Origin of the sequence: Erythrobacter sp. CCH5-A1 (genome assembly GCF_001557115.1) — a bacterium.
Taxonomy (GTDB): Bacteria; Pseudomonadota; Alphaproteobacteria; order Sphingomonadales; family Sphingomonadaceae; genus Erythrobacter.
The window spans coordinates 1-55832 of record NZ_LSKQ01000125.1 but is presented as its reverse complement, the minus strand read 5'-3'; the positions used below and the strand labels follow the sequence as shown (position 1 = coordinate 55832).

57 protein-coding genes, 1 tRNA gene and 1 pseudogene (1 of these 59 running past the window's edge) are annotated in these 55832 nt (G+C 67.2%); 30 read left to right on the top strand and 29 right to left on the bottom strand.

Features of this window, described 5'->3' with window-relative positions:
- From AX708_RS06755 to AX708_RS06725, 8 genes are all read left to right on the top strand, one after another.
- On the top strand, positions 1–685 hold the 3' end of the coding sequence (locus AX708_RS06755; RefSeq protein ID WP_066527827.1) for an amino acid permease. It extends 875 nt beyond the left edge of the window; 685 of the gene's 1560 nt are visible here — the last part of the coding sequence; its start codon lies beyond the left edge, outside the window; its stop codon occupies positions 683–685.
- A gap of 101 nt (positions 686–786) precedes the next feature.
- Positions 787–1539: a hypothetical protein gene (locus AX708_RS19795; RefSeq protein WP_197425989.1), complete on the top strand. Its 753-nt coding sequence runs from the start codon at positions 787–789 to the stop codon at positions 1537–1539.
- Positions 1424–3043 (top strand): DUF6504 family protein, encoded by a 1620-nt coding sequence (locus AX708_RS06750; protein WP_066527825.1) that lies wholly within the window; start codon positions 1424–1426, stop codon positions 3041–3043. The genes AX708_RS19795 and AX708_RS06750 overlap by 116 nt, the downstream gene beginning before the upstream one ends.
- Before the next feature lie 56 nt (positions 3044–3099).
- Positions 3100–3429 carry a PilZ domain-containing protein gene (locus tag AX708_RS06745; RefSeq protein WP_082745503.1) on the top strand — a complete coding sequence of 110 codons (330 nt, stop codon included), beginning with the start codon at positions 3100–3102 and terminating at the stop codon, positions 3427–3429.
- Positions 3430–3522: 93 nt separating this feature from the next.
- Entirely contained in the window at positions 3523–4761 is a 1239-nt protein-coding gene (locus tag AX708_RS06740) for a putative DNA modification/repair radical SAM protein (protein WP_066527809.1), read from the top strand.
- A 148-nt stretch (positions 4762–4909) separates the two neighbouring features.
- Positions 4910–6358 (top strand): UdgX family uracil-DNA binding protein, encoded by a 1449-nt coding sequence (locus tag AX708_RS06735; RefSeq protein WP_066527805.1) that lies wholly within the window; start codon positions 4910–4912, stop codon positions 6356–6358.
- A 1-nt stretch (position 6359) separates the two neighbouring features.
- Positions 6360–10013, top strand: a complete 3654-nt coding sequence (locus AX708_RS06730) for an error-prone DNA polymerase (protein ID WP_066527804.1) — start codon at positions 6360–6362, stop codon at positions 10011–10013.
- A gap of 10 nt (positions 10014–10023) precedes the next feature.
- Positions 10024–10743 (top strand): extensin family protein, encoded by a 720-nt coding sequence (locus AX708_RS06725; RefSeq protein WP_066527802.1) that lies wholly within the window; start codon positions 10024–10026, stop codon positions 10741–10743.
- Here the strand turns inward: AX708_RS06725 and phoB are convergent.
- The 8 genes from phoB to recJ all read right to left on the bottom strand — a co-directional run bounded on the left by phoB (position 10740) and on the right by recJ (position 19166).
- Positions 10740–11429, bottom strand: a complete 690-nt coding sequence (gene phoB, locus AX708_RS06720; RefSeq protein ID WP_066527801.1) for a phosphate regulon transcriptional regulator PhoB — start codon at positions 11427–11429, stop codon at positions 10740–10742. The two genes, AX708_RS06725 and phoB, sit on opposite strands and share 4 nt — an antisense overlap.
- Before the next feature lie 127 nt (positions 11430–11556).
- Positions 11557–12225 (bottom strand): phosphate signaling complex protein PhoU, encoded by a 669-nt coding sequence (phoU, locus tag AX708_RS06715; RefSeq protein ID WP_197425988.1) that lies wholly within the window; start codon positions 12223–12225, stop codon positions 11557–11559.
- Positions 12225–12992 (bottom strand): phosphate ABC transporter ATP-binding protein PstB, encoded by a 768-nt coding sequence (pstB, locus tag AX708_RS06710; RefSeq protein ID WP_066527996.1) that lies wholly within the window; start codon positions 12990–12992, stop codon positions 12225–12227. The genes phoU and pstB overlap by 1 nt, the downstream gene beginning before the upstream one ends.
- A gap of 17 nt (positions 12993–13009) precedes the next feature.
- Complete coding sequence (gene pstA, locus AX708_RS06705) at positions 13010–14302, bottom strand: phosphate ABC transporter permease PstA (RefSeq protein ID WP_066527800.1); 1293 nt, start codon at positions 14300–14302, stop codon at positions 13010–13012.
- Positions 14299–15684: a phosphate ABC transporter permease subunit PstC gene (gene pstC, locus AX708_RS06700; RefSeq protein ID WP_066527798.1), complete on the bottom strand. Its 1386-nt coding sequence runs from the start codon at positions 15682–15684 to the stop codon at positions 14299–14301. Before pstC ends, pstA begins: the two co-directional genes overlap by 4 nt.
- Positions 15685–15811: 127 nt before the next feature.
- Positions 15812–17065 carry a cell wall metabolism sensor histidine kinase WalK gene (locus AX708_RS06695; protein ID WP_066527795.1) on the bottom strand — a complete coding sequence of 418 codons (1254 nt, stop codon included), beginning with the start codon at positions 17063–17065 and terminating at the stop codon, positions 15812–15814.
- Positions 17066–17194: 129 nt separating this feature from the next.
- A tRNA-Glu gene (locus tag AX708_RS06690) sits at positions 17195–17269 on the bottom strand.
- Between the two features lie 82 nt (positions 17270–17351).
- Positions 17352–19166 carry a single-stranded-DNA-specific exonuclease RecJ gene (recJ, locus tag AX708_RS06685; RefSeq protein WP_066527793.1) on the bottom strand — a complete coding sequence of 605 codons (1815 nt, stop codon included), beginning with the start codon at positions 19164–19166 and terminating at the stop codon, positions 17352–17354.
- Between the two features lie 84 nt (positions 19167–19250).
- Between recJ and AX708_RS06680 the strand changes: the two genes are divergently transcribed.
- From AX708_RS06680 to AX708_RS06670, 3 genes are all read left to right on the top strand, one after another.
- Positions 19251–19739: a flavodoxin family protein gene (locus AX708_RS06680; RefSeq protein ID WP_066527783.1), complete on the top strand. Its 489-nt coding sequence runs from the start codon at positions 19251–19253 to the stop codon at positions 19737–19739.
- Positions 19740–19986: 247 nt separating this feature from the next.
- A complete protein-coding gene (locus AX708_RS06675) occupies positions 19987–20667 on the top strand; it encodes a hypothetical protein (RefSeq protein WP_156443332.1) in 681 nt (226 codons plus the stop codon).
- A gap of 2 nt (positions 20668–20669) precedes the next feature.
- Positions 20670–21188: an AHH domain-containing protein gene (locus AX708_RS06670; RefSeq protein ID WP_066527780.1), complete on the top strand. Its 519-nt coding sequence runs from the start codon at positions 20670–20672 to the stop codon at positions 21186–21188.
- 101 nt (positions 21189–21289) lie between these two features.
- Here the strand turns inward: AX708_RS06670 and AX708_RS06665 are convergent, their stop codons facing one another.
- The 6 genes from AX708_RS06665 to AX708_RS06640 all read right to left on the bottom strand — a co-directional run bounded on the left by AX708_RS06665 (position 21290) and on the right by AX708_RS06640 (position 29244).
- Complete coding sequence (locus tag AX708_RS06665; protein ID WP_066527778.1) at positions 21290–22294, bottom strand: nitronate monooxygenase family protein; 1005 nt, start codon at positions 22292–22294, stop codon at positions 21290–21292.
- A gap of 275 nt (positions 22295–22569) precedes the next feature.
- Positions 22570–23610: an amidohydrolase gene (locus AX708_RS06660; RefSeq protein ID WP_066527994.1), complete on the bottom strand. Its 1041-nt coding sequence runs from the start codon at positions 23608–23610 to the stop codon at positions 22570–22572.
- A gap of 11 nt (positions 23611–23621) precedes the next feature.
- The gene (locus AX708_RS06655) at positions 23622–25556 is read right to left on the bottom strand and encodes a S9 family peptidase (protein ID WP_066527775.1); all 1935 of its coding nucleotides are present in this window, start codon (positions 25554–25556) and stop codon (positions 23622–23624) included.
- 103 nt (positions 25557–25659) lie between these two features.
- Positions 25660–27345 carry a 2-isopropylmalate synthase gene (gene leuA, locus AX708_RS06650; RefSeq protein WP_066527773.1) on the bottom strand — a complete coding sequence of 562 codons (1686 nt, stop codon included), beginning with the start codon at positions 27343–27345 and terminating at the stop codon, positions 25660–25662.
- A 206-nt stretch (positions 27346–27551) separates the two neighbouring features.
- The gene (locus AX708_RS06645) at positions 27552–28016 is read right to left on the bottom strand and encodes a hypothetical protein (protein WP_066527772.1); all 465 of its coding nucleotides are present in this window, start codon (positions 28014–28016) and stop codon (positions 27552–27554) included.
- A 73-nt stretch (positions 28017–28089) separates the two neighbouring features.
- Positions 28090–29244, bottom strand: a complete 1155-nt coding sequence (locus AX708_RS06640; RefSeq protein WP_066527770.1) for an alpha-hydroxy acid oxidase — start codon at positions 29242–29244, stop codon at positions 28090–28092.
- A 141-nt stretch (positions 29245–29385) separates the two neighbouring features.
- Here AX708_RS06640 and AX708_RS06635 point away from each other — a divergent pair, with 141 nt between their 5' ends.
- Positions 29386–29883 (top strand): YHS domain-containing (seleno)protein, encoded by a 498-nt coding sequence (locus tag AX708_RS06635; protein ID WP_066527991.1) that lies wholly within the window; start codon positions 29386–29388, stop codon positions 29881–29883.
- A gap of 63 nt (positions 29884–29946) precedes the next feature.
- Here AX708_RS06635 and AX708_RS06630 read toward each other — a convergent pair whose 3' ends face one another.
- The 7 genes from AX708_RS06630 to miaA all read right to left on the bottom strand — a co-directional run bounded on the left by AX708_RS06630 (position 29947) and on the right by miaA (position 36170).
- On the bottom strand, positions 29947–30603 hold the full coding sequence (locus tag AX708_RS06630) for a YceI family protein (protein WP_066527768.1): 657 nt from the start codon (positions 30601–30603) through the stop codon (positions 29947–29949).
- Positions 30604–30674: 71 nt separating this feature from the next.
- The gene (locus AX708_RS06625; RefSeq protein ID WP_066527766.1) at positions 30675–31274 is read right to left on the bottom strand and encodes a DUF4329 domain-containing protein; all 600 of its coding nucleotides are present in this window, start codon (positions 31272–31274) and stop codon (positions 30675–30677) included.
- Between the two features lie 16 nt (positions 31275–31290).
- Positions 31291–32310, bottom strand: a complete 1020-nt coding sequence (gene ilvC, locus AX708_RS06620) for a ketol-acid reductoisomerase (protein ID WP_066527763.1) — start codon at positions 32308–32310, stop codon at positions 31291–31293.
- 25 nt (positions 32311–32335) lie between these two features.
- Positions 32336–32776, bottom strand: a complete 441-nt coding sequence (locus AX708_RS06615) for a lysozyme inhibitor LprI family protein (RefSeq protein WP_066527760.1) — start codon at positions 32774–32776, stop codon at positions 32336–32338.
- 2 nt (positions 32777–32778) lie between these two features.
- Positions 32779–33294, bottom strand: a complete 516-nt coding sequence (ilvN, locus tag AX708_RS06610) for an acetolactate synthase small subunit (RefSeq protein ID WP_066527758.1) — start codon at positions 33292–33294, stop codon at positions 32779–32781.
- A gap of 16 nt (positions 33295–33310) precedes the next feature.
- A complete protein-coding gene (gene ilvB, locus AX708_RS06605; protein ID WP_066527989.1) occupies positions 33311–35056 on the bottom strand; it encodes a biosynthetic-type acetolactate synthase large subunit in 1746 nt (581 codons plus the stop codon).
- A 157-nt stretch (positions 35057–35213) separates the two neighbouring features.
- On the bottom strand, positions 35214–36170 hold the full coding sequence (gene miaA / locus AX708_RS06600) for a tRNA (adenosine(37)-N6)-dimethylallyltransferase MiaA (protein WP_066527987.1): 957 nt from the start codon (positions 36168–36170) through the stop codon (positions 35214–35216).
- Here miaA and serB point away from each other — a divergent pair.
- Together serB and AX708_RS06590 are read left to right on the top strand one after the other, a co-directional pair.
- Complete coding sequence (serB, locus tag AX708_RS06595; protein WP_066527755.1) at positions 36163–37047, top strand: phosphoserine phosphatase SerB; 885 nt, start codon at positions 36163–36165, stop codon at positions 37045–37047. The two genes, miaA and serB, sit on opposite strands and share 8 nt — an antisense overlap.
- 115 nt (positions 37048–37162) lie before the next feature.
- Positions 37163–38005, top strand: a complete 843-nt coding sequence (locus tag AX708_RS06590; RefSeq protein ID WP_197425986.1) for a Coq4 family protein — start codon at positions 37163–37165, stop codon at positions 38003–38005.
- A 7-nt stretch (positions 38006–38012) separates the two neighbouring features.
- Here the strand turns inward: AX708_RS06590 and AX708_RS06585 are convergent, their stop codons facing one another.
- Positions 38013–38699 carry a nitroreductase family protein gene (locus AX708_RS06585; protein WP_066527752.1) on the bottom strand — a complete coding sequence of 229 codons (687 nt, stop codon included), beginning with the start codon at positions 38697–38699 and terminating at the stop codon, positions 38013–38015.
- Positions 38700–38806: 107 nt separating this feature from the next.
- Between AX708_RS06585 and AX708_RS06580 the strand changes: the two genes are divergently transcribed.
- Positions 38807–39598 (top strand): Coq4 family protein, encoded by a 792-nt coding sequence (locus AX708_RS06580; RefSeq protein ID WP_066527749.1) that lies wholly within the window; start codon positions 38807–38809, stop codon positions 39596–39598.
- 17 nt (positions 39599–39615) lie between these two features.
- Here the strand turns inward: AX708_RS06580 and AX708_RS06575 are convergent, their stop codons facing one another.
- From AX708_RS06575 to AX708_RS06560, 4 genes are read right to left on the bottom strand one after another with little or no spacing between them, the layout of a single operon-like run.
- Entirely contained in the window at positions 39616–40026 is a 411-nt protein-coding gene (locus AX708_RS06575; RefSeq protein ID WP_066527981.1) for a DUF3052 family protein, read from the bottom strand.
- Positions 40026–42263, bottom strand: coding sequence for a phosphoribosylformylglycinamidine synthase subunit PurL (gene purL, locus AX708_RS06570; RefSeq protein ID WP_066527746.1), 2238 nt, complete (start codon positions 42261–42263; stop codon positions 40026–40028). The genes AX708_RS06575 and purL overlap by 1 nt, the downstream gene beginning before the upstream one ends.
- Positions 42264–42294: 31 nt before the next feature.
- The gene (locus AX708_RS06565) at positions 42295–42969 is read right to left on the bottom strand and encodes a hypothetical protein (protein ID WP_066527744.1); all 675 of its coding nucleotides are present in this window, start codon (positions 42967–42969) and stop codon (positions 42295–42297) included.
- A 16-nt stretch (positions 42970–42985) separates the two neighbouring features.
- A complete protein-coding gene (locus tag AX708_RS06560) occupies positions 42986–43420 on the bottom strand; it encodes a DUF2177 family protein (RefSeq protein ID WP_066527738.1) in 435 nt (144 codons plus the stop codon).
- 85 nt (positions 43421–43505) lie between these two features.
- Between AX708_RS06560 and AX708_RS06555 the strand changes: the two genes are divergently transcribed.
- The 15 genes from AX708_RS06555 to AX708_RS06490 all read left to right on the top strand — a co-directional run bounded on the left by AX708_RS06555 (position 43506) and on the right by AX708_RS06490 (position 53722).
- Positions 43506–43778, top strand: coding sequence for an exodeoxyribonuclease VII small subunit (locus tag AX708_RS06555; protein WP_066527978.1), 273 nt, complete (start codon positions 43506–43508; stop codon positions 43776–43778).
- A gap of 4 nt (positions 43779–43782) precedes the next feature.
- Positions 43783–44694: a polyprenyl synthetase family protein gene (locus tag AX708_RS06550; RefSeq protein WP_066527736.1), complete on the top strand. Its 912-nt coding sequence runs from the start codon at positions 43783–43785 to the stop codon at positions 44692–44694.
- 23 nt (positions 44695–44717) lie between these two features.
- Positions 44718–45482, top strand: coding sequence for an AIM24 family protein (locus AX708_RS06545; protein WP_066527734.1), 765 nt, complete (start codon positions 44718–44720; stop codon positions 45480–45482).
- 34 nt (positions 45483–45516) lie between these two features.
- Entirely contained in the window at positions 45517–46029 is a 513-nt protein-coding gene (coaD, locus tag AX708_RS06540; RefSeq protein WP_066527731.1) for a pantetheine-phosphate adenylyltransferase, read from the top strand.
- 103 nt (positions 46030–46132) lie between these two features.
- Positions 46133–46873 (top strand): peptidylprolyl isomerase, encoded by a 741-nt coding sequence (locus AX708_RS06535; RefSeq protein WP_066527729.1) that lies wholly within the window; start codon positions 46133–46135, stop codon positions 46871–46873.
- A gap of 42 nt (positions 46874–46915) precedes the next feature.
- Positions 46916–47953, top strand: coding sequence for a tRNA preQ1(34) S-adenosylmethionine ribosyltransferase-isomerase QueA (queA, locus tag AX708_RS06530; RefSeq protein WP_066527727.1), 1038 nt, complete (start codon positions 46916–46918; stop codon positions 47951–47953).
- A 9-nt stretch (positions 47954–47962) separates the two neighbouring features.
- Entirely contained in the window at positions 47963–48907 is a 945-nt protein-coding gene (locus tag AX708_RS06525; protein ID WP_066527725.1) for an ABC transporter ATP-binding protein, read from the top strand.
- A complete protein-coding gene (locus AX708_RS06520) occupies positions 48907–49674 on the top strand; it encodes an ABC transporter permease (RefSeq protein ID WP_066527721.1) in 768 nt (255 codons plus the stop codon). The genes AX708_RS06525 and AX708_RS06520 overlap by 1 nt, the downstream gene beginning before the upstream one ends.
- A 161-nt stretch (positions 49675–49835) precedes the next feature.
- Positions 49836–50414: a hypothetical protein gene (locus AX708_RS06515; RefSeq protein WP_066527718.1), complete on the top strand. Its 579-nt coding sequence runs from the start codon at positions 49836–49838 to the stop codon at positions 50412–50414.
- A 212-nt stretch (positions 50415–50626) separates the two neighbouring features.
- Positions 50627–51184 (top strand): hypothetical protein, encoded by a 558-nt coding sequence (locus AX708_RS06510; RefSeq protein ID WP_066527716.1) that lies wholly within the window; start codon positions 50627–50629, stop codon positions 51182–51184.
- 109 nt (positions 51185–51293) lie between these two features.
- Positions 51294–52421: a tRNA guanosine(34) transglycosylase Tgt gene (gene tgt, locus AX708_RS06505; protein WP_066527713.1), complete on the top strand. Its 1128-nt coding sequence runs from the start codon at positions 51294–51296 to the stop codon at positions 52419–52421.
- A gap of 66 nt (positions 52422–52487) precedes the next feature.
- Positions 52488–52805: a hypothetical protein gene (locus tag AX708_RS06500; RefSeq protein ID WP_156443330.1), complete on the top strand. Its 318-nt coding sequence runs from the start codon at positions 52488–52490 to the stop codon at positions 52803–52805.
- 34 nt (positions 52806–52839) lie between these two features.
- Positions 52840–52971: a hypothetical protein gene (locus tag AX708_RS21260; RefSeq protein ID WP_255357980.1), complete on the top strand. Its 132-nt coding sequence runs from the start codon at positions 52840–52842 to the stop codon at positions 52969–52971.
- Positions 52972–53106: 135 nt separating this feature from the next.
- Positions 53107–53418 carry a chorismate mutase gene (locus AX708_RS06495; protein ID WP_066527975.1) on the top strand — a complete coding sequence of 104 codons (312 nt, stop codon included), beginning with the start codon at positions 53107–53109 and terminating at the stop codon, positions 53416–53418.
- A 4-nt stretch (positions 53419–53422) separates the two neighbouring features.
- Positions 53423–53722 carry a hypothetical protein gene (locus AX708_RS06490; RefSeq protein WP_156443329.1) on the top strand — a complete coding sequence of 100 codons (300 nt, stop codon included), beginning with the start codon at positions 53423–53425 and terminating at the stop codon, positions 53720–53722.
- An 84-nt stretch (positions 53723–53806) separates the two neighbouring features.
- On the opposite strand, the gene rpsD is transcribed toward AX708_RS06490, so the two are convergent.
- The 3 genes and pseudogenes from rpsD to AX708_RS06475 form a co-directional block, all read right to left on the bottom strand.
- Entirely contained in the window at positions 53807–54421 is a 615-nt protein-coding gene (gene rpsD, locus AX708_RS06485; protein WP_066527705.1) for a 30S ribosomal protein S4, read from the bottom strand.
- Between the two features lie 189 nt (positions 54422–54610).
- On the bottom strand, positions 54611–55522 hold the full coding sequence (locus AX708_RS06480; protein WP_197425984.1) for an FkbM family methyltransferase: 912 nt from the start codon (positions 55520–55522) through the stop codon (positions 54611–54613).
- A gap of 79 nt (positions 55523–55601) precedes the next feature.
- Positions 55602–55832: pseudogene (locus AX708_RS06475) on the bottom strand (RNA methyltransferase); the annotation flags it as partial.

Genomic DNA, 55832 nt, shown 5'->3' with positions numbered 1-55832 from the left:
CATCATCGGCAGCCTCGTGGTCTGCACCGTGATCTACATGCTGGTCGCCGCGATCATGACGCTGCTGGTGCCCTACAACACCTTGAACGTCCCCGATCCGGTCGCGGTGGTGGTCGACGCCTTTGGCCCGCAATGGGGCTGGCTCGCCAAGACCATCAAGATCGGTGCGATCATCGGCCTCACTTCGGTGGTGCTGGTGCTGATGTACGGTCAGACCCGCATTTTCTACACCATGGCGCGTGACGGTCTGCTGCCGCGCATCTTCTCGAAGGTGCACCCCAAGTACCAGACGCCGTGGATCAACACGCTGCTGGTCGGCCTGATCACCGCCTGCGCGGCCGGGTTCATCGACATCAACACGCTGGGCGATGCGACCTCGGTGGGCACGCTGGCGGCGTTCGCGATCGTGTGTCTTTCGGTCATCTACCTGCGCCGCGCCGCGCCCGATCTGCCGCGCGGGTTCAAGGTGCCGTTCTACCCGGTGCTGCCGATCCTCGGGATCCTGTCCTGCGGCTACCTCATCACCACCGTGCCGATGCACGTGCTGCTCCTGTTCCTGATCTATCTGGGCGTGGGGCTGGTGATCTACTTCCTCTACGGCATCCATTTCTCGAACCTTCAGACGGGCAAGGACATGGATGAAGGTCCGGAGATGGGCGAGTTCCCGGGGCCGGTGGTCGACTGACTTGCCACGCGCAGTGCGCTTCGAGGGGCGCGGGAGGCTTTCGGGCTTCCCGCGCCCTTTGCATTTGCCAGCACGGCGATGTTGGAACATAATAGGAACATATGAGTCGTTCCAGCATGTTCCCCAAGCCCCCTCCCGCCCGCATTCTGTCGCGTGCCCAGCCCGAGCCGCGCTGGCGGCCCGGCCTTGCCGCGCAGCCGTTCCACTCGGAAGTCTTTGCGCCAGGGGGGGAGGCGAGCGGCGCGGGGCTGGCGCTGGCGCTGGCGCGCGATGCGTTCGCTGTGGCGGGGGAGGACACGCGCCAGGTGCTGTGGGTGCAGGATCGCGCCGCGATCAGGAAGGGCGGGCGGCCGTGCCTTGCAGGGCTGCCGCAAGACCTCGCCCATCGCCTGATCCACGTCGCCGCCGCCACGCCCGAAGACGCGCTCTTCGCGCTGGAAGAGGGATTGAAGTGCCGTGATCTTGCCTGCGTGATCGGCGAGATCGCGGGCAACCCGCGCGCCCTGTCCTTCACCGCTTCGCGCCGCTTGAGCCTGACGGCGGAAAAGCATGGCGTGCGGCTGTGGCTGGTGCGCCTCGACGCTGCGCCTGACCTGTCCTCGGCGCGTATGCGCTGGCGGGTAGCGGCCGCCCCGTCCGCGCCGGGCCGCTGGGACCCGGCTGCCCCCGGCCCAGCCACCTGGCACGCCGAACTGTTCCGCGCGCGCACCCACGCGCCCGGCCAATGGAGCCTCAGCGATGACGCCGGAACCCTGCGCCTCGCCCGCGAGCCCGACCCTCTTGCCGCGCCGGATCCTCGCCATCTGGCTCGCCCGACTGTCGGTCGATCGCTGGCGGCGCGCATCCACGCCTGAGGCGGATGCGGCGCCGACTGCGCTGATCCTCGAGACCGCGCACGGGCCGCGCATCACCGCTGCCAATGACGCAGGCCTCGCTGCGGGTGCCCGCCCCGGCATGCTGCTCGCCGACGCGCGCGCGCTGTGCCCCGATCTCGTCGCGGTCCCGGCCGATCCGGCGGGCGATCTCGCCGCGCTCGAGAAGCTCGCCCTGTGGGCGCAGCGCTGGGGGCCGTGGAGCGCGCTCGACCCGCCCGACGGCCTGCTGGTCGACGTCACCGGCGCGGCGCACCTGTTCGGCGGCGAGGAGCGGCTGCTCGCGGACGTCGCCGCCGCCTTTGCCGCGCGCGGGCTGACGGCGCGCGCAGCCCTTGCGCCCACGGCCGGGGCAGCCTGGGCGCTGTCGCATTACGGACGGGGCGCGGCGATCCTCGCTCCCGGGGATGATCCGCTGCGCCTGCTCGCCGACCTGCCCGTCGCGGCGCTCCGGCTCGACGGCGACGTGCTCACCGCGCTGCGCCGCCTCGGGATCAAGCGCCTCGGCGAACTCGCCGGCGTGAGCGGGGCGGGGGAGGAGGACCTCGCGCGTGAGGCCGCCGCGCGCGACGCGCTGCGCCGCCGCTTCCGCAATCGCCACTCGCCCGCCGCCAATCCGCTGCTGCGCCTCGACCAGCTGCTGGGCAAGGTGCCCGAGCCGCTGCTCCCGGTCATCGCCCGCCCCATGCCGCTGGTCCAGCGCCGGTTGATCGAGCCGCTGCGCCACCGCACCCCGCTCGACACCGTGCTCGCCGATCTCGCCGCCGACATGGTCCGCGCGCTCGAAGCCCGGGGCGAGGGCGCGCGGCGGCTCGAACTGGCGCTGTGGCGGGTCGATGGCGAGGTCCTGCAACGCCGCATCGAGCTCGCCGCCGCCACGCGCGAGACCGGCCACATCACCCGGCTGTTCGCAGCGCGGCTCGACGATGTCGACGCCGGGTTCGGGATCGAGATGGTGCAGCTGCGCGCCAGCTGGAGCGAGCCGCTCGGCCTTGCCCAGGCCGATCTCGATGCCGCAGCCGAAAATCACGGCACTGCGCTGGCCGCCTGCATCGACCGGCTGAGCGTGCGGCTCGGGCCGCGCGCGGTCACCCGCCCGGTCGCCCGCGCCAGCCACATCCCCGAACGTGCGCAAGGCTGGCAGCCGCCGCTCGCGCCCGTGCCCGCCAGCCAGCACCCGCTCGCCTTCCACACCCGCCCCCTGAAACTGCTCGACCGCGCAGAGCCGATCGCGGTGCTCCATGCCGCGCCCGATGGCGTGCCCCAGCGCTTCCGCTGGCGCGGCGCGGTGCGCGAGGTGGTGCGGGTCGAGGGGCCGGAACGGATCGCGCCCGAATGGTGGCGCGAACGCTCGACCACGCGCCTGCGCGATTATTACCGGATCGAGGACGAGGCGGGGCGGCGCTACTGGATCTACCGCGCAGGCCTTGTCGGCGACGGGCGCGGCGGCCTGCCCGACTGGTTCCTGCAGGGCCTGTTTTCCTAAGGTCCATTTACCGGCCCGCTTAGCATTCCTTTACCGAGTTGTGCGAATCTGCGCCCATGAACCTCGATTCGATCCCCCGCTCGTCCGAGCGTCGGCCGATGAGCCTCACGGTGAAGAGCCGCGTGCGCTCGCGGGTGGTGTTCGTCGATCTTGTCGATCTGTCCGAAGGCGGCTGCAAGATCCGCGCGAAGCCGGGCTTCGCCGAAATCGGTGACCGGGTGACGATGAAGGTGAACGGCATCAACGCCCCGCTCGGGACGATCGCGTGGGTCGAAGGCGGCATGGCCGGCGTCGCTTTCGAAGGCGCAATGCATCCCGCCGTGATCGACTATCTGTGCGAAGGCGGCCTGATGCGCGGCGACATGCCGATGCTGCGGCGCATCTAGTCACCGCACCTGCGCCACCCTTGCAAGCTTTGCATTTGGCAGGCGAAGTCTGGGAACATATAAGGAACACACGAAAGGTGTTCCCGCGTTCCCATGGCCCAACAATCCTTACGCCAGCGTCTCGAAATCCTCGCTGATGCGGCGAAATATGATGCCTCCTGCGCGTCCTCCGGCACGGCGAAGAAGAATTCGCTGGGGGGCAAGGGAATCGGCTCGACCGAGGGGATGGGCATCTGCCACGCCTATGCCCCCGATGGCCGCTGCATTTCGCTGCTCAAGATCCTGCTGACCAATCACTGCATCTTCGATTGCCACTACTGCATCAACCGCAAGAGCGCGAACACCCCGCGCGCGCGCTTCACTCCGCAGGAGGTGGTCGACCTCACGCTCAACTTCTACCGCCGCAACTATATCGAGGGGCTGTTCCTGTCCTCGGGGATCGTGAAGAGCGCCAACCACACGATGGAGCAGTTGGTCGAGGTCGCCCGGATCCTGCGCGAGGAGCATGATTTTCGCGGCTACATCCACTTGAAGACCATTCCCGAGGCGGACGCGGAAATCATCCATGCCGCGGGCCTCTATGCCGACCGCGTTTCGATCAATGTCGAGCTGCCCACCACCGCCGGCCTCACCCGCCTCGCGCCCGACAAGAATGCGGGGCAGATCGAGGGTGCGATGGGGCGCACCAAGGCGCGGATCATCGAGGCCAAGGACGAGCGCAAGCGCTTCCGCCACGCACCGCGCTTTGCGCCTGCGGGCCAGTCGACCCAGATGATCGTCGGCGCCGATGATGCCTCGGACAGCGCGATCATCGGCAAGGCCAGCCGGCTCTATGGCGATTTCGGTTTGAGGCGCGTCTATTACAGCGCCTTCTCGCCGATCCCCGATGCCTCCGCGGTCCTGCCCCTGAAGCGCCCGCCCTTGCTGCGCGAGCACCGACTCTACCAGTCCGACTGGCTGATGCGCTTCTACGGCTTCGCGCCGCAGGAGGTGGCCGATGCGGCGGAGGCGGACGGCAACCTGCCACTCGATATCGACCCCAAGCTCGCCTGGGCCTTGAAGTTCCGCGAGAGTTTCCCGGTCGACGTCAACCGCGCTCCGAAAGAGCTGCTGCTGCGGGTCCCGGGGCTGGGCACCAAGGCGGTGGCGCGCATCCTCGCCTCGCGGCGGCACCGGACGCTGCGCCTCGACGATGTCGCGCGGCTGACGGTGTCGGTGGCCAAGGTGCGGCCCTTCATCTGCACGGTGGACTGGCGGCCGACCTTGCTGACCGACCGGGCGGACTTGCGCGGGCTCTTGGTGCGCAAGTCCGAGCAGTTGGAGCTGTTCTGATGGGGTGCAGGCTTTCATCTCCCCTCCCGCCTGCGGGAGGGGCTGGGGGTGGGCGCGCGAAGCGCTGGGCCGGCAGGCCCACCCCGCTGCGAGTAGGCAGCAAGCTGCCAACTCTCGCTGCCCCTCCCGCGGGCGGGAGGGGAAAAGCATGACCGCGATGCAGCACGTCTCCCTCGGCGCGCACTACGCTGTCCACCTGCCTGCGCCCGACGATTTCGCCTTCTGGCGCGAGCGGGCGCGGGGGCTCATCCAGTGCGACGTGCCGCCTGACCGGGTGAGCTGGATCGAGCCGGGCGGGACGGGCGATCTGTTCGCCAGCGAGGGCCCCTCCCGCGGCGAGAAACGCCTTCCCCCGCCGCCCGCCGATCCGCGCCCCGTGCGCGCCAGCCAGCGCTTTCTCACCATCGTCCGCAGCGCTGCGCTGCATTCCGATCCCGCACGTTTCGGGCTGCTCTACCGCGTATTGTGGCGATTGCAGAGCAATCCGCGCCTGATGGAGGACAAGGCCGATCCCGAAGTGCGCCGCTGCGAGGAGCTCGCCAAATCGGTGCGGCGCGACGCCCATAAGATGCACGCCTTCGTCCGCTTCCGCGAAGTGGCCGAGGAGGACGGCACCCCGCACTTCGTCGCCTGGTTCGAACCCGATCACCACATCGTCCGCGCCGAGGCGGCCTTCTTCATGCGCCGCTTCGCCAACATGCGCTGGTCGATCCTCACTCCGCGCGGGAGCATCCACTGGGACGGCGAGACCATGCGCGAAGGCCCGCCCGCGCGACGTTCCGACGCGCCGGGGGCTGATCCGGTCGAAGACCTGTGGCGCTCCTACTACGCTTCGATATTCAACCCCGCACGGATCAAGGTCGGGGCGATGCTCTCGGAGATGCCCAAAAAATACTGGAAGAACCTGCCCGAGGCCGAGCTCATCCCGCAGCTCATCGCCGGTGCGCAGGCGCGCGAGGCGGCGATGGTGACGGCGGGGGCACGGGAAGAACGGGTGCGGCCCGCCAGCCTTGCCGAGATCGCGCAAGGGGCCGCCGCCTGCCGCGATTGTCCGATTGCCGATTGCGGTACCCGCGCCGTGGCGGGGGAGGGGCCTTCGCAAGCCGCTCTGATGATCGTTGGCGAGCAGCCCGGCGATCAGGAGGATCTGGCGGGACGACCCTTCGTCGGCCCGGCCGGGCAATTGCTGGGCGATCATCTGCAAGCCGCCGGGATCGACCGCGCGCAGGCTTACGTGACCAACGCGGTCAAGCACTTCAAGTTCATCTGGAAGGGGAAGCACCGTCTGCACCAGTCGCCGGGCGCGAAGGAGATCGACACCTGCCGCTGGTGGCTCGAGGCCGAGCGTGCGCTGGTCCGGCCCCGCCTCGTGCTGGCGCTGGGTGCGAGCGCGGCAAGGGGCCTGCTGGGCCGCACGGTCAGCGTCAATCAGGCACGCGGGGCGCCCATCATGCTGGACGATGGCGCCGAGTTGTGGGTCACCGTCCACCCCTCCTACCTGCTGCGCCTCGACGGGGCGGCACGCGAGGAACAGGCGGCGCTGTTCACGGCCGACTTGGCGCGCGTGCGCGAGCGGCTCGGCGAACTGGCGGGCTGACATGCCCGAGGGCCCGCTCACCCCCGACAAGCGCACGCTTCAGGTCGATCCCGAGGGCATCGCGCCCCCGCCGCGCGCGGACTTCGTCGAGCTGGGGATCGCGAGCTGCTTCAGCTTTCTGCGCGGCGCGTCCGACGCGGTCGATCTGGTGCTTGCCGCCCACGCGCTGGGCTACGACGCGCTGGGGATCGCGGACGTCAATTCGATGGCCGGGGTGGTGCGCATCCACACCGAGGCCAAGACCCTCAAGCTCAAGCCCGTGATCGGCTGCCGGATCGAGACGGTCGAGGGACTCGCCTTCCTCGCCTACCCCGAGGACCGCGCTGCCTATGGCCGCCTGTGCCGCTTGATCAGCGCAGGCCGGATGCAGACGCTCGCTGGAGAGTGGCAGGACAAGGGCGTGTGCGAGATCGATCTTGCGCTGCTCGCAGGCCATGCCGAGGGTGTGCAGCTGATCCTGCTGCCGCCCGATGATCTCGAGGCGGCGTTCACCATCGCGGTGCCGAGCAATGTCATCCCTTTCCGTCGTCCCGGACTTGATCCGGGACCGCTTGCCGACAGCGATCCCGGCCTGCGCCGGGATGACGTGAGGGAATTGCCGTTCGCCGACCTCCTCCCTCACCTCGTCCGCCAGTTGCCGACCCTGCGCCACATCGCCGCAAGCTACCTCTACTGCGGCGATGACATTGCCCGGATCGAGCGTTTGGACAGCCTCGCCCGCGCGCATGGCCTCACCCTGCTCGCCACCAACGACGTTCATTACCACGCGCCCGAGCGCCGCGCGCTGCAGGACGTGATGACCGCGATCCGGCACAAGACCACCGTGGCGAAGGCTGGCCACCTGCTCCACCCCAATGCCGAGCGGCACCTCAGGTCGCCGGAGCAGATGCAGCGCCTCTTCGCCCGCTGGCCTCACGCCATCGCCGCCGCCCGCGAGGTGGCCGACCGCTGCCGGTTCAGCCTCGAGGAACTGCGCTACGAATACCCCGAGGAGATCTACCCCGACGGCCAGACCCCGCAGGCCTTTCTCGAAAGCGAGGTCCGGGCGGGGGCAGGGCGGCGCTACCCCTCGGGCGTGCCCGATTCTGTCCGCGCCACGCTGGAGCGCGAGCTCGCGCTGATCGCCAAGCTCGATCTCGCCCGCTACTTCCTCACCATCAAGGACATCGTCGATTTCGCGCGGGGGTGCGATCCGCCGATTTTGTGCCAGGGACGGGGGAGCGCGGCCAATTCGGCTGTGTGCTACGTCCTCGGCATCACCAGCGTCGATCCGGCCAAGCACCAGCTCCTGTTCGACCGCTTCATCTCCGAGGAGCGCAAGGAACCGCCCGATATCGACGTCGATTTCGAGCACGAGCGGCGCGAGGAGGTGATCCAGTACATCTACCGCAAATATGGCCGCCACCGCGCCGGGCTGTGCGCGACCGTCATCCACTACCGCCCGCGCATGGCGATCCGCGAGGTGGGCAAGGCGATGGGCCTCTCCGAGGACGTCACCTCTGCGCTGGCGCGCACCGTGTGGGGCGGGTGGGGGCGCGAGATCAACGAGAAGCACGCCGCCGAAACCGGCCTCGACGTGACCGACCCGCACTTGAGGCGCGTGCTCAAGCTCACCGAGCAGATGATCGGCATGCCGCGCCACTTGGGCCAGCATGTCGGCGGCTTCATCCTCACCGAAGGCGCGCTGACCGAAACCGTCCCCATCGGCAACGGCGCCATGCCCGAACGCTCCTTCATCGAGTGGGACAAGGACGATATCGACGCATTGGGCATCCTCAAGGTCGATGTGCTGGCGCTGGGGATGCTGACCTGCATCCGCAAATGCCTCGATCTGCTGGGGGCGCACCATGGCCGCCCCCTGACGCTCGCCACGGTCCCGCGCGAGGACCCGGAGACCTATGCCATGCTGCGCCAGGGCGATTCGCTCGGCGTGTTCCAGGTCGAGAGCCGCGCGCAGATGAACATGCTGCCGCGCCTGCGCCCGCGCGAGTTCTACGACCTCGTCATCCAGGTCGCGATCGTCCGCCCCGGGCCGATCCAGGGCGACATGGTGCACCCCTATCTCAAGCGCCGCCGGGGGGCCGAACCCGTCCGCATCCCCGCCCCCGCGCCCGAACACGGGCCGCCCGACGAACTGACCAGCATCCTCGGGCGGACGCTGGGCGTGCCGATCTTCCAGGAACAGGCGATGAAGATCGCGCTCGATGCCGCCAAGTTCTCCAGCCTCGAGGCCAACCGCTTGCGCAAGGCGATGGCGACCTTCCGCAGCCGCGGGATGGTCGACGAGCTTCAGGACATGATGGTCGAACGCATGGTCGCGCGCGGCTATGACCGCGACTTCGCGCAGCGCTGCTTCAACCAGATCCGGGGCTTCGGCGAATACGGCTTCCCCGAGAGCCACGCGGCGAGCTTTGCGCAGCTGGTCTATGTGTCGAGCTGGCTCAAGTGCCACTACCCCGCCGCCTTCGCCGCCGCGCTGCTCAATTCGCAGCCGATGGGCTTCTACGCGCCCGCGCAGATCGTGCGCGATGCGCGCGAGCACGGGGTGGCGGTGCTGCCGGTCGATGTGAACGCGAGCGGGTGGGACTGCACTTTGGAGAGAAAGGAAGAAGGGGTTTCTCGCAGAGACGCAGAGAAGAAAGGGAGGCGCGGAGAGGTTGCGCTTGCGGCGCAGCCGCACTCCTTGTCGAACGGCCGTGTGGCGGAAGAGGAAGGTGCCTTCGGCACACACGACACCTCTGCGCCTCCCTTCTTCTCTGCGCCTCTGCGTGAAACCAATCATTTTTCCCTGCGCCTTGGCCTGCGCCAGATCGACGGCCTGCCCGAGCACGTCGCCGCCGCTCTGGTTTCGGCGCGCGAGAGCGGGGGGCCTTTCCGCGATATCGCCGATCTGCGCGCCCGGGGCGGGCTTTCGCCGGCGCATATCGAGCGGCTCGCCAGCGCCGATGCCTTCACCTCATTGGGCCTCTCGCGCCGTCAGGCCTTGTGGGATGCCCGCAGCCTCATCCCAGCACCCGATCTCCCGCTGTTCCGCGCCGCCGGGGTGCGTGACGAGGGGGCGGAGCGCGCTGCCATCCGCCTGCCAGCCATGCCGCTCTCCGAGGAGGTGGTCGCCGATTACCAGACCACCCGCCTCAGCCTCAAGGCGCACCCGATGGCCTTTCTGCGCGCCGATCTCGCCGCGCGCGGCTTCGTGCGCGCGGCCGATCTGCGTTCGCGAAAATTCCGCAGCATGGTGCAGGTCGCCGGCGTGGTGCTGATCCGCCAGCGGCCCGGTAGCGCCAAGGGGGTGACCTTCATCACGCTCGAGGACGAGACCGGGGTGATCAACCTCGTGGTCTGGCCCGATCTCAAGGAGAAGCAGCGCAAGGTGGTGATGGGCGCGCGGCTGATGGAGGTGCGCGGCCGCGTCGAGTATGATGACGAGGTGATCCATGTGATCGCCGCGCACATGACCGATGCGACCATGCGGCTCCATGCCCTGTCCGACGACCTGCTCGACGCGCCGCTCGCCCGTGCGGACGAGGTCAACAAGCCGATGCCGGAGCGCGGGCCGCGTCCGCGCGACATGATCGACGAGCTCGCCCCGCTCCCGAATGTGACCGGGCACCCGCGCGATCACAGAATCCTGCCCAAGTCGCGGGATTTCCACTAGAGTTCCCGTAATGCCCCGCAAGAAGCCCAACCGCCACTACCGCGCCGCCCGCCTCGCGCTCGCCGCGCTGGTGCCGCTGATGCTGGCCATCGCCGGGTGGCAGTGGCTCCAGTCGCACCCGCAGCACAACCCCTGGGCGCCGCTGAACCTCAACGACCCGCCGGGCTGGGCGACGCGCGCCAAACTTGCCCGGCTGAAGGGCGATGTGGGCGAATGCCGGGCGGTGCTCGAGCGTAGCGACATTGCCTTCACCGCACTCGAGCCGACCGGCGAAGGCCCCTGCGCGCGGTCCGACCGCACGCGGCTCGGCGCCTTTCCGCTCGCCCCCGACACGCCGCCCGTCACTTGCCCCGTCGCCGCAGCACTGGAAATCTGGCGCCGCGACAGCGTCGCCCCGGCGGCGCGGCAGATCCTCGGCAGCGAAATCAGGCGAATCGAGCACCTTGGCGCCTTCTCCTGCCGCCGGATGTATGGCGACAGCGAGGGCCCGTGGAGCGAGCACGCCACCGCCAACGCGATCGACATCGCCGCCTTCGTGCTCAAAGACGGCCGCCGGATCAGCGTGCTCAAGGACTGGGAGGGCGATGGTTCGAAGGCCCGCTTCCTGCGCGCCGTGCGCGAAGGGGCCTGCGGGAGCTTCGCCACCGTGCTATCGCCCGATTACAACGCGGCCCATGCGGACCACTTCCACTTGGATCAGGATGATCGCTGGGCGGGAGTGTGCCGTTAGACCGCTTCGAGCGCGTAACCGGCCGAGCGCACGGTGCGGATCGGGTCCTTGGCGGCTTCGACGGTGATCGCCTTGCGCAAGCGGCGGATGTGAACGTCGACCGTGCGCAGCTCGATGTCCGATCCCGTGCCCCACACGCCGTCCAGAAGCTGGCCGCGGCTGAACACCCGGCCCGGGCTCTCCATGAAGAATTTCAGAAGGCGGTATTCGGTCGGGCCCAACTGGAGCGCGCGGCCGCGGCGCTGGACCTTGTGCGCGACGGGGTCGAGCCTGAGATCGCCGACCTCGATCGTTTCACCCGCCAGCGCCGGCCGGATGCGACGCATCACCGCCGCGACCCGGGCAAGCAGCTCGCGCGGGGAAAATGGCTTGGTCAGGTAATCATCGGCGCCGGTTTCCAGGCCCCGCACGCGGTCATCCTCGGCCTCGCGCGCGGTCAGCATGATGATGGGGACGTGCGCGGTGTCCTTGTCGCGGCGCAGGCGGCGGCAGACTTCGATGCCGCTGGTGCCCTCGATCATCCAGTCGAGGATGATGAGATCGGGCACTTCCTCCGAGGCGAGCACCAGCGCCTCGTCGCCATCGCCGGTGCAGCGCACGGCGTAGCCTTCGTTCTGGAAGCGGTATTCGAGCAGTTCGGACAGCGCCGGATCGTCTTCGACCAGCAGAAGTTTGGCAGCGGACATGCGGCTGTTGCCTCCTTGCGCCTCCCCCACGAGGACGCTTCGCCGCCCCTATGTTTCACTTCCACTACAGTTTGATGAAAACCCGCATGGCAAGTTTTCAACAGGAGCGTTACAGCAAAAAGCCGCCTCAGCGGTCGCCTTCGGGCGGGTAGACGCCGGTCGCGGCGAAGTGGACCATTTCGGCCACGTTGGTCGCATGATCGCCGATCCGCTCGATGTTGCGGGCCACGAACAGCAGCTGTGCCGCGCTCGAAATGGTCGAAGGGTTTTCGACCATGTAGCTGACGAGATTGCGGAAAATCGAATTGTAGAAGCCGTCGACCTTGACGTCGGTGGCGATCACCTCGCGCGCGAGGTCGGGATCGCGCGCGGCATAGGCGGTGAGCACATCGTGGACCATCTCGCCCGCCAGCTCGCCCATGGTGGGTAGCAGGGTGAGGGGTTCGAACCGGGCGCGGCCTTCGATCATGCCGGTGCGCTTGGCGATGTTCTTGGAGTAGTCGCCGATACGCTCCAGCACCCCGCCGATCTTGAGCGCGGCGATCACTTCGCGCAGGTCATCGGCCATCGGCGCGCGCAGGGCGATGATGCGGACCGCGAGCTTGTCGACCTCGGTCTCGAGCGCGTCGATGCGCTTGTCGCGGGCCACCACCTGTTCGGCCAGCACCTCGTCTCCGCGCACCAGCGCATCAAGGCTCTCCGCGATGGCGACTTCGGCGAGGCCACCCATTTCGGCGATCAGCCCGCGCAGGCGGGTGATGTCTTCGTCGAAAGCCTTGACGGTGTGTTCAGCCATCAGCCGTAACGTCCTGTAATGTAATCTTTCGTCCGTTCCTCGATGGGATTGGTAAAGATCTCCGAGGTGGGACCATACTCGACCATCTTGCCGAGGTGGAAAAATGCGGTGCGCTGGCTGACGCGTGCGGCCTGCTGCATCGAGTGGGTGACGATCACGATCGCGTAGCGGCCCGAAAGCTCGTCGATCAGCTCCTCGATCTTGGCGGTCGCGATGGGATCCAAGGCCGAGGCCGGTTCGTCCATCAGGATCACCTCGGGATCGACAGCAATCGCGCGCGCGATGCACAGGCGCTGCTGCTGGCCGCCCGAGAGCGCGGTGCCCGAATCGTCGAGCCGGTCCTTGACTTCGTCCCACAGGCCCGCCCGGGTCAGCGAGCGTTCGACGATCACGTCGAGATCGGCCTTCTTTTCGGCGAGGCCATGGATCTTGGGCCCGTAGGCGATGTTCTCGTAGATCGACTTGGGGAAGGGATTGGGCTTCTGGAACACCATGCCCACCCGTGCGCGCAGCTGGACGACGTCCATCGACTGCCCGTGAATGTCCTCGCCGTCGAGCTCGATCAGGCCGGTCACCTTGGCCGCACCGATCGTGTCGTTCATGCGGTTGAAGCACCGCAGGAACGTCGATTTGCCGCAGCCCGAGGGCCCGATGAAGGCGGTCACGTAATCGGGCGAGATGTCGAGCGACACATGGTCGATCGCGCGTTTCTCGCCGTAGAAGACACAGACGTCGCGCGCGCGGATTTTCGCGCCTTCGTCAGCCATGTTGGGATGGATCACAGTCACCAGCGTTTCTCGAACTTGTTGCGGAGGTAGATGGCAAGGCCGTTCATGGCGAGCAGAAACACCAGCAGCACGATGATGGCGGCAGAGGTGCGCTCGACAAAGCCGCGGTCGACCTCGTCCGACCACAGGAAGATCTGCATCGGCAGGACCGTGGCGGGCGAGGAGAAGCCTTCGGGCGGGGTGGCGACGAAGATGCGCATGCCGATCAGCAGCAGCGGCGCGGTCTCGCCCAGCGCGCGGGCCATGCCGATGATCGTGCCGGTCAGCATTCCCGGCAGCGCCAGCGGCAGCACGTGGTGGAACACCACCTGCACCGGCGAGGCGCCGATGGCGAGCGCCCCGTCGCGGATGGAGGGCGGCACCGCCTTGATCGCATTGCGCCCCGAAATGACGATCACGGGCATGGTCATCAGCGCCAAGGTCATCCCGCCGATGATCGGCGCCGAACGCAGGTCGGGGAATGCGGCGAGGAACAGCGACAGGCCGAGCAGGCCGAAGATGATCGAGGGCACGGCGGCGAGGTTGCTGATCGAGACCTCGATGATGTCGGTCCAGCGTCCGCGCGGGGCGAATTCCTCGAGATAGAGCGCCGAGAGCACGCCGATCGGGAAGGCCAGTACCAGCGTCACCAGCATGGTCAGCATCGAGCCCTTGAGCGCGCCCCATATGCCGACCGACTGCGGTGTCGTCGCGTCCGAGCGGACGAGGAAACCCCAGTCCCAGTTGCGCGCCAGCTTACCCTCGGCCGCAAGCTTCTTGGCGAGCGCGCGCAGCTCGGGCGTGCCCTCGCCTTGCAGCGCAGCGCCGAGCGCCGAGGTGGTCGGCAGGTGGAAGGTCTCGCTCTTGCCGATCAGCGCCGGGTCATCGGCCAGCGCGGCGACCACATCGCGCCAGGCATCGGGCGCGATCTGCCTAGCGGCGTCCGCCCCGAGCTGCTGCTCGGCGAACAGGGTCACGATCTTGGGCAGCCCTTGCATCTCGAGCGTCTGGCCGGCGGTCGACGCGGTCAGTGAGGTGGCATCGCCGGTGATGCCGCTGGCGGGAAAGTCGATCGTCACCGCAAGTTCGGGGCGCTGGAAGCCGGCGATGCCGTTGACCAGCATGTTGCCGAGCAGGAACACCAGCACCGCGACCGAGAAGGCCACCGCGCCAAAGCCGAGCCAGCGGAAATTGCGCTCGGCCCGGTAGCGCCTCGCAAGGCGCGCCTCGAAGGCGGCCGTGCGGGTCGGGCCAAGGGGTTGCGCCTGCGGGGCGGCCGCTTCGGCGGTCCCCATGGGGATGCTGCTCATTCGTAGGCCTCCCGGAAACGTTTGACGACGCGCAGGGCGATGAAGTTGAGGGCGAGCGTCACCATGAACAGCACGAAGCCCAGTGCATAGGCGCTGAGCGTGGCCGGGTGGTCGGTGCTCTGCTCGCCGGTCAGGAGGTTGACGATCTGGACCGTGACGGTCGAGATCGGCTCCAATGGGTTGGCGGTGAGGTTGGCGGCCTGCGAGGCGGCCATCACCACGATCATCGTCTCGCCGATCGCGCGGCTGACCGCTAGCATCACGCCGGCGACAATGCCGGGGAGAGCGGCCGGAAACAGCACGCGCTGGATCGTCTCGGATTTGGTCGCCCCCATCGCCAGGCTCCCGTCACGCATCGCGCCGGGCACGGCGGCCATCGAATCGTCCGCCATCGACGAGACGAAGGGGATGATCATCACCCCCATCACTATCCCGGCGGCCAGTGCGCTCTCGGTCGAGGCGTTGGCGGCGCCCAGCGCCACGGCGGCGTTGCGGATCATCGGCGCCAGTGTCAGCGCGGCGAAATAGCCGTAGACCACCGTCGGCACGCCCGCGAGCAATTCCAGCAGCGGCTTGATCCAGGTGCGCACGCGCGGGTCGGCATATTGGGTGAGGTAGATCGCGCTCATCAGGCCCAGCGGGATCGCAACCACCATGGCGATGATCGCGCCGATGAAGATCGTGCCCCAAAACAGCGGCACGGCGCCGTAGCGCGACGGGTCGACCGCATCGGGCGCGGCCAGGGTGTCGGGCCCCCACTTGAGGCCGAACAGGAAATCGACGGGCGAGACGAAACTGAAGAACCGCATGGTTTCGAACACGAGGCTCACGAAGATGCCGAGCGTAGTGAGGATCGCGACCAGCGAGGCCAGCAGCAGGATCATCATCACCGTCCGCTCGACCCGGGTGCGCGCGCCGAATTGCGGCGCAAGGCGCAGGAAGGCGATAATGCCTCCAGCGATAGCGATCAGCACGGTGACGATGATGCCGATGGTGTTGTAGTATCCGAAAGCCTCGCGAAACGGCGCGATCAGCGGCTCGGCCTCGTCGTTGAAGACTCCCGGCGCCTGCCCCAGCGCGACCGCGCGGGCCTCGCCCAGAAAGGCGTCACGCTCGAAGCCGAGACCGGTCAGACCCTGTGCCTCGGGCGTGGCGAGCACGGATTGCAGCACAAGGTTCGGCGCGATCACCGACCAGGCCGCCACAAAGGCGAGCACCGGCAGCACCACCCACAGCGCGACAAACCAGGCGTGATAGATCGGGCGCGAGGCCGGGCGCAGCGCAGGATCGCTCGACTGGAAGCTCCATGCTTTCGCCCGGCCCGCCAGCCAGCCGAGCAGGCCGAGGCCCAATGCAATCAGGATCAGCGTGATCGGCGACATGAACGGCCCTGTGTTTCCTGCTAGGGGTGCGCGATGGTCGATATTGCCGAGACGTGCGTACCCGGCCCCCGCCGCGCCAACCGGCCCTTACGCCATGGCCGCGCCATGTTGAAGAAATAAGACACGTCTATGACGCTTGTTGGGTTTGCTCGGCCCGGGGGCCCTCGGCTTCGCCTTCGGGCGGGGGAGTCTCCTCGGGCGGATCGGGTTCGGCCAGCGGCAGGCGCACCACCACGCGGGTGCCCTTGCCGAGCTCGCTGGTGATGTCGAGCCGCCCGCGATGCCGCTCGACGATGTGCTTGACGATCGCGAGGCCGAGCCCGGTTCCCCCCGAGGCGCGGCTGCGGCCCGGATCGGTGCGGTAGAAGCGCCGGGTGAGGTGCGGAATCTGTTCGGGCGCGATGCCTTCGCCCTCGTCGACGACCGCGATCCGCGCCAAATCGCCCTGCGCAAGGTCGAGCACGACATGCACCGGCCGGTCGGCCGCGCCGTATTTGAGCGCATTGTCGACGAGGTTGCGCACCACCTGTTCGAGCTGCTGGAGATCGCCCAGCACCACCGGTTCGGCGGCCAGAGCGATATCGAGCCGGTCGCCGCGCTGGGGCCCGGCCGCATCGCGCGCGGCACGCTCGACCAGCGACGCAAGGTCGATCCGCTCGGTCGGCAATTCGTGCTTTTCGGCCTCGACCCGGCTGAGGCTCATCAGATCGCCCACCAGCGCCTGCATCCGCTTGGCCTCGCGCTCGATGATGCCGAGGAATTTTTTCGCGACCGGCGTCTCGATCGACCCGTCGTCCTCCTGCAGGGTCTCGACATAGCCGAGGATCGCGGCGAGCGGCGTGCGCAACTCGTGGCTCGCATTGGCGACGAAATCGGTGTGCGCGCGGCTGATGTCGGCCTCGGCGGTCTGGTTGATGAATTCGAGCATCGCCAACCGGTCGTCGATCGTCTGGCGGCTGATCTGCCAGATGTCCCCGCGCCGCACGAGCCCGCGCACGATCGCCTCGCCCTGGCGGGTCTCGCCAAGCAATGAGATCGCCTCGGGCTGGCGCAGCGCCACCCGCGCGTCCTGGCCGACCACATGCGGCCCGAGCATCTTTCTGGCCGCGCGGTTGGCGAGCGCGATGGTGTTGCGATCGGTGATGAGGAGCGGGATCGAGGAATGTTCGATCAGGTCGTTGATCGATTCGAGCGTCAGGCGCGGCTTGGCCTTGGGCTTAGCCGGCTCGGGCGGGCGGCCGGCCGCGACCAGCAGCGAGCCGACCCACACGGTCAGCACGGCGACGGCGATGACGATGTCGGTCCCCAGCAGGAGCAGCGCCACGAAGGTCACCGCCGCAAGCAGGATACCGGCGATGGGAATGTTCTGGCCGCTGCCCATGGCGCACGCCTTACAGCGTGGCAGCGGGCGAGGGAAGGGCGCAAGGCGCGCCGCAAGTCAAGGGCGCGGCGCAACGAAAAGGGCGGCGAGGCACGAAGCCTGCCGCCCTGTCTCCAGCCTCTTGCGAGGTGGTGACCCCTACGGGAATCGAACCCGTGTTTCAGCCGTGAAAGGGCCGCGTCCTAACCGCTAGACGAAGGGGCCGTCGCGATTGCGAGAGCGCGCCTTTAGGGGGGTGTTTCGGGACGGTCAAGCCTCGTTTGCGAGAAAAAATCGCGCGGGGGCCTCAATCGGCGAAGGCGGCGTCTTCGAGCTGCAGTTCGGCGGCCGGGCGGTTGCCCCAGTCGTCGATCTTAGCGCGCCCGGCGAGGTGGAAGCGGCGGCCCTGGTGGCGGTGGAGGAGTGTTTGGCCCATCTCGCTCTCCGCCGCGCGGAAGGCGATCGCCTTGAAGCTCCGCCCGTCGTTGCCGGCCGCGATGATCCGCACGTGGTCCTTGCCGACGATGTCCGCCTTGACGATCCGCACCGGGCCGACCGCGATGCGCGGGGCAGGCCAGCCGACGCCGTAGGGGCCGCCAGCCTCGAGCGTTTCGACCAGTCCGGGGGTGAGCCCTCCGGGTGCCAGCGCGAGATCGAGCAGCATCGCCGCCCCGGCACGCGCGCGCTCGACATCGCGGGCGAGGCGCTCGTCGAGGAAGCCCGCGAAGTCGGCGAGGCGCGCAGGCTCGATCGTGAGGCCCGCCGCCATCGCGTGCCCACCGCCCGCGACCAGCAGCCCGGCCTCGCGCGCGGCGATGATTGCGGCACCGAGATCGACCCCGCTGATCGAGCGCCCGGAGCCCTTGCCCTGTGCCTCGTCCAAAGCGATCACGACCGCAGGCTTACCGGTCTTCTCCTTGATCCGCCCGGCGACGATGCCGATCACACCCGGATGCCAGCCGTGGCCGGAGAGCACCTGCACCGCCATGTTGTGCTGGCCCGCCAGCTGTGCCTCGGCGGCTTCCTGCACCTGTGTCTCGATCGCGCGGCGCTCCTCGTTCAGCTGCGAGAGCTGGGCGGCGATGGCGCGGGCTTCCTCGGGGTCGGTGGTGGTGAGCAAGCGCACGCCGAGGGTCGATTCGCCGATGCGTCCGCCGGCATTGATCCGCGGCCCGAGCGCGAAGCCGAGGTCGCTGCATTGCGGTGCACGGGTGAGGCGGCTTGCGTCCATCAGCGCCGCCATCCCGATCCGCTCGCGCCTGGCGAGGACCTTCAGGCCCTGCGCCACGAAGGCCCGGTTGAGGCCGTGGAGAGCGGCGACATCGGCGACCGTGCCGAGCGCGACCAGATCGAGCAGGCCGATGAGGTCGGGCTCGCGCCGGTCCTTGAACCAGCCGCGCGCGCGCAGCGTCCGGACCAGTGCGATGCCAAGCAGGAAGGCCACGCCCACCGCCGCGAGATGCCCGTGGGCCGCGCCAAGATCGCTCTCGTCGAGGCGGTTGGGGTTGACCAGCGCATGGGCGGGGGGAAGCTCAGGCGAGCACTTGTGGTGATCGACTACGATCACATCGACACCCGCGGCCTTGGCCATTCCCAGCGCCTCGTGCGCCATCGCGCCGCAATCGACCGTGACGATCAGCTGCGATCCGCTCTGGGCAAGCTTGACCAGCGCCTCTCCGGAGGGGCCGTAGCCTTCGAGCAGGCGGTCGGGGATGTAGTAGTCCGCCGCCAGCCCCAGCTGGCGCAGCAGCTCGACAAGCAATGCGGCACTGGTCGCGCCGTCGACATCGTAGTCGCCGTAGATCGTCACCCGCTCCTGCGTGGCGACCGCATCGGCGAGGCGCGCGGCGGCGGTGTCCATGTCGCGGAATGTGGAAGGGTCGGGGAGGAAAGCGCGCAAGGTCGGCGCGGCATGGCGGGCGAGATCGTCCTCGGCCACGCCGCGGGTCAGCAGCAACTGGTCGAGGATCGAATGGTCGAGGCCGCCCATGCCGGTGACATTGTTCTCGCCCAGCTCCATGTTCCCCCCGCGCCAGCGCCACGCCTTGCCCGAAAGCGAGGCGGCAACGCCCAGCACCGGAGCGCCGAGACCGGGAGATGAGGGGAGCGGGCGAGTGGCCATGGCCTGCCGATAGCGCAAAGGCCGCGCCGCCGACAGGTGCGCGCGGTTGACAATCGACAGATGTGCGGGCCAGCCTTGGCGGCAATGGACCGGGAACCGCGCCTCATGATCCTCTGGCACAGCCGCACGGGCGCAAGCGAGGCGCTGGCCCGCGCGGCGGCGAAGGGGGCGGGGGCTGCGGCATGGCTGGTCGGTGCAGGCGAGGCCGAGCCCGCGATGTTGCTTGGCGCAGACGGCTATCTCTTCGTGTGTCCCGAGAACCTCGGCAGTATGAGCGGGCTGATGAAGGAGGCCTTCGACCGCGCCTATTACCCGTGCCTCGGGCGGATCGAGGGGCGGCCCTACGCCACCCTGATCGCGGCGGGATCGGACGGGGAGGGAGCGCAGCGCCAGATCGACCGGATCGTCACCGGGTGGCGGCTGAAGCGCGTGGCGCCGCCGGTGATCGTGAACCTCGGTGCGCAGACCCCCGAGGCCATTGCCGCCCCCAAGACGCTGCCTCCCGCCGCGCTCGTTCAGGCGCGCGAAACCGGCGCCGCCCTAGCGGAAGGGCTGCGCCTCGGACTGTTCTAGAGATTGCTCCAAAACGGGACAGGTGTGCCGTTTGGGGACTCGACGAGTTTCCGCAAACGCGCCAAATGGATGGCAGGGGAAATGGCATCTTTCGGGCCACTTAGGAGGGAGCCAGCAAATTTCACAGCCGCAGCGCGCTTATCCCGCCGAGCTGCACCTGCTGTTTGCGAAGGGCAAGCGGCCGGACCGGCATGCCGTCAGGGCGTTCGCTGGCCGCCTTCCCGCGCTCAGCGTCAGCCATGATCCGGTGGCCGGTGATGTACGCGCCGCCGGGGCGCTCGATGACGATCCGGCCCATGACGAACCGGTGTGGCCTGGACAGCTTCACTGGATCGAACTGCTACGCGACGGACTGACCTTCGACCTCAGCGGCCTCGCGCCAGGGGCAGCCAGCGCCTTCCCCGCCCTCGCGCACCGTTTCGATCTTCCCGTCCTGCCATCGCCCGAGGAATACGAGGCGATGGTGCTGCGCCCCGGTCCGCATCTCGCCGAAGGTTCGGGCAGCCCACCGGTGATGCGTGAGCTGATCGCTTTGGGCTGCGATATGGTGCGTCAGTTCGCCGACGTGCAGGCGGTGGGCTGGAGCCCTGCGGGCACGGCGATCGGACGCCGGTTCTTCGAATCCGTCACCAGCGCCTGGCTCGATGGCGGCCCGTTCCCGGCGCTCGGCCTGACCGCCTTTGCCGAGACCCCCGATGGCGCCATCGAGAGCGCCGGCCTTGCCTTCTGGATCGGGCAGGAGCTCCGGATCGAGCCCCCGCTCAGCGCCGACCGTGTGGCCGCCACGCGGCTCGGCATCCGGCTCGTCAACCACCTCGTGCTCGCCGGCGGGCTGGCCGAGGATGACCGCATCATCGCCCCCGACGGTTCACGTCTCGTGCTGCGCCCCTCACGCAGCCGGGCCCTGATCAGCGTGTGGCGTGAGTAGGGATGCGGAACTGGGGTCAAACGCATAGCCTGACGATCATCGCCTTCCGCTCGGTCAACGCGCGGGGCTCGCCGGAATACAACCCCGGCCTCCAGCGCCACCATCTGCTCCCCCGCCAGCTTCTCTCGCAGCGCTGCTTCGGCCGGATGTTCGCCGAGGTGGGCCGCGTCAACGTCGGCTTCGACGACTTCCGCCGCAACGGGCTCCTGCTCCCCGCCACCGAAGCCGCCTCGGTCCGCAGCGGCATGCCGCTCCACCGCGGGCCCCACCCGCGTTACAACGAGGTGGTGATCGCCCGTGTCGGCCGGATCGAGGCGCGCTGGGCCCACCTGCGCCTGCATGACGACGAGGCCGCGCTGATGGAGGCGCTGATGCGGCTCCACCTGCTCCAGTCCGCACTGCGCCGCCAGCTCCTCGCCGAGCGCCGCCGCGTGGTGCTCAATCGCAACGACCCGCTCGGCACCGGCTTCGACTTCGCCGAGCTCGACGCGATGGCCGAGATGCTGTGGGCCGCCGATTGAACGCGCTGTGCTGCCCCCGGCAGGAAGGCGCGCGCTCAAGCCTGCGCGGCGCTTGAGCGTCGCTTCCCGTTCGTGCAAGCCTGAACGGGAACGAAGGACACTTACTCGGCCGCCTCGGCCATCGCACCCCACGACGCGTAGCCCGAATTGCCCGCCAGCCGCGCCTTGGCCGCGTGATATTCGCGCTCGAACCGGGCGACGAGATCCTCGACCGTGCCGACTTCCTTGATCGTCCCGATCCCCTGGCCCGAGCCCCAGATGTCCTTCCAGGCCTTCGCCTTTGTGTTGCCGCCGCTGCCGAAGTTCATCTTGCTGGGGTCGCTTTCGGGGAGGTTGTCGGGGTCCATCCCCGCGGCCTCGATCGAAGACCTGAGGTAGTTGCCGTGCACCCCGGTGAAGAGGTTGGTGTAGACGATCCCCTCGGACGAGCCTGCGACGATGCCGTTCTTGTAGGCCTCGGTCGCGTTCGCTTCGCGGGTGGCGATGAAGGCGCTGCCGCAATAGGCGAAGTCGGCGCGCAGGGCCTGGGCTGCAAGGATCGTCGCCCCGTGCCCGACCGCGCCCGAGAGCGCGACGAGGCCGTCGAACCACTCGCGGATTTCCTGCATGAGGGCAAAGGGCGAGAGCGACCCCGCATGGCCGCCCGCGCCTGCGGCGACGGGGATAAGCCCGGTCGCGCCCTTCTCGATCGCCTTCATCGCGAAGCGGTTGTTGATCACGTCGTGCATCGTGATCCCGCCCCAGTTCCTGACCGCCTGATAGACCTCCTCGCGCGCGCCCAGCGAGGTGATGACCATCGGCACCTGCCACTTCTCGCAGGTCGCCATGTCGGCCTCGATGCGGTCGTTGGTCTTGTGGACGATCTGGTTGACCGCATAGGGCGCGGCCGGGCGATCGGGGTTCGCGCGGTTGTGCTGGCTGAGTTCCTCGGTGATCTGGTGGAGCCATTCGTCGAGCTGCGACTGCGGCCGCGCGTTCAGCGCCGGGAAGCTGCCGATGATCCCCGCCTTGCACTGCGCGATAACCAGTTCGGGGCCGGAGACGATGAACAGCGGCGATCCGATCAGCGGCAGGCGCAGGCGATCGAAGGGGACGGGAAGGGGCATCGGTTTCTCCTTAAAACTCTTGTCCAAACCCGTGTCTCTAGCGCCGGTTCCGGGTGTGCCAAGTGTCTTTTGTGTAGAGCCGGGGGGCGGCGAAGTTTACAAAGTTGACACTGTAAACTTCGCATTCCTACAGGAATTATCTCATATAATCAGAAGGATGTGACGAAAAACCGAAGTTGACACTGTGCGCGGCGTTTTCTTCCCTTGCCGCCGATCAGGCACGCGAAAGGTGCAAGCTCATCCATACCTCGTGCCGGGCGCTGTAGGAAAGTGCGCTATGCGAGCACGTCCTCGATCCCGTAGAACCGCGCCGCGTTGCCTGCGAAGAGCGCGACCTTCTCCTCGGCGCTGGCCGAGCGGGCGAGGCGCTTGAAGGCGTTCCACAGCACCGCATAGTCCGCGCCCCAGTAGTCGACCGGGTAATTGCTCTCGAACATCGCGCGGCCCGGGCCGAAAGCCTCGATGCAGGTCTCGATATAGGGGCGCCACAGGGCGGCGAGGTGCTCCGACGAATGGCCCGCACTGGGGCCGTCCTCGGGCAGGGCGCAGAAGGCCATGGCGAGGCCGCCGAGCTTGACGACGACGTTCTCGCACTTGGCGAGTTCGCGGATATTGCGGCGCCATTCGTCGAAGCGTTCGTGCAAGGTGCCCTTGTAGCTCCCGAGCCCCACCGGCGTGCCGACATGGTCGAGGCAGATCGGCTGATCGGGGAAGGCGCGCGCAAGGTCGATCACGTCGGGCAGCTGCGGCTCGAGCAGCCAGGCATCGAAGGTGAGGCCTCGCTTGCCGAGCTCAGCAAAACCCTCGCGGAAGGTGGCGTCGCGGTAGAGGCCTTCAGGATGGTGGAACGGCGCTCCCAGCACCTGCGGGTCGGCGTCCCAAGCGGCGGCGTGCCGGATGCCCCGGAAGCGCGGCGAGGCGGCTTGCAGCGCATCGAGCACCGCTCCCGCAGCTGCCCCGCGCGAAAGGTCGGCATGGCCCACGATCGCTGCGCAGTAGCGCGCCGGGCCGTAAAGCCCGCTCGCCGATTGCGCCGCGACGCCGTTCACATATTCGACCTCGCCGACCACCTTCAGCGCATCGCCATAGGCGCCGTTGTAGAAGGCGCCGCACTCCATGAAGACCGTGGCGACGATCTTGTGGCCGCTCGTCATGTGCGCGTGGAGCTGGTCGAAGGTGTAATGCGCGTGCGGCGCGATGGCGGCGATGAAGGGGTGGTGGGGCTCAGGGAACATCCCCACCAGCGCGCGCAGGTCCCACAGGTGATGGTGCGGATCGATGATCGGCAGATCGGGTTCGAGGATGTCTTCGGTCATGCGCGCCGCCTTCACTTAGCAGGCTTGAGGTAGCGGTCGAACCATTCGACCGTGCGCTTCAATGAATCCAGCTGGTTCTCGCGCTTTCTGAAGCCGTGGCCCTCGAGTGGGTAGAATACCGTTTCGACCGTGCGGCCCTTGGCCTTGAGGATGTCCTCGACCTCCTGCGCTTGGCCCCTCGGCACGCGGATGTCGTTCTCGCCCTGAAGACTGAGCAGTGGTGCCTTGGCCTCAGCGATATAAGTGAGCGGCGAGGCGCGGTCGTAGCCTTCGGGATTCTCCTCGGGGGTGCCCATCAGGCTCCGCAGATAGGCCTTCAGCACCTCGTCCATGTCGCGATACATGGTGCGCCAGTTGATGATGCCGAACCACTGCACCCCGGCGGCGAATTCGTCGGGCGTCTTGCCCAGCGCCATCAGCGTCATGAACCCGCCGTAGGACCCGCCGAAGATGCCGACGCGCTTGGGGTCGACATAGCCGCTGGCGACGAGGAACTGCTTGGCGGCGATCACGTCCTTGAGATCGCCGCCGCCCAGATCGTTGTAATTGGCGGCCTGGAAGTCCTTGCCGTAGCCGGTCGAGCCGCGGAAGTTGGGGGCGATGATGATATAGCCCCGGCTCGCGAGGGCTGCGGCGACATCGTCGAAATAGTCGTCGGTCTTGCCGGTCGGTCCGCCGTGGGGGAGCACGATCGCGGGGTTGCTGCCGTCGCGCTTGAGGTTGGCGGGCATGGTGACGAGCGCGCTGATCCGGGTGCCGTCGAAGCTGGTGTAGGTCACCTGCTGCGAGCTGGCGAGCGCTTCGGGCCGGACGCTCGCGAGCGCGAGCTGGGTGATCGGGGTCACGGTGTCGGTGGCAAGGTCGTAGCGGTTCAATTCGCCCGTGACGTTGGCGGCCATGTTGACCACCAGCAGCGATGTGCCGTCGGGCGAGCGCGGTTCGCTGGCCGATGTGAAGTTGATCCCTTGCGGCAATTTCAGCGGCCGCGCGGTGCCGGTCGCCAGATCGTGCAGCACCAGTGTGCTGCGCAGATCGTCGCTGTCCTCGGTGATCAGCGCCTTGCCGTCGCGGGTGAAGCGCAGTGCGTTCTGGTCCCACACGATCGGCTTCAGCCATTTCCACTGGCCCGTGGCAAGATCGTAGAGCCCGGCGCGCGGACGTCCGATATCCATGTCGGTGGTGACCGCGAGCCACTTGCCGTCGGGGCTGACATCGGCGAGCCGGAAGATCGTGTTCGGCTGCCCCAGAACCCTCGTCGCCTTGCCGGAGGCGACATCGACCCGCCAGATTTCGGTGGTGGTGGAATCGACCTTGTCGCGCAACGCGTAAATGGTCTTGCCGCCATCGGCCCAGACGCGCGGGCTCCATTCGTAGTCGGGATCGGCCTCGGCGGTGAGCACCCGGACGCTGCCATCGGGCGCGAGCACGGCGAGGTTGCCTTGCGCTTCGCTCTTCTTCTTGATCGAGAAGGCGATCAGCCCGTCCGCGCCGCCGGGGACCATGCCGCGCTCGCTGAGATCGGGCGTGTTGGTCACCCGCTCGACGGCGCCGCCGCTGGCGGGCACGCGGTAGAGATCGTAATACTCGTCCCCGCCATTATCCTGGGTGAAATAGAGCCACTTGCCATCGGGCGAGGCGGCGAGGCCGTTCTGCGATTCGTCCGACTGGGTCATCTGCAGCGGCCAGCTGCCGTCCGCATCGGTGCGCCAGATGTTGTAGCGCCCGGTGAGGTTGGTCGAGAGGAAGACGTGCTTCCCGTCGGCGCTCCACGTGACGCCGCCGACCCCGCGCGAATTGCCGATATCCTCCAGAGGCACGGCGCGCGCATCGGGGTTGGCGGGGGAGGTCAGCGTCTTGGGATCGGTCACCGGCCGTTCCGGCGTGGCGATCTGTGCCGCAAGCGGCGAGGTGCCGAGCAGCAAGGCAACGAAGATCATCGAACGCATATCAGTTCCCCCCCCACAGGTATCGCGCATCGTCATGCGGCGCGCGGCGCAGTGATACCACTGGCGCGCCCGCGTTCCAGCAAGGAATCGGACAGGCCCACGATCAGCCGGAGCGGGCCACCGCCGAATTGGCCGCACTGAGCACGGCACGCACGCTCGCCGTGGCGATGTCCTCGTCGATCCCGCAGCCCCAGATGGTGCGCCCGTCCGGGCTGCGGCATTCGAGATAGGCGGCCGCGCGCGCGTCGGTCCCGGCGCCCAGAGCGTGTTCGGTGTAGTCGACGACTTCGAGTTCCACTCCGAAGGCCTCGCGCAGGGTGCCCATCACTGATGAAATGAGGCCGTTGCCGCGGCCTGAGACAGACTGTTCGGCCCCCTCGACCGCGATGGTGCCCGCAAAGATGCGCGTGCCGTCGGCGGCGCGGCTTTCCTCGTAGCGCACAAGCTGGAAGTGCTTGGGGTGGATCTTGACGTGATAGGCGCGGCGGAAGGCGTCCCAGATGTCGGCGGCGTTCAGTTCGCGGCCCAGTTCGTCGGCCATGTGCTGGACGTGCTTCGAGAAGTCCGCCTGCATCTTCTTGGGTAGCTTCAGGCCCTGATCCTTCTCGAGCACCCAGGCAAAGCCGCCCTTGCCGGACTGCGAGTTGACGCGGATCACCGCCTCGTAGCTGCGCCCGAGATCTGCCGGGTCGATGGGCAGGTAGGGCACGCGCCACAGCTCGTCATTCTGTGTCTCGCGCGCCTCAAAACCCTTCTTGATCGCGTCCTGATGGCTGCCGGAGAAAGCCGTGTAGACCAGCTCCCCGCCATAGGGATGGCGCTGGTGGACGGGCAGGTCGTTGCAATAGGTGACGGTCTCGATCACCCGGTCGATGTCCGAGAAGTCGAGCTCTGGGTCGATCCCCTGCGTGTAGAGATTGAGCGCCATCGTCACGAGGCAGCAATTGCCGGTGCGCTCGCCATTGCCGAACAGGCAGCCCTCGACCCGGTCGGCACCCGCCATCAGCCCCAGCTCTGCTGCCGCAACACCGGTGCCGCGGTCGTTGTGGGTGTGGAGGCTGATGACGGCGCTTTCACGGTTTGGCAGATGGCGGCAGAAATACTCGATCTGGTCGGCGTAGATATTGGGCGTCGCCGCCTCGACCGTGGCGGGCAGGTTGAGGATGATCGGGTGCTCGGGGGTGGGCTGAAGCACCTCCATCACCGCGGCGCACACCTCGATGGAGAAATCGAGTTCGGCGGTGGAGAAGGTCTCCGGCGAATACTGGAAGTGCCAGCCCGTGCCGGGATAGCGTGCCGCCTCGTCGCGCATCACCTTGGCGCCTGCGACGGCGATGGCCTTCACCTCCTCGCGGCTCATGCGGAACACGATGTCGCGCCATGCGGGGCTGACCGCATTGTAGAGGTGCACGATCGCCGCCCGCGCGCCTTCGAGGCTGGCGAAGGAGGTGCGGATCAGGTCCTCGCGGCTCTGCGTCAGTACCTGCACGATCACGTCCTCGGGGACCGCATTGGACTTCACGAGGCCCGAGATGAAATCGAACTCGGTCGCGCCTGCGCTGGGGAAGCCGATCTCGATTTCCTTGAGGCCCACCTCGACCAGCAGATCGAAGAAGCGCCGTTTCTTCACCGCGTCCATCGGGTCGATGATCGACTGGTTGCCGTCACGCAGATCGGTCGAGAGCCAGCGCGGCGCGCGTTCGATCAGGCGCGAGGGCCACTGGCGGTTGGGCAGGTCGATCTGACCGAAGGGGCGATACTTGGCGGCAGGATGCTTGAGCATGGGCATGACTGAAAAGCTCGTCGCGAAAGGGGAAGGAGGCTTGCGGCGGTTACCCTTGGGCGCGGGCCGCTGGCGCCTCAGGCGCGCGGCTTCCTACGCCCAAGGGCGCATAAGTCGAAGCCGCAGCGCAAGTCCGTGTCCCGTCATGGCCCAAGCCTTTGCCGATTATTGCGCGCAAGCGCAAGCCGGGATTGGCCCCATTGCCGACGCGCCTATCCGCAGCGCGCGTCGCGGATGATGCCCTGCGCATCGAGCATGATCGAGAGACGCGGATTGGTGGGGTCGGGGTTGACGTTGGCGGTCGCCCCGAAGGCGACGAAGCGCAGGTTGTCGGTGCGCCCCAGTGCCTTGGCGATCTCGGCGCGCGTGGCCTGATCGGCGAGCTTGCCGATGAAGGGGCCCATCAGCGGCGCGCCGCAGGTCTTGGAGGCCGGATCGGTCAGCGTACCCGGAGCATAGGCGCCGGGTGCCGCCCCCGGCAGGGGCTCGGCCACGGTCGGCGCGACGGTGCCGTTGGCGACGGGAACGGCGCCCGGCGCCGGCGTCGCCTCGCCCTTGCCGATGCGCGCGGCAAAGCTGTCGGCATCGTTGCCGGTCGGCTCGGGCTCGCTCCCGCAGGCGGTGAGCAGGAGCGCCAGAGCGGGAAGAGCGAAAGCGAAGGCGCGCGCGGTGGTCATGGCTGCCGGATCCCTGTTGTCGAAGCGTGCCCGCCCAAACGCCCCTTGCGTTACCGGTTTATGACACGCGTGCCTAATAGTGCCGATGGCGGATGCGATCGGGCGTGAGCTGGTCGATGCCGGTGACCCCCATCAACCGCATCCCGCGCTCGATCTCGTCCTTGAGGATGCCGAGCGCGCGCTCGACCCCCGCCTGTCCGGCCGCCGCCAGCGCATAAAGATAGAGACGCCCGCCCGAGGCGGCGCTCGCCCCGCTGCACAGGGCCTTCAGCACATGGGTGCCGCGCCGCACGCCGCCGTCGCAGATGATCTCGATCCGGCCGCCGACCGCATCGACAATCTCGGGCAGCTGGTCGAAAGGCGCCCGGCTGCCGTCCAACTGCCGCCCGCCGTGGTTCGAGATCATGATCGCATCGGCGCCGATCTCCACCGCGCGCCGCGCGTCGCCTGCGCTCATGATGCCCTTGAGGACGAAAGTGCCGCCCCAGTCCTGCCGGATCCGCGCTGCCGTGTCCCAGTCCATCGCGGTGTCGAGCATCGTGTTGAAATATTCGGCGATGCTCACCGCCTTGCCGCTGCCTTCGGTGACATGGGTGTCGAGATTGGGGAGGCGGAATTTCTCGCGCAGCACGTAATCGAGCGTCCACTTGGGCCGCGTGGCGTAGCTCCAGACGCTCGCCGGGGTGAAGCGCGGCGGGGTGGTGAAGCCGCTTCGGAGGCACCGCTCGCGCTTGCCTGAAACGATGGTGTCGACCGTCAGCGCCAGGGCATCGAACTTCGCCGCCTGGCAGCGCTCGATCATGTGCGCGTTCAATCCCTTGTCCTTGTGGACGTAAAGCTGGAACAGCTTGGGCCCACTGGTGAGCGCGGCGATCTCCTCGATGGAGCGGGTGGCGAGGCTCGAGATGCCGAACCACAGCCCGTATTTCTCCGCCGCACGCGCCACCGCCCGCTCGCCCTCCCAGTGGAAGGCGCGCTGCACCGCGGTGGGCGAAAGCATCAGCGGCAGGGCGGAGCGGCGGCCGAGGATGGTGCAGGAGGTGTCGATCGTCTCGACCCCCGCCAGCACGTCGGGCACCAGATCGACGGCGGCGAAAGCGGCAGTGTTCCTCGCCTTGGTCAGCTCGTCATCGGCGGCGCCGTCGATGTAGTCGAACACGGGGAAGGGCAGGCGCGCCTTCGCGAGCGCGCGGAAATCGTCGATGTTGTGACAGTCGGCAAGGCGCATGACGGGCAAGCTTTGAAGCAGTCGCTTCGCCAAGTCGACGATTTTTGTGCGCCCCTGTCACCAATGAAGGTGAGCGCGCGAAAGACGGACAGACCGGTCACGTGCCATCCCTTCGGGTGGCCCCGGCACAAGGATACCCCGATGAAACCCAACCGCCTGCTTCTCGCCTTTGCCGCGCTCGCCACGCCTCTGGCCTTCGCGGCCTCTGCCCCCGCTCTCGCCGACGGCGGGATCTATGCAGCCAGCAACAAGGTTGCGGTCGGCGGCTATGACACGGTCAGCTATTTCCGCGGGAACGGCGTGCCGGCCAAGGGCAACGCGCAGTTCAAGGTAAGCTGGAAGGGCGCCGAATGGCGCTTCGCCAACGCCGCCAACGCTGCCGCGTTCAAGGCCAATCCGGCCGCCTACGCGCCGCAATATGGCGGGCATTGCGCCTGGGCGATCGCGCAAGGCTATCTCGCGCCGGGCGATCCCACCGCTTACGACATCGTCGGCGGCAAGCTTTACCTGAACTACGATCAGGGCATCCGCGCCAAGTGGCGCAAGGACATTTCCGGCTTCATCGCCAAGGGCGGCCCCAACTGGGCCAAGATCCCGGCGGGCAAGACCTATTCCGGATCGGGCTGGTTCGGTTTCTGACCGGCCCCATGATGGGTGGCTGGCGGGCTCCCCCCCTTTGCGGCCCGCCAGTCGCCTTCAGAATTACTGCTTCTCGAAAGCGACGCTGATGTCGAGCTCGACCTCGTCGCTGACGAAGGGGATGGCGTAGTTCACCCCGAAGTCCGAGCGCCTGATGCTGGTCTCGGCCTCGAAGCCGACGGTGGCCTTCTTGTTGAACGGGTTGCTGCCCGCGCCGATGAATTCGGCCTCGAAGGTGACGGGCTTGGTGACGCCGTTCAATGTCAGATCGCCGGTGATCATCGCCTTGGTCTTGTCCTTGGCATCGACCTTGACGCTGGTCGAGACGAAGCGAGCGGGCGCGGGCGCGGGGCCGAAGAAATCGGGCTTGGCGCCATCCTTGCCGGCGCGCAGCAGGTGATCGGTGAGGCCCTTGCTGGCGGTGGTGACGTTGGCGACGGGGATCGTCACGTCGACCTTGGCGGCGCTGGGGTTCGCCGGATTGAGCACCAGAGTTCCCGCGACATCGCCGAAGATGCCGTAGTAGTCATTGAAGCCGAAGTGGCTGACTTCCCACCCGATCAGCGAGTGGCTCGGATCGGCGGCATAGGTCCCGGCGGTGACGCGTGCGGGATCCTTGGCGCCCGGAACCTGGGGTGCGCCTTGCGCGGTGAGCGCAGGAGCGAAGGCGGTGAGCCCGGCGGTAGCGAGTGCGAGGGCGGGGATGATGTGACGCTTCATCTTGGGTCTCTCCTTGTGTTGCAAAGTCCAATCCACGGGCGGCGACAGGGTTCCGGCCGATCCGCGAAGTCTCAGCAGTCCGGCACCAGCCGGCGGCTGCGCGCGGCGAGCTCGGCGCCGGTGTAGCTCGCCGCCACGGTATCGTCGGGGCAGGCGCGGTAGGTCGGGTCCTGCGCCAGACAGCCCGCGCCGCACACCAGAACCGCGCGCTCGCGCTCCCAATCGACCTGCCACAGCCGTCCGCCGGGGGTTGCGACATAGCCGTCCATCTGGTCCGTGATGTCGCTTTCCAAGTCGATCAGCGAGGGCACCTCGCTGTCGTAATCTTCATCGAACGACCCGTGGGTGTGAATGCTGGCGAGCGGGGCCATGCCGGGCTTGTCGAAATACCTGAGGTCGCACGTCGCCTCGTCCCCGGCGCGCACCTCGGATGACTGGAGCTTGCCCTCGCTGTCCTCGAAGATGATCGCGCACAGCTCGAGCCTTTGGGCGAAGGAGCGCGCCTGCATCGCGCCGAGTTTTTCGCGCGCGAAGGCCTGCACCTCGGTCTGCGAGGCGGTGACGACGAGATCGTCGACGTCCTTGCGGGTGCTCGCCAGATGCACGACGATCGCCACCCACAGGATGGCGATCGCGGCATAGACCAGTTTCATGCGCGGGCCTTCGAACATCGGCCCTGGTGTGGCGTCAGTTCTTGGCCTTGTCGACCAGCTTGTTGGCCGCGATCCACGGCATCATGGCGCGCAGTTTCTCGCCCGTCTGCTCGATCGGGTGCGCGGCGGCCTGCTTGCGCGCGGCCTTCAGTTCGGGCTGGCCGGCGCGGTTGTCGAGCACGAAGTTCTTCACGAAGCGGCCCGACTGTATGTCGGCGAGCACGCGCTTCATCTCGGCCTTGGTCTCGGCCGTGATGATGCGGGGCCCGGTGGTGATGTCGCCATACTCGGCGGTGTTGCTGATCGAATAGCGCATGTTGGCGATGCCGCCTTCATAGAGCAGGTCGACGATCAGCTTGGTTTCGTGGAGGCACTCGAAATAGGCCATTTCGGGGGCGTAGCCGGCCTCGACCAGCGTCTCGAACCCCGCCTGGATGAGGTGGGTGATCCCGCCGCAGAGCACCGCCTGCTCGCCGAACAGGTCGGTCTCGCACTCTTCGCGGAAATTGGTCTCGATGATGCCGCTGCGTCCGCCGCCGACGGCCGAGGCATAGGCGAGGGCGACGTCATGCGCCGCGCCGCTCGCGTCCTGGTGGACCGCGATGAGGCAGGGCACGCCGCCGCCCTTCACGTATTCCGAACGCACGGTGTGGCCCGGGCCCTTGGGAGCGATCATGATGACGTCGATGTCGGCGGGCGCCTCGATCAGGCCGAAGTGGATGTTGAGCCCGTGCGCGAAGGCGAGCGCGGCGCCGGGCTTCATGTGGCCCTTGAGGTCGTTCTCCCAGATCGCGGCCTGATGCTCGTCGGGCGCGAGGATCATGATGATGTCGGCCCACTGCGCCGCCGCAGTGTTGGAGAGCACCTTGAAGCCTGCGCCTTCGGCCTTCTTGGCGGTCGCCGAACCTTCGCGCAGGGCGATGGCGACTTCGGCCACACCGCTGTCGCGCAGGTTCTGGGCGTGGGCGTGGCCCTGCGAGCCATAGCCGACGATGGCGACCTTCTTGGGCTTGATCAGATTGAGATCGGCATCGGCGTCGTAGTAGACTTTCATTTTCGGTCCTTGCTTAATGTTCGGCTCACTCGGCACTTTCGCCGGATCTGCCTTGGTAGGTGTCTCTCAAAATCTCGATATCGTCGGCGCGGCGGGTAACAACTTCCGCGTAGCAGATGGCAAAGCTCAGCCGGTCGAGTGTTCCCGGATAGGTTGCGGCAATCCAGTGGAAGCACGACTGGTCGCGGAAACCGAGCCACGCGCGCTGTTCGGCCAGCAAGGCCGCGCCCTCGTCGCTCTGCACGCCGCCTACGATGCGGATCAATTCGCGCCATGCCTTGTTCAGCCGCTCATCCTCGCGACCGGCGAATTCGTTGTAACAATCCTTGATATCGAGATCGACCATCCCGGCCTTCTCGACACAGGTATCAAGCGCCGCCTGCGCCTCGGGCGTCGGCCCTTCGGCGAGCGAGGCCTGCGGCAACGCCAGCGCAGCGAGCGCAAGGATCCCCGGACGGAACGTCATCTTCAGGCCCCCTGCGCCCCTCGCATCATGCCCACGATCCCGGTGCGGCCGACTTCAACCAGCCCCAGCTCGCGCATCAATGCGATGAAGCTGTCGACCTTGTCGGGCGGGCCGGTGATTTCGAAGATAAAGCTTTCGGTTGTGGTATCCACGGGCCGCGCGCGGAAGATGTCGGCGAGGCGCAGCGCCTCGACCCGCTTCTCGCCCGTGCCCGCAACCTTGATCAGCGCGAGTTCGCGCTCGACGTGCGGCCCGGCGGTGGTGAGGTCGGTGACCTTGTGCACCGGCACCAGACGCTCCAGTTGCGCCTCGATCTGGTCGATCACCGACGGAGGCCCGTTGGTGACGATGGTGATGCGGCTGACCGCGTGATCCTCGGTGATGTCGGCGACGGTCAGGCTGTCGATATTGTAGCCGCGCGCGGTGAACAGGCCGGTGATCTTGGCGAGGATCCCCGGCTCGTTGTCGACGGTGACGGCGAGCACGTGGCGCTCTGATGCTGCTTCGGCGATTTTCATGGGCATGGGGGTGTCCTCAGACCAGCGCCTTGGCTTCGTCGTCCATCGTGCCGTCGACCTTGTCGCCGTAGAGCAGCATTTCGGTATGCGCGGCGCCGCTCGGGATCATCGGCAGGCAGTTGGCGTCCTGCGCGACGAGGCAATCGACGATCACCGGGCCCTTGTGGTCGAGCATCCGCATGATGCCATCGTCGAGATCGCGCTCCTCGGTGATGCGGATGCCCTTCCAGCCATAGGCTTCGGCGAGCTTCACGAAATCGGGGAGGCTGTCGGAGTAGCTGTTCGAATATCGGCTCTCATAGGTCAGTTCCTGCCACTGCCGGACCATGCCCATGTATTCGTTGTTGAGGATGAAGATCTTGACCGGCAGGCGATACTGGCTCGCGGTGCCGAGTTCCTGGATGTTCATCTGGATCGAGGCCTCGCCCGCGATGTCGATCACCAGCGCGTCCGGATGGCCCAGCTGCGCGCCGATCGCGGCAGGCAGGCCATAGCCCATCGTGCCGAGCCCGCCGCTGGTGAGCCACTTGTTGGGATCCTCGAACCCGAAATACTGCGCCGCCCACATCTGGTGCTGGCCGACTTCGGTCGTGATGATCGGCTTCCTCTGGTGGGTGAGGGCATAGAGCCGCTCGACCGCCTTCTGCGGCATGATCATGCCCGGGTTCTTGGTCGAGCGTTCGGGATAGGCGAGGCACTCGCGCGCGCGCCAGCCGGCGATCCGCGCCTTCCATTCGCCGAGGTTCTGCGGCTGCCGCGTCCCCCACGCCTCGACCAGCTGCGCCAGCACCGTCCCGCAATCGCCGAGGATGCCGAGATCGACCGGCACCACCTTGTTGATCGAGGAGCGGTCGATATCGATGTGAATCTTCTTCGAATTGGGCGAGAAGGCGTCGAGCCGCCCGGTCACCCGGTCATCGAAGCGCGCGCCGATGCAGACCATCACGTCGCACTGGTTCATCGCCATGTTGGCTTCGTAGGTGCCGTGCATCCCGAGCATCCCGAGCCAGTCGGGGTGCTGCGAGGGGAACGCGCCCAGACCCATCAGGGTCGAGGTGACGGGGGCGCCGGTAATGTCCTGCAAGCGGCGCAGCAGCGCGCTCGCCTCGGGCCCCGAATTGATGATGCCTCCGCCGGTGTAGAAGATCGGCCGCTCGGCCGCGGCGATCATTTCGACCGCCTCGATGATCTGTTCGGCCGGGGCGACGGTCTGCGGGGCATAGCGGTGCGCGCCCGCGCGGGTCAGCGCGCGGCGTTCGGAGGGGATCGCGATCTGGACGTTCTTGGGAATGTCGACGACCACCGGGCCGGGCCGGCCGGTGGTGGCGATCAGGAAGGCTTCCTTGATCGTCGCGGCAAGATCGGCCGGGTCCTTCACGAGGTAATTGTGCTTGGTGCAGTGGCGAGTGATGCCGACCGTGTCCGCTTCCTGGAAGGCGTCGGTGCCGATCAGCGCGGTCGGCACCTGACCGGTGATGACCACCATCGGGATCGAATCCATCCACGCATCGGCAATGCCGGTGACCGCATTGGTCGCCCCCGGGCCGCTGGTGACGAGCACCACGCCGGGCTTGCCGGTGGCGCGCGCATAGCCCTCGGCCGCATGCGCCGCGCCCGCTTCGTGGCGGACGAGGATGTGGCGGATGCGTTCATCGCCGAACAGCTCGTCATAGATTGGCAGCACCGCGCCGCCGGGATAGCCGAACACGAACTCGACGCCCTGTTCGATCAGGCACTGCACGAGGATCGCCGCGCCGCTCATCGCCGGGCTGGTGTCCGAGGGGGCTGGGTCCGGCTGACCGGGCACGGGGAACTCCATCACTTGCAAGTCTTAATATGAAAACCGGCCCGGCGCACGGGGGGTGCGCGTCGGGCCGACGGATAGTGCCGCTAAAGGTCATAATCTGATAAGTCAACACCTATTTGCGCAATAAAGATGCAAAACATGCCTCGATGTCGATATTTTCGGATTCCCAATCGGGGTGGACCCGCGGCCATTCGGGGGGTGGCTGACGCCGGAACCAGGTGAACTGGCGCTTGGCGTAGTTGCGGGTGGCCTGACTGCCGCTCGCGACCACCGCGTCGGCCTCGATCTCGCCCGCCAGCCACGCCGCGATCTCCGGCACGCCGATGGCGCGCATCACCGGCAGATCGGGATCGAGCCCGCGCGCGAGCAGCGCCTCGACCTCGGCAATCGCGCCATTGTCGAGCATCGTCTCGAAACGCGCATCGCAGCGGTCGTAGACCCACTGGCGCTCGGGCTCGACGATCAGGGGGTGGAGCGTCACCTCCTCGGCAATCCCGCCCGCCTTGGCGAGCTGCCAGTCGCCGAGCGTCACCCCGGTCGCGCGCTTGACCTCGAGCGCGCGGGCGATGCGCTGGCTGTCCCCGGGATCGAGCATCGCCGCGCGCTCCGGGTCCTCGATCTGGAGGAGCTTGTAGGCATCGCCCGGCGCCATCGCGCGCACGGCGTCGCGGACCGCGGGGTCGATGGCGGGGATGGGGGCGATCCCTTCGAGCAGCACCTTGAGGTAGAGCCCTGTGCCGCCGACGAGGATCGGCACCGCGCCGGCGGCGTGAATATCGGCGATTTCGGCCTTGGCGCGCGCGGCCCACTGGGCGGCCGAGCACGCCTCGGCACCGTCCCATGCGCCGAACAGGCGGTGCTCGATCCCCTCCATCTCGTCTTCGGACGGGCGGGCGGACAGCACCTGCAGGTCGCCATAGACCTGCGCGCTATCGGCATTGACGATCACCGTGCGGCGGCCATCGTTTTCAAGGCGGTGGGCGAGCGCGAGCGCAACCGCGCTCTTGCCGCTGGCGGTCGGCCCTGCAATGAGCGCGAGCGGATTTTCGGGAGTGACAGGAATGCTCATTGCGCGGCTGATAGCAGAGACTGAGACATGTGAAACGCGTCTCGATGCGCTTGTCGCCGCGCTTGGCGAGGCGGGCGTGCAGGTGACCGCGGCTGCACTGCCGGAGGGCGATGCGGGCGTGCTCGAACTCCACATGGACGGCAGCGAGGAGGCTGCGGTGCTGGCGGCGATCGACAGCGCCTTTGCAGCGCCTGCGATGCTGGTCGCACATGGCAGTATCGAAGTCCCCCGCCTGTTCGTTTCCGACATGGATTCGACCATGATCGGGCAGGAATGCATCGACGAGCTGGCGGACTATGCAGGGATCAAGCCGCAGATCGCCGCAATTACCGAACGCGCGATGCAGGGCGAGCTCGATTTCGAGGCCGCCCTGCGCGAGCGCGTGGCGCTGCTGGCGGGGCTCGATGAAGGCGCGATCGCGCAGTGTCTTGCCGAACGCATCACCGCGACCCGGGGCGCGAAGACGCTTGTGGCGACGCTCGCCGCGCTGGGCACCCGCACGGTGCTGGTGACCGGTGGCTTCCACCACTTCGCCGATCCGGTGGCCGAGATGCTCGGCTTTCACCGCGTGGTCGGCAACCGTCTGGCAGTCGAGAATGGCAAGCTGACCGGTGGGTTGGTGGGGCCGATCACCGATTCCGCGGTCAAGGCGGCGGTGCTGCGCGAGGAGTTGGCGGGGATGGGGGAGGGCGCGCATGCCCTCGCCACGGGTGATGGAGCCAACGACATCCCGATGATCGAAGCGGCGACCTACGGCTTTGCCTATCGCGCCAAGCCCAAGGCGCGCGCGGCGGCCAACGGCCGGGTGGATTCGGAGGATCTCACCGCAGTCCTCACCCTTTTGGGTGTGTCGCGGGCGGAGTGGCGCGAGGGTTGATCGCGCCGCTTGCACGGTTCATCGCGAAATGGGTTTCATTTTGCGAACCGAACGAGTTATTAACATTCGTGTAAGCAAGCCTGCGCTAGCCCGGCGTCGGAAGGATGGCATGACGATGACCAGCAAGACCCGCGAAGATTACATGCAGATGTTCGCCCCTGACGGCACGGTGCTGCTGCACCCCGACCGTCCGCAGGCCAAGTATCGTCCGCTGCGCGCGGTGCGCAACTTCCGGATGCTGATGAAGGACAAGGAAGACACCGCGGCGGTGTTCCGGATCTTCGAATCGCTGCCCTCGAAGGATTTCCTCCCGCGCATCGCCGCGCTCTCGCTGTCCGAACGCGGCGAGGAACTGCGCCGGAGCGAGCCGCGCCTGCCCGAAATCCTCGACGATCACGCCGCGCTGCGCCGCACGCCCAAGGGCAGCCTCGCGCACGCCTATTGCGATTTCATGGAGAGCGAGGGTCTGACCGCCGCCGGCCTCGTTGCCGAAAGCGAACGCTCCGGGCGCCCGCGTTTCCCCGATCTCGTCGAGTGGTACCTCAACCGCTCGCGCGACACGCATGACATGTTCCACGTGCTCACAGGATATGGCCGCGACGCGCTGGGCGAGGCGAGCGTGCTGCTGTTCACCCACGGTCAGAACCCCAGCCAGGGGCACCTGCTGATCGGCTATGCGGGTGCAGCCAACATCAAGAAGATGGCCAAGGGCACCAGGGCGCCCGTCTTCGGCGCCGTGCGCGAGGCGCATCGCATCGGCAAGGGCGCGCCGCCCCTGATCGAACAGCCGATCCGCCAGCTGCTCGAACGCCCGCTGGAGGAGGTGCGCGCGGCGCTGCGCATCCCGCAGCCGGTCATGTATCGCGAATGCCATCGCGTCTGGCAGGCCGAGGGCATCGACCCCTACAACCTCCTCGCCAACCGCACCCAGGCCGAGCCGGAGCTGCTGGCGGCCTGAGGCACGCTCAGAGCCAGCTGGCGATCTGCGTCAGCGGCTTCTTGCGCAATGCGTAGGCGGGGACGGTCGCATCGACGGCGGGACGGCCGGCGACGACGATCATCACCGGCTTCTCCCACTCGGGCCGACCGCACACGCGGCGCAGGAAGCCCATGGGCGAGGGCGTGTGGGTGAGCGTCGCCACCCCCGCCTCATGCAGCGTCGCCAGCAGCAGCCCGCAGGCGATGCCGACGCTTTCATTGACGTAGTAATTCTGCGTCTCGCCGTCCTCTTCGATCCCGCCCTTCCTCTGGGCGAAGACCACGATCAGCCACGGCGCGGTCTCGAGGAAGGGTTTTTCGGCATCGGTCCCGAGGGGGCTTAGCGCGGCGAGCCATTCGTCGCCCGCCTTGGGTTCATCCCCGTCGGCGCCGTAGAAGCGCCGCTCCTCGGCCTCGGCGGCTTCGCGGATCGCGCGCTTGGTTTCGGGCGAGGACACCACCGCGAAGTGCCAGGGCTGGTGGTTCGCGCCGGAGGGCGCGCTTCCCGCCGCATCGATTGCCGCCTCGATGACCTCGCGCGGAACGGGCGCGTCCGAGAACCAGCGGCAGGTGCGCCGCTCGCGCAGCTTCGCGGCGATCGCACGGGCGCGGCCGATGGCTTCGGCATCGGATAGCGGTTGAAGGGCGTAGGGGAGGGCGTCGGATGCGTTCATCGGCTTTGGTGGAACCTCGGTCGGCGGTGCCATGGACTGTTAACTGACACTCATGTAAGTAACTTCGCACGAACCCCATTCGCGATTCGCGCCAAGGACGTTACACGATGGCCGTCACCGATCTTCCCCTGGTTGCTCCCGACCGCAAGACTGCAGGCTTCCGCCCGCTGAAGGTGCTCCACCATTTCGGCAAGCTGGTCGAGGACAAGGAGGACACCGAGCAGGTGTTCCACATCATCGAGGCGACCAAGGGCAGGAAGAGCCACGCGCAGGCGCATTCCTTCATCCGCTCGCCCGAAGGACAGCGCATGATGGCCGAAGGCATCGATATTCCCGCCATGCTCGACGATCACGCCCGCTGGGCCGATTGCGGACCGGAGACGGTCGCTGCGCATTACATCGCCTTCATGAAGCGCGAGGGGCTTTCGGCCGCCGGGCTGGTCGCGGAAAGCCACAAGTGGGCGCCGCCCGAAAGCCTGCCGCAGGACCAGACCCAGTGGTATTTCGACCGGCTGCGCGACACGCACGACCTGTTCCACGTCCTCACCGGCTATGGCCGTGACGCGCTGGGCGAGGCGAGCCTCTTGGGCTTCACCTTCGAGCAGAACCACAATGGCGGGATTCTGTTCATCGCCTATGCCGGCGCGCGCCAGATCAAGAAGGTGAGCGGCACCAAGGCCCCGCTCTACGCCGCGATCAAGGAAGGCCGCGCGCTGGGCCGCGCTGCGGCCAAGATCGCCCACCAGGACATCGCCGCATTGATGCGCGAGGATATCGGCGCGGCCCGCGCGCGGCTCGGGATCGGCAGGCCGGAAGTCTACCGCCAGTGCCTCGCGATCCTCGAAGGCGAGGGTGTGGCGCGCGAGCAGCTGACGCTGGGCGGCGCGCAGGCGGCCTGAGGCATCGGCTTACGGCCTCAGCGCAGCTCCTTGCGGATCACCAGCTTGAGGCCCGACCAGGTCTCGTCGATGGCGCAGACCTTGGTGTCGACGAGGCCCAGCGGCAGGCACAGCTCGCGGATCGTGTCCTCGGTGATGTCGGTGTGGACCTTCGAGGCCTTCTTGGGCCAGCTCACCCAGATTTGACCGTCGGGGGCGATCTGGTGGCGCAGCGCAGCGAGGTGCGCTGCCAGCGCCGCCTTTTCGGTCACGAAGACATGCGCGGCGTCGATCCCTTCGGCGGGATCGGCGACGAAGGTCAGTTCGAGCGCATATTCGTCGATCTCGTCGATCACGTGTTCGGGCATGGCGTCGAACCACACCCGCATCCCGTCCCGCAGGGTGAGCTTCTTCGCCAGCGGCGTGCCGGAATAGCCCGAGGCGGCCATCAGCCCTCCATCCACTCCCGGAAGAAACGCTCGTTCGCCGCGCGCAATTCTTCCAGGGGCACGCCAAGCACGCTGTCACCGCCCACCGTGCCGATCCGCTGGAAGCCGATCTGCGCGGTCTCGTCGTTGCGGGTGCCCTTGGACAGCGCTTCGTTGAGCGCGGCGACATCGGGCACGGTGACGAGATAGCGGCCCTGATCCTCGCCGAACCACCACTGCGCGGGGGTGTAGGCGGGGTTGCCCGCTTCGGTCTCGGCGCCGATGCCGCCTGCCAGCGCCATCTCGGCGAGCGCGACTGCAAGGCCGCCGTCGGAGAGGTCGTGGACGGCGTTGACGAGGCCGTCGGCGATCAGCTCGTGGATGATTGCGCCCGCGTTCTTCTCCACCGTCAGGTCGGTCGGCGGGGTGCGCCCGCCCTCGACACCCTTGACCACGCGCAGCCACAGCGAGCGGCCGAGGTGCGAGCGGGTCGGATCGGGCTTGGCCCAGAACTCGGGTCCGACGAGGTAGATCGCGTCGCCCGCCTGCTTGAAGTGCATCGTCATCATCTTGGCAAGGTCGGTGATGATTCCGACTCCGCCGATCGCCGGGGTGGGGAGGATCGCCGAGCCGCCGCCGGTCGCCTTGCTTTCATTGTAGAGGCTGACGTTGCCGCTCACGATCGGGAAATCCAAGGCGCGGCAGGCATCGCCCATGCCGTCGAGGGCGTGGACTATCTGCGCCATGATCTCGGGGCGCTGGGGATTGGCGAAGTTGAGGCAATTGGTCACCGCCAGCGGCCGCGCGCCCACGGCGCACAGGTTGCGAAAGGCCTCGGCGATGGCCTGCTTGCCGCCCTCGTAGGGGTCGGCGAAGACATAGCGCGGGGTGCAATCGGTGGTGATCGCAAGCGCCTTGCTGGTGCCATGAACCCGCACCACGCCCGCATCGCCTCCGGTCTGGAGCGTGTCCGCGCCGACCTGCGAATCGTATTGCTGCGCGATCCACCCGCGCGATGCGAGGTCGGGCGAGGCCATCAGCGTCAGCAGGTCGGCGGCGACGTCATCGGTCGCGGGCACTTCGCCCAATGGCTTGATGCCCGCCCATGCCGCATATTCCTCCTTCGAGAGGTAGGGCCGGTCATAGAGCGGGGCCTCGTCGGCGAGCGGGGCGAGGGGGATGTCGCACACTACTTCGCCGTTGAATTCGAGCACCATGTGCCCCGTGTCGGTGACTTCGCCGATCACCGCGAAATCGAGTTCCCACTTGCGGAAGATCGCCTCGGCCATCGCCTCCTTGCCGGGCTTCAGCACCATGAGCATCCGCTCCTGGCTTTCCGAGAGCATCATCTCGTAGGGCGTCATGCCGGTTTCGCGGCAGGGGACCTTGTTCATGTCGAGCCTGATGCCCGCGCCGCCCTTGGACGCCATCTCGACGCTCGAGGAGGTGAGGCCCGCCGCGCCCATGTCCTGGATGGCGACGATCGCGTCGGTCGCCATCAGTTCGAGGCAGGCCTCGATCAGCAGCTTTTCGGTGAAGGGGTCGCCGACCTGAACCGTCGGGCGCTTGGCCTCGGCGTCCTCGCCGAAATCGGCGCTCGCCATGGTTGCACCGTGGATGCCGTCGCGCCCGGTCTTGGAGCCGACATAGACGATCGGGTTCCCGAGCCCCGTGGCGGCGCTGTAGAAGATCTTGTCCTGATCGGCGACGCCGACGGTCATGGCGTTGACGAGGATGTTGCCGTCATAGGCCGGATGGAAGTTGGTCTCGCCCGCCACGGTCGGCACACCGACGCAGTTGCCGTAGCCGCCGATCCCGGCGACCACACCCTGGACGAGGTGCTTCATCTTGGGGTGCTCGGGGCGCCCGAACCGCAGCGCATTGGCGTTCGCCATCGGCCGCGCGCCCATGGTGAAGACGTCGCGCAGGATACCGCCGACCCCCGTCGCGGCCCCTTGGTAGGGTTCGATATAGGAGGGGTGGTTGTGGCTCTCCATCTTGAAGATCGCCGCCTGACCATCCCCGATATCGATCACGCCCGCGTTCTCGCCCGGTCCGCAGATCACCCAGGGGGCTTGGGTGGGGAGCTTCTTCAAGTGGATGCGCGAGGATTTGTAGCTGCAATGCTCCGACCACATCACCGAGAAGATGCCGAGCTCGACCAGGTTCGGCTCGCGTCCCAGCGCTGAAAGGACACGCTCGTATTCCTCGGGGGAAAGGCCGTGCTGCTCGACGATTTCGGGGGTGATGGCGGTCATGAGAGGGACTCCTTGCGCGAGGCCCCCTAGATCACCGTGCCGGGGACGCCAAGCCGCCGCGTCTCCGGAACCAGCGATTCTCCCCGACCCACGCGGCAAGCCCGGTCAGCAGCGCATAGGCGAGGAGCGCCTGGATATAGACGAAGGGGCCGGCCTCGGCGGGGTGGGGCGCGAACCAGTTGACCAGCTGGAGCGCCAGCAGCGCCCCCGCCAGCACCAGCGGCGGCCCGGCCGGCCCGCGGGTGCGCGAGAGGTAAAAGGCCAGGGCGCCGAAGGTCAGCCCCAGCTCCAGCGGGATTGCCACCCACGGCATGTTCCACAGGCCCAGCCCGAGCTTGGGCGGCGTTCCGTCGAGCGTCAGATCGGGGACGTGGACGACGAGATCGAGCACCCAGTGCGAGATCACCACCAGCCCCGCCAGCACCCCGAGGCGCAGGCTGCGGCGATGGATGGCAACCAGGCCGAGAAACGCCGCCGCCCATATTCCCGCTCCCAGCAAGCTGTGGGTGTAGGGCATGGAATAGAGGTCGTAGGGCACCATCACGCTCGCCTGCGGATCGATGCGCATCGCCTCGATCCCGAACAGCGCGAGGGTGAAGAACCCCCAGTCGACCAGCTGCGCGGCCACGAACATCGTCCCCAACCGCGGCCGCTCGGCGCTGACCGCAGCGGCAACGAAGGCGGGGGCGAAGTGGCCGATGAACACAGGGGGGCCTGCGAGCTTAGCCGACGGGCGGCACGACAGGGGCAGCGGGCGCGAACTTGAGCACCGCCCAACACGCGATCGCGCTCGCGGAGCCGGTCACGAAGGCGCCCCACAGGATGTCGAGCACGCTCACATGCGTCGCCCACACCTTGAACACGGCCTGCGAGGTCAGATCGAAGGTCGCATAGCACAGCGCGCCCAGCAGAATGCCGTTGAGCATCGCAGCCTGCACCCCGCCGCCCTCGAGGCCGGGGCGGATCGCGAACCAGCAGATCCCGGCGATGTAGATGAGGTAGAAGGCCACCGCCGCGCCGGCATTGAACTTCTCGGCCATGATCTCGCCGATCACCGGCTTGTAGAGATTGCCCGCCGCCCAGCGCAGCCAGACGATGTCGAAGGCGAGGAAGGCCACGGCCGCGACGCCGTAGGCGATGAACCACTTGAGCAGCATGAAGGTGATATTCCTGTGTTGGTTGGTCCCCGCCCGGTCCGCGCAGCCTTGACCGCACCGCCGCGCCCCGTCAATGCTCCGCGCCATGGACGAGGGCACTTCATCACCGGCCGCAGGCGCGCCGGACATTTCCGCCATGAGCTTCGAACAGGCGCTCGCTGCGCTCGAGGCCATCGTGCAGCAGCTCGAACGCGGCGACGTGCCGCTCGACCAGTCGATCGGCCTCTATGAACGCGGCGAGGCGCTGCGGGCGGCGTGCCAGCAGCGGCTCGATGCGGCGCAGGCGCGGATCGAGCGGATCGTCACCGCTGCCGATGGCCGGGCGACCGGCACGCGGCCTTTCGACGCGGAAGGGTAAGGCGATGCTGGCAGAGGCAAGCGGCAACGCGCTCGGCGACGAGATCAAACGCGTCCAGTCCGAGATCGATTCGCTGTTCGACGCGCTGCTGCCCGTCCCCGACGACACCAGCGCGCGTCTGGTCGAGGCGATGCGCTATGCCGCGATCGGCGGGGGCAAGCGGGTGCGCCCGCTGCTGGTGGTGAGCACCGCCGCGCTGTTCGGCGTCAGCCGCGATGCGGCGCTCAGGGCAGGGGCGGCGATCGAGGCGATCCATGTCTATTCGCTGATCCACGATGATCTGCCCTGCATGGACAATGACGACCTGCGCCACGGCAAGCCCACCTTGCACAAGGCCTATGACGAGGCGACCGCCGTGCTGGCAGGCGACGCGCTCCACGCGCTGGCCTTCGAAATACTTGCCGACGATGCCACCAGCGAAGACCCCTTCACCCGCTCCGAACTGATCCTTACCCTCGGGCAGGCGAGCGGCATGAGCGGGATGGCGGGCGGCCAGATGATGGACATGGTCGCCGACGAGGAGGGCGTGGTCTACGATCTTCAGGCGATCACCAAGCTCCAGCAGCTGAAGACCGGCGCGCTGCTCGCCGCGGCGGTCGAGATGGGGGCGATCCTCGGCAAGGTCGCGCCGCAGGGGCGGGCGCATCTCAGGGCCTATGCCCGCGACATCGGCCTTGCCTTCCAGATCGCCGACGACCTGCTCGATGTCGAAGGCGATATCGCGAAAGCCGGCAAGGCGCTGCGCAAGGATGACGCGCAAGGCAAGCAGACCTTCGTGACGCTGATGGGGGTCGACAAGGCCCGCGAACAGGCCCGCGCGCTGGTCGATCAGGCCGTTTTGCGGCTCGCCTCCTATGGCAGCGAGGCCGACATTCTGCGCGCGCTCGCCCGCTTCATCGTCGAGCGCGATCGGTAATCTGCAACAAGAGGAGTGGGTCGATGGCATTCCGTCAGTGCATCCAGGAAGAAAGCCGCGGCGGCGTGACGATGCGGGTGCATCGCTATGTCGAGAAGAAGATGGTCGCGCGCGGCCTGCCGACCGGGGTCGAAGGGCAACTCCACTACATCGCCGAGCCCACCGAGGTGCACCAGCTCGAGATCGAGCTCAATAACGGCTCGGTGCTGATCCAGCCGGGCGCGCTGCAATATTCCTACGGCAGCCTCAGCATCGACGTGGTCCAGCACGAGGCGAACAAGGGCTTCTTCGCCCGCGCCGCGGCCGCCGCCGCGACCGGCGAATCTGCCCATGCGACGCGCTATTCCGGCACCGGCACGATCTGGTGCGAGCCGGTGCGCCGCCACTTCATCCTCGCCACGATGGACGGGCCGCAGGATGCGCTGCTGCTGGACGACAAGGCGTTCTATGCCTGCGCGGCGGAGATTTCGCTCTCCACCCACATGCACGCATCGATCCAGGGGCTGTTCTCGGGCAACGGCCTTGCCCAGCCCAAGATCACCGGGGCCGGGGTCTTCGCAGTCGAGAGCCCCGTGCCGGTCTACGAGATCGACGAGGTGGCGGTAAAGCACGGGCAGGAAGTCGTGGTCGATGGCGATTTCATGCTTATGTATTCGGCCAGCCTCGATGTGAATATCGGCCCGCTGGTGTCGGGCCTGCGCAGCGCGCTGCGCTCGGGCGAGGGCTTCGTCTACAAGCTGCGCGGGCAAGGCAGCGTCTGGGTCACGCCCTCGGCGCGGATCGCCTGAAGGCGCGCGGACAGGGCAGGGGAGAGAGCACACCATGACACGCCGCGTCGGGATCTATCCCGGGACCTTCGATCCCATCACGCTTGGCCATGCCGACATCATCCGCCGCGGCTCCAAGCTGGTCGACTGGCTGATCATCGGGGTCACCACCAACCCTTCGAAGAATCCCATGTTCTCCACCGAGGAGCGGTTCCGCATGGTCGAGCGCGAGGTCGCCAACCTCGGGCTCGGCAATGTCGAGGTGGTGGGGTTCAACGCGCTGCTGGTGAAGTTCGCGCAGAAGCAGGGCGCCAGTGTCATCATCCGCGGCCTCAGGGCGGTGGCCGACTTCGAGTACGAATACCAGATGGCGGGCATGAACCAGCAGCTCGACGAGGAGATCGAGACCGTGTTCCTGATGGCGGACGTCTCGCTCCAGCCGATCGCGTCGAAGCTGGTCAAGGAGATCGCCGTCTATGGCGGCGACATCGCGAAGTTCGTCAGCCCGCCGGTGTGCGAGGAAGTGATGGCCCGGGTGCGCGAGCAGGGGCTGAAGGGCGATTACTGAATTCGCCCCGGGCCCTCGTCACTCCGTCCCCGGCTGCGGCCGCTTCATTCATTGCAGTGTCAGACCGGCAGGGCTACACGCGCGTCACAATCCGGATGGAACCATGAACACAGCCAAGCTTGCCACTGCTCTTGCCGCATTCGCCCTTCTCCTCGCCCCCGGCGCGGCCTTCGCGCAGAAGCGGAAGGACGATACGCCCCCGGTGGCCTTCGGCGACGACAAGTCGAAGGAAGAGCAGAAGGCGATGGAGCAGCGCCCGCTCGCCCGCACCTACGCCCCGATCAATTACGACTCCGCAGTCGATCCCGAGAACGTGTGGGTGCTCGACCTGTCGAACGGCCAGCGCGTCAAGATCCGCCTGATGGCCGACTGGGCGCCGGGGCATGTCGAGCGCATCAAGACCCTCACGCGCGCCGGCTTCTACGATGGCGTGGTGTTCCACCGCGTGATCGAAGGCTTCATGGCGCAGGGCGGCGATCCCACCGGGACCGGTCAGGGCGGCAGCGAGCTTCCCGACCTCAAGGCCGAGTTCAACCCCATGCCGCACGTGCGCGGCACCCTGTCGATGGCGCGTGCGGCCGATGATGACAGCGCCAACAGCCAGTTCTTCATCGTCTTCTACCCCCGCTTCAGCCTCGACAAGAAATACACCAATTTCGGGCGGGTGATCGAGAACATGGAAGCGGTCGACGCGATCAACCGCGGTGAGCCGCCGCAGAGCCCGACCTATATCGTCCAGGCCTCGATCGCGGCCGACAACAAGGCGCCGCCGCCGCCGCCCGCTCCGGCGGCTGATGAGGCTCCGGTTACCCTGGACATGCTGAAGGCCGGTTCGGCCAAGTAAGCCCCTTCCGCCGCCCGTGCCTTCCGGCTAGGGGCGCGCGCCATGAAGGTTGACCTGTTCGATTTCGAATTGCCGCAAGAGCGGATCGCGCTGCGCCCGGTGCGCCCGCGCGATGCGGCGCGGATGCTGGTGGTGCGTGGGAGCGATGCGCCGTTCGAAGACCGGGGCGTGCGCGATCTGCCGAGCCTGCTTGCCCCCGGCGATGTGCTCGTTTTCAACGACACGCGCGTCATCCCCGCCCAGCTTGAAGGCCGCCGGGCCGAAGGCGAGGCCCGGATCGGCGCGACGCTCCACAAGCGTATCGACCTGCGCCGCTGGCAGGCCTTCCTCAGGAACGCCAAGCGGGTGAAGATCGGCGACCAGCTGGTCTTCGGCGGCGGCGTGACCGCAATCGCCGAGGAGCGCCACGCCGACGGGTCGCTGACCCTGTTCTTCGAAGGCGAGGAGCCCGTCGAGGTTCTGCTCGACCGTGCCGGCACCATGCCGCTGCCGCCCTACATCGCGTCGAAACGCGGGGTCGATGTGCAGGACCTCGAGGACTACCAGACCATGTTCGCGCGCGAGCAAGGGGCGGTCGCGGCGCCCACCGCCTCGCTGCACTTCACGCAGCGCCTGGTCGACGCCATCGACGCCGCCGGGATCGGGCGAGCGATGCTGACGCTGCACGTCGGCGCGGGCACCTTCCTGCCGGTCAAGGCCGAGGACACCGACGACCACCGGATGCACGCCGAATTCGGGCGCATCTCGCAGGAAACCGCCGACCGGCTCAACGCCTCGCGTGCTGCCGGCGGCCGGATCATCGCTGTCGGCACCACGGTCCTGCGGCTGCTCGAGAGCGCGGTGGACGAGCAGGGCATCATCCGGCCCTTCGCGGGCGACACCGCGATCTTCATCACGCCGGGCTACAGGCTCAAGGCGGTCGACGGGCTAATGACCAATTTTCACCTGCCCAAGTCGACCCTGATGATGCTGGTCAGCGCGCTGATGGGCCGCGAGCGGATGATGGCGGCCTATGCCCATGCCATCGCGCAAGAGTACCGCTTCTATTCCTATGGTGACTCCTCGCTGCTGCTCCCTTAATCGGTAGCAATGCATGAACCCATCCTGTCGATCCGCGGTCTGACCAAGACCTACAGGAACGGCCCGCGCGCGCTCGATTCGGTCGATCTCGATATCCGGCAGGGCGAGATCTTCGCACTGCTCGGGCCCAACGGGGCAGGCAAGACCACGCTGATCGGCGCGGTGTGCGGGCTGGTCCGGCCCTCGGGCGGGACCATCACCGCCTTCGGGAAAGACCTGTCGAATGACTGGCGCGCGGCGCGAGCGCGGATCGGCCTCGTCCCGCAGGAACTGGCGACCGACATGTTCGAGACCGTGTGGCGCGCGGTCGCCTATTCGCAGGGCCTTTTCGGCAACCCCTACGATCCCGCGCGGCTCGAGGATATTCTGAAAGGCCTTTCCCTCTGGGACAAGAAGGACGCCCAGATCCGCGCGCTGTCCGGCGGGATGAAGCGCCGCGTGCTGATCGCCAAGGCGCTGGCGCACGAGCCTGAGCTGCTGTTCCTCGATGAACCCACCGCCGGGGTGGACGTGGAACTGCGCAAGGGCATGTGGGAGCAGATCGCGGCCCTCAAGGAACGCGGCGTCACCATCATCCTCACCACCCACTATATCGAGGAAGCCGAGGAAATGGCCGACCGGGTTGGCATCATCCAGGGCGGACGCATTCTGATGGTCGATGAAAAGCGCGCGATGATGGAGCGGCTCGGCACCACCGAGGCGGTGATCGATCTGGCAGCGCCGCTGGCGCAGCTGCCCGAGGCACTGGCGGACTTCGCGCTCGAACTGTCCGAGGGCGGCACCCGGTTCACCTATCGCGGCGGGAACGGGCAGGGCAAGGGCCGGGCCGAGGTCGCGCAGCTCACTCAGGCGCTGACCCGCGCAGGGATCGCCTTCACCAGTCTCGACATTCACGACAGCTCGCTCGAGGACATCTTCGTCGGCCTGCTCGGCAAGCAGGCGGAGGCGGCGTGATGCACTTCAGTCCTCGCAGCGCTTTTGCCATCTACCAGCGCGAGATGGCCCGCGCTTTCCGCACCGCTTTCCAGTCGATCCTCTCGCCGGTGCTGACCACTTCGCTCTATTTCGTGGTGTTCGGCAGCGTCATCGGCGCGCGGATGGAGCCGGTCGGCGGCGTGCCCTACGGCGCCTTCATCATCCCCGGCCTGCTGATGCTCACCCTGCTGGGCGAGACCACCAGCAATGCGAGCTTCGGTATCTACATGCCGCGCTTCACCGGCACGATCTATGAGCTGCTCTCCGCCCCCGTGGGGGTGGCCGAGACGCTCACCGGTTTTGTCGGCGCGGCGGCCACCAAGGGGCTGATCCTAGCGGCGATCATCCTCGCCACCGCGCGGCTGTTTGTCCCTTACGAGATCGCCCATCCGCTGCTGGCGGCGGTCTACATCATGCTGGTCGCGGCAAGCTTCGCGCTGTTCGGCTTCATCCTCGGCATCTGGGCCGACAGCTTCGAGAAGCTCGGCATCATCCCGATGCTGATCCTGACCCCGCTGACCTTCCTTGGCGGCACCTTCTACTCGATCCGCGACTTGCCCGCGCCTTGGGACGCCATCGCGCTCGCCAACCCGATTGCCTTTCTGGTGAGCGGGCTGCGCTATGCCTTCTACGGCGTGTCGGACGTGCCGATTGCGGTATCGCTCGGGCTGACCCTCGGCTTCCTGACGGTCTGCACCATCATCATCGCGGTGATCTTCCGGACCGGATGGCGGTTGCGCGAGTAACCCATGTTAGTCTTTGATTTCATTGGTCGGACATGATGCACCATCAGTCGGACATTAAAGTATTCGACTAGCTTTGTTCATTTCGCAGACAAGCCGAGCTTCCTAGCCCCCGTCCGACGTCGCACCTCCCGCGGCGGATCTTACAAGGACGGAAAAAAGCCATGAAGAAGTTCGTCTTCACCTCGCTTGTCGCAAGCTGCGCGGTTGCGCTTCCCGCTGCTGCCCATGCGCAGGACAGCGCCAAGCCCGACATCACCATCGGCGCCTCGGTCGGCCTCCACGATCTCGGGGTCGATCTCGGCGATCTCGATGCCGATGATGGCGAGTTCGATGATCTCGACATCGATGACACCGCCGAAATCTACGGCGGCTTCATCGCGGCCGACTTCCCGCTGGGCGAAAGCATGTTTGCAGGGGTCGAGGGCAACTTCCACTTCGGCAGCGGCCCGATCGAAGCCGAATATGGTGCGGCCGGCCGGCTCGGCTTCCGCACCCAGGGCGGCAGCAAGATCTACGCCCGCGGCGGCTACCAGTGGGTCGACCTCGACATCGAGAACCTGACCGGGGTCAGCGAGGATTTCCTCGACGAGAACGACATCGACACGCCTGACGTCGGCGGCGACTACCTCGTCGGCCTCGGCGTGGAAGTGCCGGTGAGCAGCGTGGTGCTGCGCGCCAACGTCGACACCATCGCCTTCGATACCCTGCGCGGGACCGTCGGCGTCGGCATCAAATTCTGACGCCTGCCAAAAAGCCGGAGGGTCGCTGCCACGACCCTCCGGCACATTGCACTGGTCGATACGAAACCGCTGTTCGTCGGACGCAATCTGTCGATCGGCGGACATGAACGGAAACCTGAATCTTCGTTCATTGCGGAGCAATTGCCTGATTCCTAATTGCTTGGGCAACCCGCCGCATCCCCTGCGGCCGGTTCAAGCAAAGGAAAAACCAGATGAAAAAGATCGCATTCGCGACGATCGCAGCGTTCGGCGCGGTCATTCTGCCGTCGGCCGCGCAGGCCCAAGATTCGGCCAAGCCCGAAGTCACCATCGGCGCGCAGGTCGGCCTCCACGATCTCGGCGTCGACATCGACGATACCGGCATCGAAGGCTTCGACATTGACGACAGCGGCGAGATCTACGGCGGCTTTGCTGCGGTCGATTTCCCGATCGGCGAGACCCTGTTCATCGGTGCTGAAGGCAACGCGAACTTCGGTTCGGGCCCGATCGATGCCGAATACGGCCTCTCGGCGCGCCTTGGCCTCAAGACCAAGGGCGGCAGCAAGATCTATGCCCGCGGCGGCTACCAGTGGGTTGACCTCGACGCCGGCGAACTGATCAACGATCCCGATTTCGACGAGAACGACTTCGATCTCGACACCACCGCAGGTGACTACCTCGTCGGCGTCGGCGTGGAAGTTCCGGTGAGCAGCGTCGTTCTGCGCGCCAACGTCGATACCATCGCGTTCGACACGCTGCGCGGCACCGTGGGCGTCGGCATCAAGTTCTAAGCCGTCGCAGCCACACGGCTGATACCTCAAGGGGCAGGGGACACGTTTCCCTGCCCCTTTTTGCTGGCGCGTGACAGTGCCGCGCAGGAGCGCTAGGGGCGGCCCCGCAATGACGTCCCCCCGTTTCTCCTTCACTCTTCACGCCACCAGCGGCAAGGCGCGCACCGGCACCATCGCGATGCAGCGCGGCGAGATCCGTACGCCGGCCTTCATGCCGGTCGGCACCGCGGCCACGGTCAAGGCGATGAAGCCCGAGGCCGTGCGGGCCACAGGCGCGGACATCATCCTCGGCAACACCTACCACCTGATGCTGCGCCCCGGTGCCGAGCGGGTGGCGCGCCTTGGGGGCCTCCACAAGTTCATGAACTGGCAGCGCCCGATCCTCACCGACAGCGGCGGCTATCAGGTGATGAGCCTCAGCGAACTTCGCAAGCTCACCGAGGAAGGCGTTGAATTTCGTAGCCATCTCGATGGCTCGAAACACATGATCACCCCCGAGCGCAGCATGGAAATCCAGCGCCTGCTCGGCAGCGACATCGTCATGGCCTTCGACGAATGCCCGCGCGCGGACCGCCCGCGTGACGAGATCGCCGCCTCTATGGAGCTCTCGATGCGTTGGGCGAAGCGCAGCCGCGAGGGCTTTGATAGCGGCGAGGAGCACGCAAGCCGCGCCGCGCTGTTCGGCATCCAGCAGGGTGCGCTCCACGAAGACCTGCGCCGCATCAGCGCCGACAAGCTCGTCGATATCGGCTTCGACGGCTATGCCGTCGGCGGGCTTGCCGTGGGCGAGGGTCAGGAGGCGATGTTCGGCGTGCTCGACTATGCCCCCGACATGCTCCCGGTGGACCGTCCGCGCTACCTGATGGGGGTGGGCAAGCCCGACGACCTCGTCGGCGCGGTCGAGCGGGGGATCGACATGTTCGATTGCGTGCTTCCCACCCGTTCGGGCCGCAACGGGCAGGCCTTCACGTGGAACGGGCCGGTGAACCTCAGAAACGCCCGCCATGCCGAGGACACCGGGCCATTGGACGAGCGGTGCGGTTGCCCGGTCTGCACCACCTACAGCCGCGCCTACATCCACCACCTCGTCAAGTCGGGCGAGATGCTGGGCGCGATGCTGGTCACCGAGCACAATCTCAGCTTCTATCAGGCCTTGATGCAGGGGATGCGCGATGCCATTGCGGGCCAGAATTTTGCCAGCTTTGCGAGTGACTTCCGCCGCGATTACCTGCACTGACTGTGCGTAATTCCGTGGCGGCGTAACTTATGCGGCGAAAGACGCGAATGACGGGCTATGCGTTTCGTGCTGTTGATCCTCTCTGCTCTCTTGTCGCTCAGCTTGCTCGCGCCGCTGTCGGCCCCGGCGAGCGCGGGCAACGCCGCGATGACCCTTGCCGCGAGCGATTCGCCGGAGGATCCGGCCTGCCCGGATGATTGCTGCGCGGATTGCCCCGATTTCACCCAGTGCCAGACGGGATGCGCCCTGGCGGTGCTGCCGGACACCGTCGCCGAGGCGGTGCCGACCCGGTTCACGCCTGACCCCGCCGCGGCGATAGCGCCCCACCGTTCAGCCAAGCTGCGCCCGGCCACCCCGCCGCCGCGCGCCGCTGCCCGGGCCTGACATCTGAACTTAAACACGAATTTGGAGAATTGAAATGAAGCTGATTGCCAAGATTTCCGCTGTTGTTGCCCTCCTCTCGTCCTCGGCTGCCATGGCCGCCGGTCCGGGCGCTGTGGCCAACGCCTGCTGTGCGCTGGGCGTGTGCTGCGGGCTGCCCTGCTGCTGATAAGGCACAACGGGGCCGGGATTGGCTGCCGCCGATCCCGGCCCTTTCCTGGCCGGGCGACACTTCGCCAGCGCATCTGCCCCGCGATGCGCAACATGGCTCGACACCGGGGAAATCAGTCGCCAAATGGCGCGGATGCAAAATACCGTCAAAGATCCGCAATCGTGTGAGACCATGCCCGAAGTCCGCGCCGGGGTCGACGCGCTCGACCGCGAGCTGGTAGCGCTGCTGGCCAAGCGGTTCGGCTACATGCGCGCCGCCGCGCGGATCAAGCCGTCGCGCGATGCGGTGCGGGACGAGGCGAGGAAGGCCAGCGTGATCGCCGCCGCCGTCGCGGAGGCCGAGGCACACGGCATCCCCGGCGATGTCGTCGCCGATATCTGGGAACGCCTCGTCGAGGGCTCGATCGCCTATGAATTCGGCGAGTGGGACCGGGTGCGGGGCTGAATAAGTGGACGACCGGGAGATCGCGCTATCCGCAGTGCAATCTGCAGCTCTGAGTGCAATCTTGTCGATCCACAGCCGTCGGGAGATCGACCCCGATTATTTTGACGCGCTGCGGGCGGCGGTCGAAAATGCAGCTGCCTTTTTCCGTCATCGGCCGCCCGCGCCACCTGCGCTGCTGACGGAACTGACGAGTGCGGCCCATATCCGTCGCAATGAAGCCACGGCTTTTCCGGGCCGTGAACCCGCCTGCTCGAACATGGCCGATTGGCTTGCCGGGCAGGCAGAGGAACTTGCGAGGCTGTAGAAAGCGCAAGGGCGAGGGCCGGCAAAAGAAAAGGGCGACCCCGCAGGATCGCCCTCTTGCTGTGCCGTGCGGCGCCAGGCCGGATCAGCGCGAGTAGAACTCGACCACCAGGTTCGGTTCCATCGTCACCGGGTAGGGCACTTCGTCGAGCTTCGGCACGCGGGTGAAGGTCACCTTGTCGGTGCCGTCGGGCATGACGTAGTCGGGGATGTCACGCTCGGCGAGGCTCTGGGCTTCGATCACCAGCGCCATTTCCTTGGCCTTGGCACCGAGGCTGACGACGTCGCCGACGTTCACGCGGCGCGAGGCGATGTTGCACTTCTGGCCGTTCACATAGATGTGGCCGTGGCTGACGATCTGGCGCGCGGCGAAGATGGTCGGCGCAAACTTGGCGCGGTAGACCACCATGTCGAGACGCTGCTCGAGCAGGCCGATCAGGTTCTGGCTGGTGTCGCCCTTCATGCGCGAGGCTTCGAGATAGTTGCGCTTGAACTGCTTTTCGGTGACGTCGCCGTAATAGCCCTTGAGCTTCTGCTTGGCGCGCAGCTGCAGGCCATAGTCGCTCATCTTGCCCTTGCGGCGCTGGCCGTGCTGGCCGGGGCCGTAGGAACGCTTGTTCACCGGGGAATTCGGGCGGCCCCAGATGTTCTCGCCCATGCGGCGGTCAAGCTTGTGCTTGGCGCTCTTGCGCTTCGACATAAGTCGTATCCTTCAATGTGCTGACCCGCCACTGCGGCGGGCTTCAACCCGGAATCGCTCCATCACGAGAGTAAACCGTGATGCGGCGCCTGCTTCACCGGGGTGCAGGGCCCATTTGCGAAGGCGCGCGCATAGCAGGAACGCAGGGTACGTCAAGCGCGCAAACGCCCGCGCGCGCACCGGGCGGCCTCAGGCACGCTGGCGCTGGCCCTCGGCGATGCCCTGCTCGAAAGCCGGGATCCGCTCGAGCGGAACCGGGGAGGGGCCGGCGAGCACATCGAAATGCTTGCCACGTCCGTAGCGCTTCAACTTGGCAAAGCCCGCCCGGTAAAGCGCGCGGCAGATCGTGGCATTGTCGGTCCAGCGGTTGTCGTGCTCGTAAAAGATGCCGATCACATCGGCCGCGTGGCGCGAAGCGAGCAGTTCCTCGATGATGATCGGCTCGTGCCCCTCGACATCGATCTTCACGAACAGCGGCAGGCCGGCGGGAAGGTGCGCGCCCAGTTCGGCCATCGTCACCAGTTCGATCGCAATGCTTCGGCAATCGCTGCGCTCGGCCATGTGCGCCTCAAGGCTCGCCTGGCCGCTGTGGACCGGATTGATGGTTATGGTGTGCGTGCCCGCCGTGTCCGACAACCCGACATTGAGGGCTGCGGCGCGGCCCTCGAGCCCGGCCAGTGCGAGATTGGCGGCGAGCAGGCGGTGCGTATCAGGCACGGGCTCCAGCGCGACGATCCGCTCGCACAGCGGATTTCTGGCCGCGATCAGCGAGAACAGACCCTGGTTCGCGCCGATATCGAGAAAGGCGAAGGGGCGGTCGATGCTGGCGAGAAGGTCGGCAAGATAGGGGCCATAGGTGCCGTACTGGCAATAGGCGAAGGTGCGATCGGCCCAGTTGCTCTGCATCCGCACCCCGTAAACCGAGCGCGAAGCCTGCGGCCCGCTGCCCTTGCGCAGCCTGCCGGCGAGCAGGTAGACGTGGCGCATCGTCCGGGCGCGGATCACGCGCAGATGCCGCCACAGCAGGAAATCGCGGGCCATCCGTGCAGCGGAATGTTCGGGCCAGGCCTGCAGGTCGAGCGCCCGTTCAGGCGTTGCCACGGGTTCCACAATCCGCATCTTTTCTGTTTGTCCCGATGGCGCCTTTTCTTCGGCCTATCGAAATATTGCGGCAAATTTGCTACGGCGATGTGACCGGTTCTTGCTCTTCCGGCGGACGTTCGAGGCTGCTCAGGATCCCGCGCAATGTGCGCACTTCGAGGTGGTTCCAGCCCGGTTTGGTCAGCAGCCCGCGCAAGGTCCGCCGCGTCGCTTCGGCACGCGAGGGGGGGAAGAAATAGCCGCGCGGTTCCAGCAGCTTCTCGAAGTGGGCGATCATCGCGTCGAGCTCGTCCTGCGGGGCGGGGGGGAG

Coding starts and splice junctions, on each gene's coding strand:
- AX708_RS06625 (WP_066527766.1), bottom strand. CDS start 31,274: ATGTTCGAAGGCCCGCGCATGAAACTGGTCTATGCCGCGATCGCCATC.
- coaD (WP_066527731.1), top strand. CDS start 45,517: ATGACACGCCGCGTCGGGATCTATCCCGGGACCTTCGATCCCATCACG.
- AX708_RS21260 (WP_255357980.1), top strand. CDS start 52,840: ATGAAGCTGATTGCCAAGATTTCCGCTGTTGTTGCCCTCCTCTCGTCC.
- pstA (WP_066527800.1), bottom strand. CDS start 14,302: ATGAGCAGCATCCCCATGGGGACCGCCGAAGCGGCCGCCCCGCAGGCG.
- AX708_RS06630 (WP_066527768.1), bottom strand. CDS start 30,603: ATGAAGCGTCACATCATCCCCGCCCTCGCACTCGCTACCGCCGGGCTC.
- AX708_RS06660 (WP_066527994.1), bottom strand. CDS start 23,610: ATGACCGAAGACATCCTCGAACCCGATCTGCCGATCATCGATCCGCAC.
- AX708_RS06740 (WP_066527809.1), top strand. CDS start 3,523: ATGGCCCAACAATCCTTACGCCAGCGTCTCGAAATCCTCGCTGATGCG.
- AX708_RS06725 (WP_066527802.1), top strand. CDS start 10,024: ATGCCCCGCAAGAAGCCCAACCGCCACTACCGCGCCGCCCGCCTCGCG.
- AX708_RS06560 (WP_066527738.1), bottom strand. CDS start 43,420: ATGCTGCTCAAGTGGTTCATCGCCTACGGCGTCGCGGCCGTGGCCTTC.
- phoB (WP_066527801.1), bottom strand. CDS start 11,429: ATGTCCGCTGCCAAACTTCTGCTGGTCGAAGACGATCCGGCGCTGTCC.
- serB (WP_066527755.1), top strand. CDS start 36,163: ATGCTCATTGCGCGGCTGATAGCAGAGACTGAGACATGTGAAACGCGT.
- pstB (WP_066527996.1), bottom strand. CDS start 12,992: ATGGCTGACGAAGGCGCGAAAATCCGCGCGCGCGACGTCTGTGTCTTC.
- AX708_RS06655 (WP_066527775.1), bottom strand. CDS start 25,556: ATGCGTTCGATGATCTTCGTTGCCTTGCTGCTCGGCACCTCGCCGCTT.
- pstC (WP_066527798.1), bottom strand. CDS start 15,684: ATGTCGCCGATCACGCTGATCCTGATTGCATTGGGCCTCGGCCTGCTC.
- AX708_RS06495 (WP_066527975.1), top strand. CDS start 53,107: ATGCAAAATACCGTCAAAGATCCGCAATCGTGTGAGACCATGCCCGAA.
- AX708_RS06695 (WP_066527795.1), bottom strand. CDS start 17,065: ATGGGCAGCGGCCAGAACATTCCCATCGCCGGTATCCTGCTTGCGGCG.
- recJ (WP_066527793.1), bottom strand. CDS start 19,166: ATGGCCACTCGCCCGCTCCCCTCATCTCCCGGTCTCGGCGCTCCGGTG.
- leuA (WP_066527773.1), bottom strand. CDS start 27,345: ATGCCCATGCTCAAGCATCCTGCCGCCAAGTATCGCCCCTTCGGTCAG.
- AX708_RS19795 (WP_197425989.1), top strand. CDS start 787: ATGAGTCGTTCCAGCATGTTCCCCAAGCCCCCTCCCGCCCGCATTCTG.
- purL (WP_066527746.1), bottom strand. CDS start 42,263: ATGACCGCCATCACCCCCGAAATCGTCGAGCAGCACGGCCTTTCCCCC.
- queA (WP_066527727.1), top strand. CDS start 46,916: ATGAAGGTTGACCTGTTCGATTTCGAATTGCCGCAAGAGCGGATCGCG.
- AX708_RS06730 (WP_066527804.1), top strand. CDS start 6,360: ATGCCCGAGGGCCCGCTCACCCCCGACAAGCGCACGCTTCAGGTCGAT.
- rpsD (WP_066527705.1), bottom strand. CDS start 54,421: ATGTCGAAGCGCAAGAGCGCCAAGCACAAGCTTGACCGCCGCATGGGC.
- AX708_RS06670 (WP_066527780.1), top strand. CDS start 20,670: ATGCGGAACTGGGGTCAAACGCATAGCCTGACGATCATCGCCTTCCGC.
- AX708_RS06645 (WP_066527772.1), bottom strand. CDS start 28,016: ATGACCACCGCGCGCGCCTTCGCTTTCGCTCTTCCCGCTCTGGCGCTC.
- AX708_RS06515 (WP_066527718.1), top strand. CDS start 49,836: ATGAAGAAGTTCGTCTTCACCTCGCTTGTCGCAAGCTGCGCGGTTGCG.
- AX708_RS06580 (WP_066527749.1), top strand. CDS start 38,807: ATGGCCGTCACCGATCTTCCCCTGGTTGCTCCCGACCGCAAGACTGCA.
- ilvC (WP_066527763.1), bottom strand. CDS start 32,310: ATGAAAGTCTACTACGACGCCGATGCCGATCTCAATCTGATCAAGCCC.
- AX708_RS06640 (WP_066527770.1), bottom strand. CDS start 29,244: ATGCGCCTTGCCGACTGTCACAACATCGACGATTTCCGCGCGCTCGCG.
- AX708_RS06550 (WP_066527736.1), top strand. CDS start 43,783: ATGCTGGCAGAGGCAAGCGGCAACGCGCTCGGCGACGAGATCAAACGC.
- AX708_RS06585 (WP_066527752.1), bottom strand. CDS start 38,699: ATGAACGCATCCGACGCCCTCCCCTACGCCCTTCAACCGCTATCCGAT.
- AX708_RS06680 (WP_066527783.1), top strand. CDS start 19,251: ATGGACCGGGAACCGCGCCTCATGATCCTCTGGCACAGCCGCACGGGC.
- AX708_RS06575 (WP_066527981.1), bottom strand. CDS start 40,026: ATGGCCGCCTCGGGCTATTCCGGCACGCCGCTGGCGAAGAAGCTCACC.
- AX708_RS06555 (WP_066527978.1), top strand. CDS start 43,506: ATGGACGAGGGCACTTCATCACCGGCCGCAGGCGCGCCGGACATTTCC.
- ilvN (WP_066527758.1), bottom strand. CDS start 33,294: ATGAAAATCGCCGAAGCAGCATCAGAGCGCCACGTGCTCGCCGTCACC.
- AX708_RS06750 (WP_066527825.1), top strand. CDS start 1,424: ATGACGCCGGAACCCTGCGCCTCGCCCGCGAGCCCGACCCTCTTGCCG.
- AX708_RS06735 (WP_066527805.1), top strand. CDS start 4,910: ATGACCGCGATGCAGCACGTCTCCCTCGGCGCGCACTACGCTGTCCAC.
- AX708_RS06615 (WP_066527760.1), bottom strand. CDS start 32,776: ATGACGTTCCGTCCGGGGATCCTTGCGCTCGCTGCGCTGGCGTTGCCG.
- AX708_RS06525 (WP_066527725.1), top strand. CDS start 47,963: ATGCATGAACCCATCCTGTCGATCCGCGGTCTGACCAAGACCTACAGG.
- ilvB (WP_066527989.1), bottom strand. CDS start 35,056: ATGAGCGGCGCGGCGATCCTCGTGCAGTGCCTGATCGAACAGGGCGTC.
- tgt (WP_066527713.1), top strand. CDS start 51,294: ATGACGTCCCCCCGTTTCTCCTTCACTCTTCACGCCACCAGCGGCAAG.
- AX708_RS06635 (WP_066527991.1), top strand. CDS start 29,386: ATGAAACCCAACCGCCTGCTTCTCGCCTTTGCCGCGCTCGCCACGCCT.
- AX708_RS06665 (WP_066527778.1), bottom strand. CDS start 22,294: ATGCCCCTTCCCGTCCCCTTCGATCGCCTGCGCCTGCCGCTGATCGGA.
- AX708_RS06520 (WP_066527721.1), top strand. CDS start 48,907: ATGCACTTCAGTCCTCGCAGCGCTTTTGCCATCTACCAGCGCGAGATG.
- AX708_RS06535 (WP_066527729.1), top strand. CDS start 46,133: ATGAACACAGCCAAGCTTGCCACTGCTCTTGCCGCATTCGCCCTTCTC.
- miaA (WP_066527987.1), bottom strand. CDS start 36,170: ATGAGCATTCCTGTCACTCCCGAAAATCCGCTCGCGCTCATTGCAGGG.
- AX708_RS06590 (WP_197425986.1), top strand. CDS start 37,163: ATGACCAGCAAGACCCGCGAAGATTACATGCAGATGTTCGCCCCTGAC.
- AX708_RS06545 (WP_066527734.1), top strand. CDS start 44,718: ATGGCATTCCGTCAGTGCATCCAGGAAGAAAGCCGCGGCGGCGTGACG.
- phoU (WP_197425988.1), bottom strand. CDS start 12,225: ATGGCTGAACACACCGTCAAGGCTTTCGACGAAGACATCACCCGCCTG.
- AX708_RS06745 (WP_082745503.1), top strand. CDS start 3,100: ATGAACCTCGATTCGATCCCCCGCTCGTCCGAGCGTCGGCCGATGAGC.
- AX708_RS06510 (WP_066527716.1), top strand. CDS start 50,627: ATGAAAAAGATCGCATTCGCGACGATCGCAGCGTTCGGCGCGGTCATT.